A 57671-nucleotide genomic window follows, 5' to 3' on the forward strand; every position below is an offset into this window, starting at 1 on the left:
GTACTGCACTGGTTACGGTGTGGGAGAGTAGGTCGCCGCCGAACTTAATTTGCCCTGCGGGTTGAGCGCCACAAGCGCTCCCCGCAGGGCTTTTTTTGCGTTCGCCGACCCCGGCACGATCCTCAGCGCCGGCGCCCTGGCCAGCCCTTCGGCGACCACCATCCAGGATGACCCTGCTGACTGGCGTGCTCGACGCACCCAATAGGTCGCGTCGGCGAACTCCCTGACACGCATCCCAGCAGAACTCGCTAACGCGCATCCAGCGGCGCCTACGGCCCCGCCAGCCCCTTGGCGGGCAGTCAACGAAACCCGCAGTCGAGCTCCTCGGGGCCATCCGAGCAACATGCTCACCAGCTATCTGAGACCAGCTGCCCAATGGCATCCACCGAGGGCTCTCACTCAATCGGGTGATCGATGGCCTGATTCGGCTCCTGCTCCCTCTAGTAGTCAAATATCCGAGGGGGTGTCACAAAACCATGGTCATCTTCGCCGCGCAATGAGGAGGACGCGTGGGGCGCCGAGGCTCCTGGCTGCCCAGTACCTCTAGAGGCCGCCCGGTACCTTCTGCACCATGCACAACGAGCAACGCACCGCCCGCCGATCAGCTGGAGTGGGCAGGACCGCAGACCTCGCCACGAACCCGTTCCGGGTCGACCGCGACCGTGTGGCGAGCTCCCCGTTCTTCGCGAGGCTCGGTGGTGTCACCCAGGTCGTCAGCTCCACCGGCTCGGGCCTGCTCGTGCACAACCGCCTCACCCACAGCCTCAAGGTCGCCCAGGCCGCGCGCGCCATCGCCGAACGCCTGACCACCCGCCCCGAGCTGACCGCGGTGCTCGAGAAGCTGGGAGGGTGCGACCCCGACGTCGTCGAGGCCGCCGCCCTCGCGCACGACCTGGGGCACCCGCCCTTCGGGCACCTGGGGGAGCAGGTGCTCGACCGGCTGGCCCGGCACAGGTTCGGGTTGCCGGACGGGTTCGAGGGCAACGCGCAGTCGTTCCGGATCGTCACGACCACGGACGTGCGGGGGCCCAAGGCGCTCGGCCTCGACCTGACCGTGGCGGTGCGGGCGGCGATGCTGAAGTACCCGTGGACGCGTCACCAGCCGCTCGGCCTGCCGGTCGCGCCGCGTGGTGCGGCCGAGCCGGACGACATGCCGGGCACCGGCAGTTCGAAGTTTTCCGCGTACGTGACGGAGATCGACGACCTGCGGCAGGCGCGCGAGCCGTTCGAGGGGCGCGTCGAGTCGTGGCAGCAGACCGTCGAGGCGAGCGTCATGGACACTGCGGACGACATCGCGTACGCGATCCACGACCTGGAGGACTTCCATCGGGTCGGGGTGTTGCAGCACGCGACGGTCGCCGCCGAGCTCGGCACGTGGCAGGCGCAGGCGCTCGACCTCGCCGGGTTGAGCGACGCTGAGCTGAATGCCGAGATCCGGATGCCGGGGCGGTCGCTGGAGACGCTCCGCAGGCGCATGCACCTCAAGGACTCCTGGGTGATGAGCGACGAGGCGTTCGCGATGGCGGTGCGGAAGGTGAGCAAGGAACTCGTCGACGGGCTGCTGTCGGTGCCGTTCGACGGGTCTGTCGAGGCCGAGCAGGCGGTTGCCGGGTTCAGTGCTCGGTGGACGCGCCGGCTCGTGGACGCGGTCGGGGTGATCGAGGAGCCCACGCCGCGGTCCGGGCACGTGGTGCTGGCGGTCCCGCAGTGGCACGAGGTGCAGGTGTTGAAGTTCGTGCACCGCCGGTTCGTGCTGCTGCGGCCGGATCTGGCTTTGCACCAACGTGGACAGGCGCGTCTGCTCGGGTCGCTCGTGGACGCGCTGGAGCAGTGGGTGACCGACCGGGCCGAGGCGGATCGGTTGCCGCGCAGGCTGCACGACCTTGTGGAGCTGGCCGAAACGGAGTACGCGGCGCTCGCCCGGACGGAGCCGTCCACATTGGTCGGTGCCGCCGGTGAGCTGCCCGTTGGTCCTGATGCCGTAAGGGGGTTGGCGCGTGGGCGTGCGGTCGTCGACTTCGTCGCGTCGCTCACCGACAACCAGGCAGCCGCACTGCTGGAAGCACTTTCCGGGCGAACCGGTCAGTTGTGGACTGACGCGTTTGTTCTGTGAAGTGTGATTGCGTCTGCTAAGTGGGAAGTAGCCCAATCGGATGCTGACTGTGATCAGGCAAGCACCATACGTTGGCGCCTCGACCGGGAATCGCCGGTCGCACGCCGCGTGCTCGGGGGCACGCCAACGTTCGGGGGAGAGACTCCTGTGCGCCGATCTCGAAGAGGCACGACCTTAGTCACCGCAGGTACCGCAGTTCTTCTGGCCGCTCTCACCGCAGTCACGCCGGCGTCCGCCGATCCGGGCAAGGCGTCCAAGTCCATCAGCGACCGCACGGCGGCGCAGATCTCCGCGCTGCAGAGCATCAAGAAGTCGCTCACCCCAGCTGAGTCCAAAGTGGACAGCGCACTCGTGGTTGAGGCGCGCAAGCGCGTCTCAACTGGTACCACGAGCGCCCTTCCGCAGGTGCAGACCGGCGTTGCCGTGACGCCGAAGGCCACCACGCTCGTGGACATCCGTGTCAAGCAGTACTCGGAGGACCTGGTCAACGCTGTCCGCGCGGCGGGTGGACAGATCCGGGCAGTGTCGCCCGAGCACCGCACCGTGCGCGCGGAGGTCCCGGTCGCGAAGATCGCCGAGATCGCCGGGCGCTCCGACGTCGCCCGCGTCGAGCCGGGCAGTGACGCGATGACGCAGGACGTCAAGAACAAGCGGGACGACAAGGCCCGCAGGCAGGCTCCGTCCAAAGAGGACAAGTCCAGGGAGATCGAGCGCCGGCTCTCGGAGAAGCAGCTCTCCGTCCAGGCCGCCAAGGTCGCGGAGAGCGACAAGGCGCACAACGCCGAGGCGGCACGTGCTTCCTTCCGCGTGACCGGTGTCGGCGTGAAGCTCTGCGCGCTGTCGGACGGCGTGGGTTCGCTGGCCGTGTCGCAGGCCTCCGGCGAACTGCCGGCCGTCGACATCGTGCCGGGCCAGGCGGGTTCCGGTGACGAGGGCACCGCGATGCTCGAGATCCTCCACGACCTCGCGCCCAACGCCGAACTCGGCTTCGCCACGGCGTTCAACGGTGACGCGAGCTTCGCGGACAACATCAAGAAGCTGCGCTTCGACCTCGGCTGCGACGTCATCGTCGACGACGTCATCTACTTCAACGAGTCGCCGTTCCAGGACGGCATCATCGCGCGCGCCGTGGACGCGGTCGTCGCCGACGGCGCTATGTTCTTCTCCAGCGCGGGCAACCAGGGCAACGTCGTGGACGGCACCTCCGGCCACTACGAGGGCGAGTTCGTCGACTCGGGTGTGGGCGTCGGCAAGTTCGCCGGTTCCGCGCACGACTTCAACCCGGACACCAACGCCAAGCAGCTGTTCAACCCGCTGTCGAACTTCTCCGGCGACACCCCGGTGGTGCTGCACTGGGCCGACCCGCTCGGCCAGTCGGCCAACGACTACGACCTCTACCTGGTCAACGCCCAAGGCAACGTTGTCACGTTCAGCCAGAACAACCAGGACGGGGCGCAGGACCCGTACGAGCGCATCAACACCCCGTCGAGCTCGACCGGGACGCGCCTCGCGGTCGTGAAGTACCGCGGTGACGACAAGTACTTCGCGCTGTCGCTGTTCGGTGGCCGGTTCGCCGACACCAACGACGGCCTCAAGAAGTACGTCACGCCGGGCACCACTCGCGGCCACTCGTCGGCCAAGGGCGCGATCTCGGTCGCGGCCGCACCCGCCGCGGCGGCACTGCCGTTCGACCTCGAACCGGGCGACCCCGCCAACCCGAAGGGCCCGTACCCCAACGCCTTCGACGGCACGCAGAAGCCGGAGCGCTTCACCTCCGACGGACCGCGCAGGACGTTCTTCGCACCGGACGGCTCGCCGCTCGCCGAGACCCGGCAGAAGCCGGACATCACCGCGGCCGACGGCGTCACCACGTCGGTGCCGGGCTTCGCGCCGTTCTACGGCACGTCAGCCTCTGCTCCGAACGCCGCCGCGATCGCCGGTCTGATCCTGTCGGGCAACCCGACGCTGACGCCCGCCGAGGTCAGGGAAGCCCTTGTGACGACGGCGATCGACATCGTCGAGTCCGGTGTGGACAACCGCACCGGCGCCGGCATCGTGATGGCCGACCGCGCCCTGCAGTACACGGGTGCGTCGCCGCAGGCACTGGCCCGCGCGCAGAAGCCGACGATCGTCAACGACGCCGACGGAAGCGCTTTCCTCAAGCCGGGCACGACTGCCACGGTGACGGTGCCGGTGGCCAACAACGGTGACGGCTCGGCCGCGTCGACCTCGGTCGTGCTGTCGACGACGTCGCCCGGCGTGACCATCGCGCCGCGCTCCAAGTACTACGGCAACATCGACCCGGGCCAGACCGTCAGCAACACCTACAAGGTGACCGTGCCGGCCTCGGCCGCGCTCGGTTCGGCGGTCAAGCTCGACGCACGCGTGACGTACGCGGGCTCGACGTCCCCGACGACCAGTTCGTTCACGCTCCGCGTGGGTGAGCCGGCGCGCGACTTCAAGTCGTTCGCGTACACCGGCGCGCCGGTCGCCATCCCGGACAACGACCAGACCGGCGTCTCCATCCCGCTGCCGGTGACGGGCGTCGGCGCGGCGTCGAACCTGAAGTTCTCCGTGGACGGCGCGACGTGCTCGACCACCGAGGGCTCGACGACGGTCGGCGTCGACCACACCTTCGTCGGCGACCTGGTGGGCACGCTCACCTCGCCGTCCGGCAAGTCCGTGACGCTGTTCTCGCGGGCGGGCGGCACCGGCAACAACATCTGCCAGGCCGTGTTCGACGACGCCGCCACGACGCCGTTCTCGAGCGTGACGAGCGCCAACGCGCCGTTCACCGGCTCGTGGAAGGCGGGTGCGCCGCTGTCCTCGCTGACCGCGGACCCCGTCGACGGCACGTGGGTGTTCAAGGTCGCCGACGTCGTGGGCTCCGACCGCGGTTCGATCCGCTCGGTGACCCTCAGCGTCGCCGGCTGGGTCTGATGACCTGAGCTCGACCGAACGGAAGGCCCCCGGCTCGCGAGCCGGGGGCCTTCTTCATGCCGAACTGGAACCTGAACGACGAAAGGGGCGCCTCCCGGATCGGGAAGCGCCCCTCAAGCCTGTCCGAGCACTGCTAGCGGTTCGGCCACTCCCACCGGATGCCGAACACACCAGGACCGAACCCGAGCGCCACGGCGTGCACGCCGCCACCCGAGTCCAGGGTGAGGTTGCGACGCCGCGAGGGCGTCTCGTCACCCGCGGGCACGCTGTACTGCTGCACACGCGAAGGCAGGTTCGTCTCGTCGAACCTGACCTCGATCACGTACTCGCGCACCGGCAGCCGGAACTTGCGCGCGAACGTGTTGTTGCCCTTGGGGGCGTGGCCCTCGGGGAACACCAGCTGGTATTCCATGATGAGGGTCTCGCCGCGGGTGAGCGGCCGTTCGAACATCATCTCCGCGACCATGATGTTGGCCTCGTGGTCACGGGCGATGCGGCCGAGGTGGCAGTTGCGCACGTTCAGGATTTCGGGGAGCACGTCGGACTCCTCGGTCTCGAACACGAGCGCCCAGCGGTCGGGCCCGTCCTGCTCAGCGCGGAGGATCTGCCGCACCCACACGGATTTCTGCCCGCCGTCGGCAGAGATCTCGATGCGGTCGTGCTGGCTGATCCGGCCGAGCTTGAGGTCAGAGGACGTGTCGACCTTCGAGAGCAGGTTCGCGACCCGCTCCCTTCGCGCCCACAGGGCGTCGATCGGCATCATGGTCGTCGGGCGGCAACGGCGACCTCGCGGACGAGGTGGACCGAGCAACGCCGACAGACCCGACTGAGGCACTCCCAGAACCGACTCGAGGTGCCGCAGCGCCTCCAGTGATTCAGGGCGTTCAGGCCTTCGTCGTCCTGACTGCCAGTAGCTGAGCGTCGCGACGCTGATCGTCACTCCGCGCAGTGCCAACCGGTGCTGGATGCGGTCGAGACTGAGTCGGCTAGCCTTGATCGCCGCCCTCAACGCTTCCGGGAACGGTCCCGTCGTCAAGAGTTGCGTAAGGCTGCCGTGGCCCGTTGAGTCAGTGTCGTCAACGGTCAGTGTTGGTCGACCGGCAGCAGTCGTCATGGTGACTCCCCGCTGTCATAAGATCACGCCCCAGTGACCCTACCCGTCCGTGAACATCGCTGGTCGGAGCCGGATGGAGTCAATGGTTAATCCATACGGTTGATGAGTTCACGCTTTCGAGACTCATCTGTCAAGTGAATCGAACCCATCAGTAACATCTGTGTGCCGTTCACGGCCTGTGTCGGACCGGTTCTACTGCGTGCACGATGATCGGCCTCGGTCACGGGGGCCAGGGGGTGGCGGCCAGGTGAGCAGGGTGCGTCCGGTGCCCGGTGGACGGGCCGTCGAGGTCGAGCCGGAACGGGTCCTCGGCTGGATCGACCGGTTCACGGACCGGCACGGCGCGATCACCGTCCGAGTGGCCGAAGCCGAGGTCGTCATCACCGCCGAGGACGGCGCGACGGCCACGTTCACGACGCGCGGTGGCACCTCTCTGCGTGAAGTGGTCGAGAAGTTGACGGAGCCCCGGAGGATCGGGCTGGTTCTCGTGCGGCTCGGCGGCCACAGCGTCGGGGTGGCGTCCGGCGGCAAGGTCGAGGTGTCGGCCACGGACCGCAAGCAGGTCCACGGCCGCATCCGGGCCGGCGGGTGGTCGCAGCAGCGGTTCGCCCGGCGCCGCGAGGGACAGGCCAGGGTCGCGCTGCAGGCCGCCGCGGACGACGTGGCCAGGGTGCTCGTGCCGCGGCTCGCCGAACTCGACAGCGTCGTGCTGGGCGGCGACTGGCAGGCACTGGACGTGCTGCGCGACGACCGCAGGCTCGCGGGCGTCTTCAGCAAGGCCGAGGACCGCGTGCTGGACGTGCCGGAGCCCCGGCGGACGGTCCTCGACGAGGCCGCCGAACGCGCCCGCTGCGTCGAGATCGTGATCCAGGACACACGGACAACCGGACGGGAGCCCGGCCGCATGGATACGGGTGAGGGTGCCTGATCCTGGCGCCACCGACCTGCTGGAGCTGCAAGTGCGCAAACGAATGGTGATCGTGGCCGGAGCGGTCGCGCTGGGTGCCATCGGCATCGCGGTGCCCGCCCTCGCGCTGAGTGGCGGCGACCGTGCGCCTCAGCCCACGACGTCGGCTCCGCAGCCGCCCACCTCGACCATGACCGAGGCGCCGTCGACCACGGTGCTGCCGCCGACGTCGTCCAGGCCCGAGGTCACGCCGACCGCCGTGCCGCCGTCGTCCACCGCGCCGCAGTACCCGCCCACGACCGTGCTGCCGACGTCGTCGTCGAAGCCGGTGCACGCGCCGACGACGGCGCCCCCGTCGGTCCTGCCGACGCCGACGGTCAGCCACGGCCCGACGACCTGGACCCCGCCCGCCACGACGCCGGTCCCGTCGACCACGGCCCGGTAGGGAGTCTCCTCTGAACTGGGAGGCCGAGTTCACCGACTGCTTCGACCGGTACGCCGACTCGACGCGGTTCACCGCGTTCTTGTTGTGCGGGAACTGGCACGAGGCGGAAGACCTCATGCAGTCGGGGTTCTTGAAGCTGTACCTGGCCGGTCCGAAGCTCTCGGACCGGTCGGGGCTGGAGCCGTACCTGCGTCAGATCGTCGTGCGGACGTTCCTCGCGGAACGCCGCAAGGTGCGGTGGCGCAGGGAGAAGCTGACCGACGCACCCCCAGAGGGCCTGTCCTCCGTCGCCGGGACGGAGGACAGGCTCGTGGTGTGGCAGGCGCTCACCGCCGTGCCCGCACGGCAACGCGCTGTCCTCGTGCTGCGCTTTTGGCACGATCTGAGCGTCGAGGACACGGCGGCGGCGCTGAACTGCTCGACGGGCACGGTGAAGTCGCAGACCAGCAAGGGCCTGGAGACGTTGCGGCGCAAGCTCGGGCCGGAGTTCGACCACTTGAGGCTGGAGGTGTGATGGTTCGCGAGGACGACCTGCGGGCGACTTTCTCCGCTCTGCACCAGGAAGAGGCGCCGCCGCGGGCCACCACGGCAGCCGAGGTGATCCAGCGCGGCCAGGCCGTGCGGTCCCGGCGCCGCACCATCGCGGTGGTCGGCAGCGGGCTCGCGACCGTGGGGGTCGTGGCGGTGGCGCTCGCCGTGCTGCCGGCCGCCGCACCCACGGAGCCGGCGACACCGGGACCGTCGTCGACGACGTCGAGGGTTCCGCCGACCACGTCGCAGCCTTCCGTGGAACCGACGCCGACGGTGAGCCCGTCCAGTTCGCATGCGCCGCAGACACCGCCGGTCCGGTCGACGACGCCGCTCGGCTCCACGACGCCGCCGGCAGGCCCGGCGTCGAAGCCGGGAACGCCGCCGACGTCCGTGCCTCCGACCTCGTCGTCCTCCAGCATTCATTCGGTGCCGCAGACCTCTCGCTGAGCGGCATGATCCGGCCATGAGCGCTCAGATCCGCCTGGTCGAGATCACCGATGCCAATCGCGACGCCGTGGTGGCCGTGCGCGTGCATCCCGCGCAGGAGCGGTTCGTCGCATCCGTCGAGAAGTCCTTCGTGCACGCGCGGGAGAGCCCCGAGGCCAAGCCGTGGTTCCGCGCGGTCTACGACGGCGACGTGCCGGTCGGGTTCGTGATGCTGAGCTGGAACACCGTTCCCGGGCCCGGACTGCTCGGGCCGTACTTCCTGTGGCGGCTGCTCGTGGGCGCCGGGCACCAGGGGCGCGGTTACGGCCGCGCGATCCTGAACGAGGTCGTGGCGTTGCTGAAGGCCGCCGGGGCCACCGAGCTGCTCACCAGCTGCGTGCCGGGGCAGGGGTCGCCCGAGCCGTTCTACCGCGGGTTCGGGTTCGTGCCCACCGGGGAGGTCGACGACGACGGCGAGGTCATCCTGCGGCTGGACCTCGGCTCGCGACCGTGAAGTGCCGGTCCGTGCCGGGAGTCTCCAGCTCGTCGAGCACCGCCACGGCGAGGTCCTCCGCCGAGATCGCGGACGGACCGGTCAGCAGCTCGTCCGTGCCGCGCCGGTAGGAGCCGGTGCGCTCGCCGGGTTCGAGCAGCGCGGGCGGGCTCAGGTACACCCAGTCGGCCCGGTGGGCGCGGCACTCCTCCAGCTGGCGCATGCTCGCCTCGGCGACGGGACGGATGTGCGCCGGCACGTACCGGGTGTCGTCGAGCACGAGGCCCGCGCCATCTGGTGTGCGCAGCGGTGCGGCGCCTCCGACGACGATGACCCGTGTACGTGTTGCAAGTGCCGCGTCGAGCAGCACGGTCGAGGTGACGCCCGCGGTGGCCACCACCGCACCGTCCACTCCGGACAGAACGCTGTCCATCAGTTCCCGGTCGGTGGCGTCACCGCGCACGTCGCCGGTACCGCGGGACACCGTTGTCACGTCGTGCCCGCGCCGCACCGCCTCGGCGACGACCCGCGAACCGACCATGCCGGACGCGCCGACGACTGCGATCTTCACTGGAGAACTCCTTTGGCGAGAACGGGTGCCGGTCGCTGACTGGCGACGATCGCGGCGAGGGCGAGTGCGAAACCGGTGAGCTGCACCAGGTCCAGGGTCTGGCCGAGGACGACGACGCCGAGCAGCGCGGCGACCATCGGGGACAGCAGGCCGAGCATCGAGACGGACGTGACCGGCAACGTGGTGACCGCGCGGAACCACAGGACGTAGGCGAGCAGGCCGCCGACGCCGCCGAGCCACAGGTAGCCGAGCAGCGCGGTGAGGCCGATCGCGGGTGGCGGGCCCTCGAACAGCAACGTCACCGGCACCAGGAACAGCCCGCCCGCGGTGAGCTGCCAGCCCGCGAACGCCGTCGGGCTGGTCCCGGCCGGCCTGCCCCACTTCTTCGTCAGCGTCACGCCGAGCGCCATCGTCGCGGCGCCGCCCAGCCCGGCCAGCACACCGACCAGGTCGAACCCGGCCGCCGGGCCGAGCACCACGAGCCCGACGCCCAGCATGCCGATCACGCCCCAGGCGAGCCGCCACGCGGACGGGTTCTCCCTGAGCACCCCGACCGCCAGCAGTGCCACCACGAGCGGCTGAGCGGCGCCCAGGGTGGCCGCGACGCCACCGGGCAGGCGTTCGGCCGCGATGAACAGGAACGGGAAGAACAGGCCGATGTTGAGCACGCCCAGCACAGCGGCCTTCGCCCACCACGATCCGCGCGGCAGCGTCCTGGTCAGCGCCAGCGCGATCAGTCCCGCGGGAAGCGCGCGCAGCAACCCCGCGAAGAGCGGGTGGCCCACCGGCAGCAGTTCGGTCGTGACCACGTAGGTCGAGCCCCAGACCACCGGTGCGAACGCCGCGAGCGCGGTGCGGGAGAGGTCGCTGTTTCTCACGTCGTCCAGTGTTGGCGCGCTCGATCAATGAGTCCAACACATGCTTTTCATCCGATCCATCGTGATTCAAGATGGATGCTGTGGAGCTCCAGCAGATGCGGTACGTGGTGGCGGTCGCCGAGACGGGCAGCTTCACCAAGGCCGCCCGGCAGTGCCTGGTCGTGCAGTCGGCGTTGAGCCACCAGATCGCCCGTCTCGAACGGTCGCTGGGCGCGCGGCTGTTCGAACGCACCAGCCGCAGCGTGCGGCTGACCCCGGCGGGCGCGGCGTTCCTGCCGTCCGCGCGGCAGTGCCTCGACCTGGCCGAACGGGCTGCGGCCGAGGTCGCCGCGGCGGTGGGGGAGGTGCGCGGACGGGTCGTGGTCGGCGTGATCCCGACCGTTGCCGCCGTGGACCTGCCGGCCGCGTTGAAGGTGTTCCGCGAGCGCTATCCGCAGGTGCGGGTCGCGCTGCGGATGCTGTCGAGCTACGAGCTCGTCGAGCAGGTGCGGCAGGGAGGGCTCGACCTCGCGTTCCTCGGGTTGCCGCTGGGCGTGCGGCCCGAAGGCGTGCGCGGCCGGGAACTGGCGCGCGACGAGCACGTGGCCGTGATGGCGCCGGGGCATCCGCTCGCGCGGCAGGAGTCGACGAACCTGCGGACGCTGGCCGAGGAGCTGTTCGCCGACTTCCCGGCGGGATCGCCGGGGCGGACGCAGTCGGATCAGGCCTTCTCGATCGCGGGCCTGCACCGCGAGGTCGCGTTCGAGGTGACGACCGCGGAGTTGATGGCCGGGCTGATCCGGGAGGGGCTCGCCGTGGCCGTGCTGCCGTCGCGGTACACGCCCCGGCTGAGCGGGGTGGTGACCGTGCCGATCGTGGACGGGCCTTCGCGGGTGGAGCACCTGGTGTGGAGCGCGGGCGGGCTGACGCCGGCGGCCGCGGCGTTCCTGGACGTGCTCGGAGTGCCCGAAACTGTCGGTGGTGCCTGAGAGAATGAAAGCAGGGGACCCCCTGCGGGGGACCCCTGCGTGAGCGTGGCTCAGCCCGCGGTGCCCGTGGAGAGCAGGCCGCCGTCGACCCGGACGGTCTCGCCCGTGATCCACGAGGCGCCGTCCGAGCACAGGAAAGCCACGAGGGAGGCGACGTCCTCCGGCGTGCCGAGGCGCTTCATCGGGTACTGCTGCGCGGCTTCCTCCTCGCGGCCGACGTAGAGCGCCTCCGCGAACTTCGTCTTCACCACGGCGGGCGCGACGGCGTTCACGCGCACCTTCGGGCCGAGCTGCCACGCGAGTTCCTCGGTCAGGCGGATCAACGCCGCCTTGGACGCGCCGTACGCGCCGATCACGCCCGTCGACCGGATGCCGCCGATCGACGCGATGTTCACGACCGCGCCGCCGTTCTCGCCCATCCAGGCCTTCCACGCGAGCTGCACGAAACCGAGCGCGGCCACCACGTTGACGTCGAAGATCTTCTTGACGGCGTTCAGGTCTGCCTCCATCAGGAAGCCGAACTGCGGGTTGATGCCGGTGTTGTTCACGAGCACGTCGAGGCGGCCGAACTCCTCCATCGTGCGCGCCACGGCCTCTTCACGCGACGCGTCGTCGCCGGCGTTGCCCGGAACGGTGAGGACGCGGCCGCCGGTGTCGGCTTCCAGCTGCTTGGCCGCCTCGGCCAGCTGATCGGCCTTGCGGCCCGTGATCGTGACGGACGCGCCGCGGGAGAGGAGCTCGCGTGCGATGCCGTGGCCGATGCCGCGGGACGCGCCGGTGACCAGCGCGGCCTTGCCCGAGAAGTCTTCGCTCATGGCCGCAATCTATGCGTCCCGCCACACGTGGGAAATTCGATGGTGGTGATCCCGTAGGATGGGTGCGTGATCCTCCTGGAGTAGGCCGAACCGGACGTGCCATCCCTTGCCATGCCCGGCGTTGTAGTAGCTACTCGGAGTTTCTTTTGATCACCGCAACTGACATGGAGTTGCGCGCGGGTTCACGCATTCTCGTGAGCGGCGCCAACCTGCGCGTTCAGCCCGGCGACCGCATCGGCCTCGTGGGCCGCAACGGCGCCGGCAAGACCACCTCCCTGCGCGTTCTCGCCGGTGAGGGCCAGCCCTACGCCGGCACCATCATGCGCAAGGGCGCGCTCGGCTACCTGCCGCAGGACCCCCGCGAGGGCGACCTGTCGGTCATCGCCAAGGACCGGGTGCTGTCCGCGCGCGGGCTCGACCAGCTGCTCCGCGACATGGAGAAGGCCCAGTCGAAGATGGCCGAGCTGGTCGACCCGGACCAGCTCGACGTCGCCGTCGCCAAGTACGGCAAGCTCGAAGAGCGCTTCTCCTCGCTCGGCGGGTACGCCGCCGAGTCCGAGGCCGCCCGCATCTGCTCGAACCTCGGCCTGCCCGACCGGGTGCTGGCGCAGCCGCTGAGCACGCTGTCCGGTGGCCAGCGTCGCCGCGTCGAGCTGGCCCGCATCCTGTTCGCCGCGTCCGAGGCGGGCATCGGTGCCAAGTCGAGCACGATCCTGCTGATCGACGAGCCCACGAACCACCTCGACGCCGACTCGATCACGTGGCTGCGCGGCTTCCTCAAGTCGCACGACGGCGGTCTCGTCGTGATCTCGCACGACGTCGAACTGCTCGACGACGTCGTGAACAAGGTGTGGTTCCTCGACGCGATGCGCGGCGAGGTCGACATCTACAACCTCGGCTGGAAGAAGTACCTCGAAGCCCGTGCGACGGACGAGAAGCGCCGTCGCCGTGAGCGCGCCAACGCCGAGAAGAAGGCCGGCGCGCTGATGACGCAGGCCGCCAAGATGGGCGCGAAGGCCACGAAGGCCGTTGCGGCGCAGAACATGGCGAAGCGCGCCCAGAAGCTGCTCGACGGTCTCGACGACGTGCGCCAGAGCGACAAGGTCGCGAAGATCAGCTTTCCATCGCCCGCCCCGTGCGGCAAGACCCCTTTGATGGCAGAGGGTCTGAGCAAGTCCTACGGTTCGCTGGAGATCTTCACGGGCGTGGACCTCGCGGTCGACAAGGGTTCCCGCGTCGTCGTGCTCGGCTTCAACGGCGCCGGCAAGACGACGCTGCTGCGGTTGCTGGGCGGCAGCGAGAAGGCCGACGCCGGTGGTGTCGTCCCCGGTCACGGCCTGAAGATCGGCTACTTCGCGCAGGAGCACGAGACGCTCGACCACAACGCGTCGGTGTGGGAGAACATCCGCCACATGGCGCCGGACGAGCAGGAGCAGCGGCTGCGGTCGTTGCTCGGCACGTTCCTGTTCAGCGGCGAGCAGCTCGACCAGCCCGCGGGCACGTTGTCCGGTGGCGAGAAGACGCGGCTCGCGCTGGCCGGTCTGGTGTCGTCGGCGGCGAACGTGCTGCTGCTCGACGAGCCGACCAACAACCTCGACCCGGCCTCGCGCGAGCAGGTGCTCGACGCGCTGCGGCGCTACGAGGGTGCCGTCGTCCTGGTGACGCACGACCCCGGCGCGGTCGAGGCGCTGGAGCCCGAAAGGGTCATCCTGCTGCCCGACGGCACCGAGGATCACTGGTCCGAGGACTACCTCGACCTCGTTCAGCTGGCGTGATCTCCACCCGTCAAAGGACTACCGAGCGCGTTCTGTGATCAACTCAGTGTGATCGAATCGACCGTTCACCGATCTCTTTGCTTGATCACCTGGCGTTCTGCCGGATCCTGTTCGATCATTGCGACGACAGGGGCCGTCAAACGGCCCACCTGCTCGTACGGAAGGCGGGACAAGGTGGCTGACCTGAAGAAGGGTGCCCGGATCACCGGCGCCACACGGGACAAGCTGGCCGCTGACCTGAAGAAGAAGTACGAAAAGGGCGCGAGCATCCGGGCTTTGGCCGAGAGCACCGGGCGTTCCTACGGCTTCGTGCACCGGGTTCTGTCGGAATCCGGGGTCACGCTGCGCGGTCGCGGTGGCGCCACCCGGACGAAGAAGAAGTAGCCACAACTCAGACTGCTACTCTCCGGTAACTAGCTACTAGTTCGCCGGAGGTAACGACCATGCCAGTGCCTTCCATCGACGCTGGCCTGCTCGAGCGCGGTGGCGTTCGGCTCGCGATCTCGGGGCCGCGCGCGACCATCACGCTCGATCGTCCCGACGTGCTGAACGCGCAGACGCCGGCCACGTGGCAGGCGTTGCGGCACATCGGCGAACAGCTGGACCCGGACGTCCGCGTCGTGGTCGTCCGGGGCTCCGGCCGTGCCTTCTCGGCAGGGCTGGACCGGCGGATGTTCACCGGTGAGCCCGTCGACGGCGAACCCGGTGGTCTCGGCGCGATCCTGTCGCTTCCCGCTGCGGAGGCCGACGCCCGCATCGCGTCGTACCAGGCCGGGTTCACCTGGCTGCGCGATCCGGCACGCGTGACGATCGCCGCGGTGCAAGGGCATGCCATCGGCGCGGGTTTCCAGTTGGCGCTGGCGTGCGACTTCCGCGTGCTCGCCGAGGACGCGCAGTTCTGCATGGCCGAGACCGGGCTGGGTCTGGTGCCCGACCTCGGCGGCACGCTGCCGCTGGTGCGACTCGTGGGGTACTCGCGCGCGGCTGAGATGTGCGTGACCTCCCGCCGGGTGTCGGCGGAGGAATCGCTGCGGATCGGCCTCGCGAACTCCGTCGTGCCCGCGGACGGGCTCGACGGCGCCGTCGACGAGCTGGTGGCCGCCGTCCTCAAGCCGATGGCCGGTGCCGTGTCGGAGACGCTGTCGCTGATCCTTGCGGCCGCGGAGACGCCGACGGCCGAAGCACAGCTCGCGCTGGAGCGCGCCGCCCAGCTGCGCCGGCTGCAGTCCTTCGCGGCCTTGTCCGCTCAGAGCTGAACCTTTCCGCCGCTGTAGCCGTCCGCGAAGGAATTGTCGGACCGCTGTGCTGTTCTAGACAGCGTGGACGGATACAGCTCTTGGCGGTTCATGATGGGAGCGACCTCGGACGCGCCTTCGAAGGTGCGCCGGGGCACGTTCCGCCGCGTTCTGGCCTTCGCCCGGCCGCACCGGGCGAAGCTGCTGGTGTTCCTGCTGCTGACGGTCGTCTCGTCGGTTCTCGCGGTGTCGACGCCACTGCTGGCCGGTCGCGTGGTCGACGCGATCGTGCGCGGCTCCGTGCCGTCCGTGGTCGTGTGGCTCGCCGTGGCGATCGCGCTGATCGCGATCGTCGACGCCGGCCTGGGCGTGGTCGAGCGCTGGCAGTCGACGCGCATCGGTGAGGGCCTGATCTACGACCTGCGCCGTGCCGTGTTCGGTCACGTGCAGAAGATGCCCGTCGCGTTCTTCACGCGCACCCGCACCGGCGCGCTGGTCTCACGCCTGAACAACGACGTGATCGGCGCCCAGCGCGCCTTCACCTCGACGCTGTCCGGCTTCGTCACGAACATCATCCAGCTGGTCCTGTCGCTGGCCGTCATGTTCACCCTGTCGTGGCAGGTGACGGCGCTGGCCCTGGTGCTGCTCCCGGTGTTCGTGCTGCCCGCCAAGCGGATGGGCCGCCGGATGGCGGACATGCAGCGCGAGGCCTCCGCCCTCAACGCCTCGATGGTCACCCAGTCGACCGAGCGCTTCTCGGCGCCCGGCGCGACGCTGGTGAAGCTCTTCGGCCGTCCGGCCCGCGAGGAGGAGGAGTTCTCCGAGAAGGCCGCGCAGGTCCGCGACATCGGCATCCGGACCGCGATGGCCACCCGCTGGTTCATGACGGGCCTGACGCTGGTCTCGGCGCTGGCGCAGGCGCTGGTCTACGGCCTGGGCGGCTACCTCGCGCTGACCGGTCACCTGGCGGCCGGTGCCGTGGTGTCGCTCGCGCTGCTGCTGACCCGCCTGTACGCCCCGCTGACGGCCCTCGCGAACGCGCGGGTCGACCTGATGACGGCGCTGGTGTCGTTCGAGCGCGTCTTCGAGGTGCTGGACCTCGACCCGATGATCAAGGAGAAGCCGGACGCCCGCCCGGTGCCCGACGGCCCGGTGTCGGTCGAGTTCTCCGACGTGCGCTTCGCGTATCCGTCGGCGGACAAGGTGTCGCTGGCCTCGCTGGAGTCCGTGGCCACTTTGGACACTCGTGGCGGCGAGGAAGTGCTGCACGGCATCAGCTTCAAGGCGGAGGCCGGTCAGCTGGTCGCCCTGGTCGGCTCGTCCGGCGCGGGCAAGTCCACCCTCGCCTCGCTCGTGCCGCGGCTCTACGACGTCGACTCTGGCTCCGTACGACTGTCCGGAGTGGACGTTCGAGACCTGACCTTCGAGGCGTTGCGCGCGTCCGTCGGCGTGGTCACCCAGGACGGGCACCTCTTCCACGACACCATCCGGGCCAACCTGGAGTACGCCTCGCCCGGCGCCACCGACGACGACCTGTGGGACTCGCTGCGCCGGGCCCGTCTGCTGGACCTGGTGGCGTCGTTGCCAGACCAGCTCGACACCGTGGTCGGCGAGCGCGGCTACCGGCTGTCCGGCGGCGAACGGCAACGGCTCACCATCGCCCGCCTGCTGCTCGCCAAGCCGCGCGTGGTGATCCTGGACGAGGCCACCGCACACCTGGACTCGGAGTCCGAGGCCGCCGTGCAGGAGGCGCTGACCGAGGCGCTGCACGGACGCACGTCGCTGGTGATCGCCCACCGCCTCTCGACGATCCGGGCGGCCGACCAGATCCTGGTGCTGGAGCACGGCGACATCGTCGAACGAGGCACGCACACCGAGCTGATGGCCGCCGGGGGCCGCTACGCCGACCTCTACAACACGCAGTTCGCCGAGCCGCCGGTCGTCGGTGTGGTGCCGACGCCGAAGTTCAGCGAGCGGCTCGGGGTGCCGCAGACGAACTGATCCCGGCGGACCGTCCGCGACGCGGGGGAGCCCGCGGGCGGCTCCCGGAGCTTGCCTGGGAGGAGGGACGCCTGAGTTGACGGCGTCCGGGCTGGGCGTTCGAGGCATCGGCAGCCGCGCAGGCGGTGGCCTGCTCAGCCGAGGGGCTGGGCGCGACTCAGCCTTCTGACTGGGTGATCGGTCTGATGGCCAGGGCCGGGTGTGCAGAGGGCAGTCCGGTGGGGCAGGGCCAGCTGTTGGGGCGGGTGTCGCCGCGCTGGCCAGTGCCGCGCTGGCCAGCGCCGTGCGGACCGCGCCGCGTGGGCCAGGGCCGCCAGGGCCGGTGCCGTGCGGACCTGTGCCGCTCGTACCGCGCCGCGCGACGCGCGGTATGAGAACCCTGCGACAACGACGTGATGGCGGCGATCGAGGCAGGCGCCACGGCCTACCTGTTCAAGGCAGCCTGCGCGACCAACTCGCCGTGTGCGATCGACTTGCCGTATGCCACGAACTCGCCGTGTGCGACCGACTTTCCCTGCGCGACCAACTGGCCCTGGCCGCGGCCGGGTTGCTGATGAACGAGTGCGCAGTGCCGCCGCGGAGGTGCTCAGCCCGCGGGAGCCGGAGGTGCCGCGGTTCGTCGCAGACGAGGCGACGAACCGCGACGTACCCAAAGGCCTCCTCATCACCGAGGCCACCGTCAAGTCACACCTGCTCAACTCCACGCCAAGCTGGAGATGAGCGACCGGGCGGCCGCCGTCACCGAGGCGTTCCGCCGCCCGCTGCTCGTCCCGCGCGGGCAGAGGTTCAGCCCTTGAGGAACGCCGCCGTCGCGTTCAGCGCGCTCTGCGACGAGCCCGCCTTCTCCACGACCACCGCGAACGCCACGTTGTTCTGGTAGCCGACGAACCAGCCGTGCGCCTCACCGCCGCTCGCCTCCGCCGTGCCGGTCTTCCCAGCCAGGCCGGGGATGCCGGCGAGCTGCTTTGCGGTGCCGTTGGTGACCACCTCGCGCATCATCGCGCGCAGCGGCGGCAGGACGGCGGCGGGCGGGCCGGCCGCCACGTCGTTCGGCTCGGACGGCTTGCCGCGCAGCAGGGTCGGCTTCGGGGTCTTGCCCGAGACGACGGTGGCGGCGACCAGGGCCATGCCGAACGGGCTGGCCACCACGTTGCCCTGGCCGAAGCTGTTCTCCACCCGCTGGTCGCCGGTGGCCGGTGGGACCTTGCCGGTGTTCGTCTCGGCGCCGGGGATGGCCCAGTCGGCGCCCAGGCCGAAGCGCTTCGCCATGTCCGGCAGGGCGTTCGGGTCGAGCTTGGAGCCGAGGTCGCCGAACGTCGTGTTGCACGACAGCGCGAACGCCGTGTGGAACGGCAGGCTGGCGTGGCCGAAGTCCGCGTTGCTGATCCTGCGGGTGCCGATGGTGGCGGTGGCCGGGCAGGGAACGGCGGTGCCGCTCTGCACCAGGCCCGCGTTCATGACCGCCGCCGCGGTGACGATCTTCATCGTCGAGCCGGGGGCGTAGCGGCCGACGAACGGGTTGGTGCCGTTCATCGCCTTGTTCTGCGCCACGGCCAGGATCTCGCTGGTGGAGGCCTCGATCGCGACGATCGCCGCGCCCTGCGGGAGGGCGTCCACGGCTGCCTGGGCCGCGGCCTGGCGGGCCGGGTCGATGGTGACGGTGATCTTCTCCCCGCCCTCCGCCTTCTTGGTGTCCAGCACGGTGAACGCGCCGCCCGCGGTGATGCCCACCTCCCAGCCGTCGATGCCCTTCACGTCGCCGACGGTGGCGGTGATCGTCTTGTACAGGCCGTCCGGGACCGTGCCCTGGGACAGCGGCTTGCCGTCGCGGCCCAGCAGGGCGCCCTCCGCGAGCGCCTTGCGATAGGTGAGTGACGCGCCCTCGGTCAGCTGCGGGTGGATGACCGTGGGCGTCCAGTGGACCTTCCAGGCGCCGCCGGCGCGGGTCATCGGGACCTTGACGTCGTACTTCAGCACACCGGCGCTCGGCATCGTCCAGGTGACGGCCGCGGTGAGCTCGGTGGTAGTGGCGTCAGCCGCCGGTGGTTCGGCCGCCGCCACGGTGGCCTGGTAGGCGGACGTGCTCATGCCCGCCTTGCTGGCTTCCAGGGCCGTGGTCGCCGCGGCCGGTGCGTCGGTGAAGACGGCGGCGCTGGCGGGGCCCGAGAACGCCCTGGTCAGGAATGAGGTGGCCACCTGCGCCGGAGTCTCCGCCGGCTTGACCGGTGCGTCGGCGACCACCACCGACCTGCTGCCCGACCAGAGCAGTGTGCCCGCCACGCCGACCACAGCCGTCGTGGCGAGCGCGCCGCCGATCAGGATCCATCTACGTGTCTTCTGCTCCACTTGTTCGAATCCCCCCAGGTAAGTGCTTTCCCCGGTGGGAGACTAACGGCAGTTGTTTGAGAATCTGTGGGGGTTTCTACCTATCCGAGCTGCGGGATGCGGGTCTGGTAGTGGCGCAGCAGGTCGGCGTTGGCCGCGTCGCCGCCCTCCACGTTCGCGCTGCGCCACAGGGGGAGCCGCACGCCGGACTCGGCCGCCTTGTCGATCAGGCGGACCATCAGCAGGTTCCACAGGAACGTGGTGGCCAGCGTGGAGATCGCCGCGGTGACCGGGGCGTCCACCGGGTAGGTCGAGTCGCCGGGCGGGACCAGGTTGTCGAGGACGACGGTCGAGACCTCGGCCAGGGTCGCGCCGGCGCGGCGGGGGGCCTGGGCGCTGGACGCCACCGAGGTGACACCCACCACCGGGCAGCCCCTGCTCGCGGCCTCCTGGGCAAGTTCGACCGGGTAGTAGTTGACGCCCGAGGTCGAGAACACGAACAGCACGTCGTGCGGGGCCAGACCCGATTCGCGCAGGACCTCACCCGCGAGGCCGGAGCGGCGCTCGGCCGACGTGCTGCTGATCGCGCCGTGCATCGGGAGCAGTTCGGGGTGGTAGACCGGGCGGACGCAGGCCAGGCCACCAGCCCGGTAGAAGGTCTCGGCGACCGCCGCCAGCGAGTGTCCCGCGCCTGCGGTGAGGAGGATCCCGTCGGCCTGGACGGCGGCCAGCACGAGCTCGGCCACGTCGTCGAGCGCGGCCGCGTTGTGCTGCTCGACGCGCGTGAGGTGCGTGCGCACGAGATTGCCGTAGTCGGACCCGGTCACGGTGTCGGTCGTCATGCGGCTCAGTAGTACCCGATTGCAGATCACCTCACCAGTAACCCGGGCACCACAAACCTCGATACGCGCGATGAGGGGTGCGGTGGCGCTCTCGGACAGGGGGTGGGTTTGATCAGGCGGTACTTCTACTTCTGGGTCGTGCTGGTCGCGGTGTTCGCGGCAGCGGCGGCCACGAACATCGCGCTGGCGATCACCTACTCCGAGCTGTGGCCGGTGTGGGTGGGACTGGCGCTGCTCGTCGTCGCGGCCGGGTGCGCGAGGGCGGCGGTCCGGGCAAGGCCCTGAGGCCGTTCACGTGGTGGTGACATCAAGCTCCGCCGGTAAGTCGCCCGAGGTCCTCGGGCCGATCGACGTCCGCACCGTCCGCCACGTCGGCGCACTCGACGTGGCGGACGGTGTTCGCCTGGAGGTAGTCCCGCGCGCCGTGGTCGCCCGCCGCCGACGCCATGACGCCCGCGAAGTGGCTCGACCCGATCAGCACCGGGTGCCCGATCTCGCCGTCGTAGGTGGCGCGGGCCAGCACTTCCGGTTCGGCGAGAGCCATCAGGCGGTGCAACGCCTCGACGGTGACCCCAGGGGTGTCCACGGGGAGCACGACGACGGCGTCCGCGGTGCCGACCGCGTGCAGACCGGTGCGCAGCGACGAGCCCATGCCGGTGGCCCAGTGGGGGTTGTCGACGACGGTCACGCCCTGGAGCGTGGCCTGCCGCCGCACCTCCGCCGCCTGCGCGCCGAGCACCACGACGACCGGGTCGCAGCCGGCGGCTCTGAGCAGTTCGGCCGCCGAGTCCACGAAGAGCTCGCCGTGCAACGGGACGAGAGCCTTGGGGGAACCGAACCGGCGGCCGGCCCCCGCGGCGAGCAGAAGACCGGCCACGCGCATGGCCTTGAATCTAGTGCGTTCCCCGGACTTGGGAGTCGATTCCCGGTGTCGTCGCGATGATCGGCGGTTCACCGAGCTTGCGGCGCAACCGGCCCACCGTGACGGCGACGGTGTAGGTGAACGGATCGGCGTGCACGTCCCAGACGCGCTCCAGCACGGCCTCGGCGCTCAAGAAACCCGGGCCGGCCTCCAGCAGCGCTTCCAGCACGGCGAACTCCTTCGCCGAGAGCGCGAGTTGCCGCCCGTCGCGCACGACGGTCCGGCGCACCGGGTCCAGTTCGATCCCGGCCGTGCGCAGCACCGGGGGCCTGTCGTCCGGTCTGCGGCGGGCCCCGGCGAGTGCTCGCCGCCCGGACGGTCCTCATCGGATCGGCCACCTTCGTCACGGGTCTGCCCGCCGCCGGGATCGTCGTCGAGACGACACCGCCGGCGACCTGCGTCCCGGTGGTCGTCGGTGTCGCCGCGGCGCTCGCGCTCTGTGCGGTCTTCGCGTACGGGCTCGGTGTGCGGCTGCGCCGCGGCTGGGCGGCGGTCCTCATCGGACTGACGCTGGTCGCTGTGCCCTACGCCGTGACCGCGGTGCCACTGCTGCCCGACGAGATCGCCGACTGGCTGCTGCGGCTCACCCCGGCGGCGGGCTTCGCCGTCAAGCAGACGGTGGTGGAGCACCCGCAGGTCACAGCCCACTACGCGCCGTCTGCGGGGTACTTCCCGCTGCCGGGCTGGGCCGGGTTCGCCGTGCTCTGCGCGTACACGGCACTCGTGCTGTGGCCGGCTAGCTCAGGTTCTCGAGGATCAGCGAGGACGCCGCTTCGGAAACCTCTTCCGGGATCCAGTGGCTGACGTCCTCGACCATCTCGAACCGGTACGGCCCGGTGCACCACTTCTCGGTCTCGAAGGCCGCGAACGACCCGAACGCCACGTCTTCCGTGCTCCACACGTACATGGTCTTGACGCCGACCTTGTCCGCGGCACCGTGCGGCTTGCCGGCGCGGTACCAGTTCAAAGCGGCCGTCAGCGCGCCCGGTTCGCTCAGCCGCTGGACGTACTCCTCGACGTGCGAGGGCCGGATCCGCCACTCGAACATCTGCTTGATGGCCTGCGCGTTGTTGTCGAGCATGCGCTTCTCGGTGCTGCGCTCACGCCAGTCGCGCATGTACTGCGACCGCATCGCCTGGTCCTCATCGGACTGCAGCGCGACCTTCAACGCGGCGGGGTGCGGCGTGGAGAAGACGGTGAGCGTGCGCAGGCGTTCGGGGTGCTCGATCGCGGTCCACCACGCGACGGCGCCGCCCCAGTCGTGCCCGACGAGGTCGAACGTGTCCCAGCCCAGCGAGTCCGCCATCGCGATCACGTCGCCGACCAGGTGCGTGACCGTGTACTCGGACGCCTGCTCCGGGCGCACGCCGGGGGAGTAGCCGCGCTGGTCGGGTGCGACGGCGCGGAAACCGTTCACGCCGAGCACCGCGACCTGGTGCTCCCACTCGATCGCGGCCTCGGGGAAACCGTGCAGCAGCAACACCGGGCGGCCGTCCTCGGGGCCGGACGCGATGGCGTCGAAGGAACCTGCCTCGGTGGAGACGCTGATGTGGTCGATCACGGGCTCGACACTACCGGTGTGACCTGGCTCTCAACGGCCGAGCCGAAGGGGGTGGCCTCACGAACAGCAAATGTGCATCCGCATGTAGACGTGCTGAAACCGCCGGGCGACACGAGTGCTGTCGTTCTCGTCCTGCACGGCGGCCGTGAACACGGCACCGGACCCGTCCGGCGCCACAACCTCGCGTACCTGCGCATGGTCCCGCTGGCCCGGGCGCTGCGCGCGCCCGGCGTCGAGGTCTGGAACCTGCGCTACCGCGTCCGCGGCTGGAACGCGCCGAGCCTCGATCCGGTGAAGGACGCGCGGTGGGCGCTCGAGAGGATCGACGAGCTGCACCCCGGCAGGCCGGTCGTGCTGGTCGGGCACTCGATGGGAGGCCGGACCGCGCTGCGCGTCGCCGGGCACCCGAGCGTGGTCGCCGTGTGCGCGCTGGCGCCGTGGATCGTGCCCGGCGAGCCGTACGAGCAGCTCAGGGGCAAGGCGCTGCTCATCGCGCACGGCGATCAGGAGCGGATGACGGACCCGGCCAGGTCGCTGTCGTTCGCCCGGCAGGCCAAGACCGTGACGGACCGGGTGGCGCGGTTCAGCGTCGTCGGCGACGGGCACGCGATGCTCAGGAGGGCGCGGGACTGGACCCGGCTGGTCGTCTCCTTCGTCCACGGTGAACTCGGGCTCGAACCGGTGGCACCCGACATCGCGAATGCCATGCGGGAGGCCTCGCCGCGAGGCCTCGACGTGCCTTTGGGAGGCTCGCGTGGCTGAGGTCGCCGTCATCGGAGCCGGGGTCGCCGGGCTCACGGCCGCATATGTGTTGCAACGCAGGCACGACGTCACGCTGTTCGAGGCCGACGACCGGCTCGGTGGCCACGCGCACACGCACGACCTGGGCGGCGTGGCCGTCGACTCCGGGTTCATCGTCCACAACGAACGGACCTACCCGAACCTGATCAGGCTCTTCCGCGAGCTCGGCGTGTCCACTCAGGACTCCGAGATGTCGCTGAGCGTCCGGTGCGACGGCTGCGGCCTGGAGTACGCGGGCGCGAGGAAGCTGCCGGGGCTGTTCGCCCGCCGGGAGAACGCGATCAACCTCGACTACCTGCGCATGCTCAGCGAGGTCAGCCGCTTCTACAAGCACGCCCAGCGCGTTCTCGGCCACGAGGAGGCGCACGACGTCACGCTCGGCGCGTTCCTCGCGATCGGCGGGTACAGCCGCTACTTCGTCGACCACTTCATCGTTCCGCTGGTCAGCGCCGTGTGGTCGTCCGGCGCGGCGCTGAGCATGAAGTACCCGGCCTGGTACCTGTTCGAGTTCCTCGCGAACCACGGGATGCTCGCGATCGGTGGCACCCCGCAGTGGAAGACCGTCGTCGGCGGTTCGCGCACGTACGTCGACCGCGCGGTGAAGGGCCTCAAGGCCGTGCACGTCGGCACGCCCGTCAGAGCCGTCACGCGCGGCGCCGCAGGCGTGGAGATCCGCGACGAGAACAACGTGCTGCACACCGCGGACCACGTCGTCATCGCCACGCACCCGGACCAGGCGCTGGGACTGCTGGCCGACTCGACGCGCGAGGAGAAGGAGGTGCTCGGCGCGTTCCGGTACTCGCGCAACGAGACCTGGCTGCACACCGACGCCTCGATCCTGCCGCGCACGAGCGGCGCGCGGGCGTCGTGGAACCTCTACAAGCGCGCCTGCCACGAAGCGAACGACCAGGTGCTCGTCAGCTACCACATGAACCGGCTGATGCGCCTGGACGAACCGCGCGACTTCGTCGTCACGCTCAACCCGCACGACGTGAACCCGGACAGCGTGCTCGCGAAGATGGTCTACGAGCACCCGATCTACACACCGGAGTCCGTTGCGGCACAACGACGTCTGCCCGAGATCAACACCGGCTCGACCGCCTACGCCGGCGCGTACCACGGCTGGGGCTTCCACGAGGACGGCTGCGCGTCGGGAGTGCGCGCGGCCCAGCACCTCGGGGTCGACTGGTGATCTACGACGTCCTCATCACGCACGCCCGCCGCGAGCTCATCGACCGGGCGTTCAGCCACCGCGCCTACATGTGGCTCGTCGACCTGGCCGAACTGCCGCGGCTGCCCTGGTGGGCGCGCCCGTTCGCGAAATTCGAGGCCCGTGACCACCTCGGATCGCCGTCGAAGACGATCCGGGAGAACTTGGACGAGTGGCTGGCCGGGCGCGGGGTCGACCTCGGCGGCGGTCAGGTCCTGATGCTCGCGAACGCGCGCGTGCTCGGTCACGTCTTCAACCCGCTGTCCGTGTACTGGTGCCACGACGCTTCCGGAGAGCTCGTGTGCGTCGTCGCGGAGGTGCACAACACCTACGGCGGACGGCACTGCTATCTGCTGCGCACCGACGACAAGGGCCGTGCGTCGGTGGACAAGGAGTTCTACGTCTCCCCGTTCCTGGAAGTCGACGGCCACTACGTGATGAAGCTGCCGAAGCCGGGAGACCAGCTGTCCGTGACCATCGCGTTGCGGCAGAACGACAAGACGACCTTCAGCGCGACGATGAAGGGCGAGCGCAGTTCGGGACTGCGCATGCTGCTGCGCCGTCCGCTGATGCCCCAGCGCGTGTCCGCGTTGATCCGCCGCCACGGAATCGCGCTCTACCTGAGGCGAGTCCCGATCATCCCCAGGAGTAATGGATGAGCACGTTGTCCCTGCCCCGGCCCGCCCAGGGCATCTGGCCTGGGCTGTTCACGGCACCGCGTTCGCCGATGCGCGCCCGCGTCGCCGAGGCGTTGTTCCGCAAGGCCGTGCGCCCGTTGGCGGTGACCGTCCGGTTCCCCGACGGCAGGACGTGGGGAGCGGGCGGTCCGGAGATGCGGATCGTCCGGCCCGATGAGTTCTTCCACCGGCTCGGCGCCGACGCCAAGATCGGCTTCGGCGAGGCCTACATGGTGGGCGACTGGGAGGCCGACGAGCTCGCCGACGTGCTCTCGGTGTTCGCGGCGAAGCTCTCGACGCTGATCCCGCCCGGCCTGCAGCTGATGCGGCGGTGGGCGGAGCGGCGCCAGACCGAGACCAACGACGTCGCGGGCTCGCGGCAGAACATCCACCGGCACTACGACCTGTCGAACGAGCTGTTCGCGGTGTTCCTCGACGAGACGATGACCTACTCGTCGGCGTTGTTCGAGGGCGGGGACGCCGACCTGCACACGGCCCAGCTGCGCAAGATCGACGGCGTGCTCGACTACGCGCGTGTACGCGCGGGCTCACGCGTGCTGGAGATCGGCACGGGCTGGGGTGCGCTGGCCATCCGCGCCGCCCAGCGGGGTGCCACGGTCACGTCGCTGACCATCTCCGCCGAACAGCGGAAGCTGGCGCTGGACCGGGTGAGGGCCGCGGGCCTCCACGATCGAGTGACGGTCGAGCTGCGTGACTACCGAGAGGAGCACGGCCGGTACGACGCCGTCGTCAGCGTCGAGATGATCGAGGCAGTCGGTGCCCAGTACTGGCCCGAGTACTTCTCGATGCTCGACCGCGTGCTCGCGCCGGGCGGCCGGGTGGGGTTGCAGTCGATCACCATGCCGCACGACCGCATGATCGCGAGCAAGGCCAGTTACACCTGGATCCACAAGTACATCTTCCCCGGTGGGCTCATCCCGTCCGTGCGGTCGATCGAGGACTCGGTGCGCGAGAACACCCGGCTGGAGATCGTCGAGTCGAGGTCGTTCGGGCTCGACTACGCCGAGACGCTCCGCCGGTGGCGCGAAACGTTCCTCACCCGTTGGGACGAGGTGCGTGAGCTGGGCTTCGACGACACGTTCCGCCGGATGTGGGAGTTCTACCTGGCCTACTCGGAGGCCGGATTCCGCGTCGGATACCTCGGGGTGCAGCAGTTCGGCATGGCCGAACGACTGGGCCATTAGGACCACGTTCTACCCCATAAGGGTGCTGGTTCCCCCGTCCGTGCGGACTTCGTGGTCCTCTTTGAAGCAGGCGGTATCAATCGGCTCGCTGCGGTCTCTTCTTCAGTGAAGCCCCTAGTGTCGCTGTAGTGGAGGAGGTCGCCGGGATGGTTCTACCCACAGCCGTGCGGGCCGGTGGCGGTGTCGCGGTCCTCGTGCCCGGTGAAGGCGCAGGGGCTTGGGACCGGCCAACGGTGCCCACACGCCGTCGGGTGCACCAGGCACCGGTCTCCAGTCAGTGGCTCGCCGAAGCCGATTTCGCCGACCTCGTCGATGCCGCTCTTGCCGGAGACAGACGGGCGGTCGAGCACCTGCTCGGCCGCATCCAGCCGCTGATCGTGCGCTACTGCCGTGCCAGGGTCGGCGGCCGCGAGCGCACGCTGGTCTCAGCCGAGGACATCGCGCAGGAGGTGTGCGTGGCGGTGCTCGGCGCGTTGTCGAAGTACCGCTACGAACCCGGTTCGTTCCTCGCGTTCGTGTACGGCATCGCCGCGCACAAGGTCGCCGACGCCCGCCGGCGCGCGGTCCGCAACCGCGCCGAGGTGGTGCCGGAGCTGCCGGACTGCCCGTCGCTGGACACGGGCCCGGAACAGCACGCCGTCAACGGCGAGATGATGGCCCAGGTGACGCGCCTGCTGCACAAGCTGCCGCCCCGCCAGCGCGAGATCCTCGTGCTGCGGGTGGCCGTGGGCCTGTCCGCCGAGGAGGTCGCGCTGGCGGTCTCGTCGACTCCGGGCGCGGTGCGGGTGGCACAGCACCGGGCGCTCACGCGGATGCGGGAGATGATCGCCGAGGAAGGCTGACGCGCTCGACGATCGCGGCGAGGTCTCGCCGGCAGGACGGAACGGGGAGTGTCCTGCACCGAGGCGTTCGACCGCGGTCGCTCGTGCCGCCTTGGCCTGCAGGGCCTGCGAAGGGCCCGCGGCTCAAGACTGCTGCGCAACCGTCGTCCTCAGATCCGCGAACGCCGCGACCATCGCCGTGACCAGGACCAGCGCGCCGATCACGAGCAACGCGACCGCGCCGCCGGCCAGATCCGCCAGCACCGCGCCGAGCACCGGAGCGATCGGCGTGAGCCCGCGGCTGACGAAGTTCAGGACGGCGTCCATCCGGCCCATCAGGTCGTCGGGCACCATCGCGGTGAACAGAGCGCCCACGGAGACGTTGAGCAACGGGATGCCGATCGCGGTGAGCACGAGCGGCACGAACGGCCACCACGCGCCGAACGGGAGTGCCATCGCCATCGTGCACGTGCCGAAGACGGTGAGCATCGCGACGATGAGCCGGGCAGGCGTCATGGTGACCCTGGGCGACAGCAGAGCGCCGAGGACGCCGCCCACGCCGAGACCGGTGAGCACCAGGCCGACCAGCCAGTCGGCGCCGCCTCGCTCCTTGACCAGCGCCATAACCGGGAGCATCGAGGCCACGCCGAGCAGGTTCAGGGTCAGGAAGATCGCGACGATGTTGCGCAGCCCGCGCTGGTGCCACAGCCAGGCCCACGCCTCGCGCAGGTCCTGGCTCATACGCTGACGTGGCCGCTGCCCGGTCCGCGGCGGGATCTTGGCGAACCACGCGCACACGGCGGCGACGAGGAACGACAGGGCGTCGCCGACGAACGGGACCGAGCGGCCGAAGCCGAACAGGAGCGCGCCGAGCGACGGGCCGATCAGGTACGCCACGTGGGTGCGCGCCTCCTCCTGCGCGTACGCGGCCTTGAGCTGCTCTGGCGGCACGACCTCCTTGATGGCGGTGGTGCGGGCCGGGCCGGCGAACGCGGTGCAGACGCCGTCCACCGCGGCCAGGACGAGGAACACGGGGATCGAGTCGAGGCCGGTGACGACGTTGGCCGCCATCATCGCGACGGCGGCGGCCTGCGTGGCCTGGCTGCGGACCAGGACCTTGCCGCGGTCCCAGCGGTCCACCCACACGCCCGCCGGCATCTGCGTCAGGATCAGCGCCGCCGCCCGCACCCCGGCGATCACGCCCGCCCAGAAGACCGACCCGGTGACCGCGAAGATCAGCAGCGGGACCGCCACGGTCGTGAGTTGCGTGCCCAGCTGAGACACCGCGGCGCCGAGCCACAGCAGCTGGAAACGGAGGTTTTTCCGGAGCGGAACCGCCATGAGGGCTGTTTCTAGCGCATGATCACCGGCCTCGGGTGGCAAGGTTTACGCATGGCCGACCCGGAACCCGCCTACGACGTGCTGCTCACCGGCACCGTTTTCCTCGACATCATCTTCACCGGTCTGCCCCGGCCGCCGGAGCCGGGGACCGAGGTGTGGGCCGAGGGACTCGGGTCGTGTCCCGGCGGCATCGCGAACCTCGCCGTGGCGTTGCGCCGGCTCGAACTGAGGACCGCGCTGGCGGCGGCGTTCGGGGAGGACGCGTACGGCGACTTCTGCTGGGACGTGCTGGCGGACCAGGAAGGCGTCGACCTCTCTTACTGTCGTCGCTTCTACGGGTGGCACTCGCCCGTGACCGTGTCCATGGCGATGGAGCGCGACCGCAGCATGGTGACGCACGGGCACAAGGCGCCCGTCGTCGCCGATGACCTCTTCTCTCCGCCGCCGTCGACACGGGCGTGCTTCGTGCACATCCAGGCGGAGGACGAGCAGTGGGTGCGCACGGCGAAGGAGAACGGCGCGAAGCTCTTCGCCGACATCGGCTGGGACCGCACCGGGGCGTGGTCGCCGGAGTTGTTGCGCAGACTCGACGGTTATGACGTGTTCCTCCCGAATCACGTGGAGGCGCAGGGGTACACCCGCACCGACACCCCGGAGGCCGCCGCGCGTCAACTCGCCGAGCACGTGCCGGTGGTGGTCGTCACACGCGGCGGCGGGGGAGCGGTCGCGGTCGACAGCGCCACCGGCGAGTGCGTGGACGTGCCGGGGCTCAACGTCGCGCAACTCGACGCGACCGGTGCCGGAGACGTGTTTGGCGCCGGGTTCGTGATGGGCACTCTGGCCGGGTGGCCGCTCGAACACCGGGTGCGGTTCGCGAACCTGTGCGCCGCGCTGTCCGTGCAGCACTTCGGTGGCTCGCTGTCGGCACCGGGCTGGGGAGACATCGCGGTCTGGTGGCGGACGGTGAGCAGGCGGCCGGACGAAGAACTGTCGCGCTACGGGTTCCTGGACGACCTGCTTCCCGACCACACGGGCGTCGAGGTGCGCAGGGCCAGCCCGACGATCGGGCTGCGGTTGCTCCGGTAGGTTGAAAACAGTCGATCAGCGGACGCAACCTCACGGGCCTCCCGCGCGACTTAATACGTAGAGAGTCTCTGGGGTTTGTTCGGAAGGAGTTGCGGTTTGTTCGCCGCACGCGCGTCAGGCTTGGTCAAGTTGCTGGGGTTGTGCCTGACGGCGGGCGTCCTCCTCGCTGCGATGGTGTTCCCGTTCGTCGGAGGTCTCGGGCTCGCGTCCAACCGCGCGGCCGACCAGGTCGACCAGACGTCGGGCGATCTCGCGAAGGGTGAGCTGCCGCTCGTCACCACCATTCAGGACATGAACGGCGACCCGATCGCCTATCTGTACGACCAGTACCGCATCCCGTTGGAGACCAAGGACATCGCGGACACCATGAAGGGCGCGATCCTGGCCATCGAGGACAAGCGGTTCTACGAGCACCAGGGCGTCGACTGGCAGGGCATCGCCCGTGCCGCCGCCAAGGCCGGTGTGGACGGTGGGGCGACGCAGGGCGCGTCGACGCTCACCCAGCAGTACGTGAAGAACTACATGGCGTTCGTGCTCGGCGCCGACAACGAGCAGGAGGCCTGGGAGAAGGCCACCGAGGCGACCGTCGGCCGCAAGATGCGCGAGGCGCGCGTCGCGTTGCAGCTCGAGCAGCAGATGACGAAGGACGAGATCCTCACCGGCTACCTCAACATCGTGCCGCTGGGCAACCAGACCTACGGCGTCGGTGCCGCCGCGAAGGCGTACTTCAACACCACGGCCGACAAGCTGACGGTGCCGCAGGCCGCACTGCTCGCCGCGATCGCGAACCGCCCGTCGTCGCTGAACCCCGGTGCCTCGCCGGACAAGGCGCTGGAGCGCCGCAACATCGTCATCGACAAGATGCGCGAGAACGGCGCGTTCGGCCCCGACGAGACCGAGGCGAAGAAGAAGGCCGAGGAGTTCAAGGCCCAGCCGCTGGGCATCGTCGAGGACCTGCAGATCCTGCCCAAGGGCTGCGTCGGCGCCGGTGACGGCCCGATCTACGGCTTCTTCTGCTCCTACCTGCTCGACTACCTGCGCGCCTCCGGCATCACGAACAAGCAGCTGCAGCGCGGCGGCCTCACCATCAAGACCACGATGGACCCGAAGGCCACCAAGGCCGCGAAGCTGTCGGCCGAGCAGCAGGTGCCGAAGACCCAGAACGGCATCGCGAACGTCATGTCCGTCGTCCAGCCGGGCACCGACAAGCACCGCGTGCGCGCCCTCGTCGCCTCCCGCGACTACGGCAACAAGGCCGAACTCGGCCAGGTCGCCCGCCCCGTGCCCGCCGAGGTCCTGCCGTTCGGTCCCGGCTCGGTGAACAAGATCTTCACCGCCGCCGCGGCGATGAAGAGCGGCCACACCGGGATCGACCGCAAGATCAAGGTCCCGAAGGTCTACAACTCCAGGATCTACCCGAACGGCGGCTCGGCCTGGCGCGTCCAGAACGCGGCCGACTACCCCGAGGAGATGACGCTGACCCAGGCGCTCGCGACGTCCCCGAACACGGGCTTCGTGATCCTGCAGGAGCAGGCGGGCCTGAACAACGTCGTCGACATGGCCTACAAGCTCGGCATGCGCGAGACCCTCACCGGCGTCAACCGCGGCGCGGAGCCCCTGAAGTCCGACGGCTCCAACGGCCCGTCGCAGGGCGACTGGACCAAGCAGAACAACGCCGGCTCGTACACCCTCGGCCCCGGCGCCACCAGCGTCCTCGAACTGGCCAACGTGGCCGCGACCATCGTCTCCAGCGGCACCTGGTGCCCGCCGAGCCCGGTGGAGAAGGTCATCGACCGCTACGGCAAGGACGTCCCGCTGAAGGAAGCGCCCTGCGAGCAGGCCGTGGAACCGGACCTGGCGAACAGCCTCGCCCAGGGCATGTCCCACGACACGACCGGCAACGGCACGGCAGCGACCGCGGCGAGCGCCTCCGGCTGGAACCGCCCGGCCATCGGCAAGACCGGCACCACCGAAGAGCACAAGTCGGTCGCCTTCCTGGCCGCGACCCCGCAGTACGCGGGCGCCGTCATGACCTACGCCGACGGCAACAACCCGCAGGTCATCTGCGCCAACCCGATCCGCCTCTGCCCCGGTAGCTCGCAGGGCGTCTTCGGTGGCCAGGTAGCCGCACCCACCTGGTTCAACGCCATGAAGGTCATTCACGAGGGCCTCCCGGTGGCACCGCTGCCGCCGGCCGCACCCAGGTACAAGTAAGCCCCGCTCGGCCAGAGGGCCGCCGGACGCCACGTGCGTCCGGCGGCCCTTTGCGTTGGGCGGGGAGGGCCGGCGCCCGGTTCGGCGGGTGGAGGTCGGGGTGGGGCGGGCGCGGCGCGGCCGGTGGAGTGGCTGAACGGAGCGGCTGTCAGGTGGAGCGGCTGCCAGGTGGCGGTGCCGGGTGTGGTGGGCCTGCCCAGGGGCCGGGTGGAGCTGCGGCCAGGTGGTGGGCCGGGGACTCGCCCAGGGTGAGGCCCGACGGGCGGGTGGGCGGTGAGGCCGGGGGGAGGAGCCGAGCGGTGACGGCGAGCGGCGCGGCGCCGGGTGGTGGTGCCAGGTGTGGTGGGGCGGCCCGGCCCAGGTGAGGCCGGGCGGAGTGCGGAGTGGTGACGCCGGGGTGGAGCGCTCCGGCAGCGACACCAGGCGTGGGGAGGCCGGGCGGAGTGGCCGAGTGGTGACTTCGGGCGTGGGAAGGCCGGGCGGGGTGGCCGAGTGGTGACGTCGGGCGTGGGAAGGCCGGGCGGAGTGGCCGAGTGGTGACTTCGGGCGTGGGGAGGCCGGGCGGAGTGGCCGAGTGGTGACTTCGGGCGTGGGGAGGCCGGGCGGAGTGGCCGAGCGGTGACGTCGGGCGGGGGAAAGCCGGGTGGAGCGGGTCGGGTGTGGTTGGCCGGGAGCAAGGGGCAACCGAGCGGATCGGCCCAGAGCAAAGCAGGGCAGAGGGCGCGGGACTGAAGGGCAACGCCGAAGGCGAGCCATCCCTTCCGCCCAACGCGACGGCGAGCCGAGGCGTGTGAACCTCTTCCGGCTGGTCAAGCCCCGATCGCCATCGACGCGAAGCGGCGATGACCGGCACCGGCCCGGCCTGAGCGACCACCCGCGCAAGGCGACCTGAGCGCATTGGCGACCCACCCCGCTGGAACGCGACAACCACCCGCAAGGCGAGCCTTCTGGCGCTCGAATGCGCCTGCTTGCCTACCGGCAGCCTGCCTGCCAGTACCCACCGCCCGCGCCCGCAACTCGCCCGCGCCTACCGGGGCCCGCCCAGCCGCCCGTCGCCCCAAAGCCACCAAACCTCGAGCCAACGCCTGCCCAAACGACCCAGCCACCCCAAGTGACCACTCCAGCAGGGCACATCCCCGCCCCACCAGCAAGCAAACCTTTCACGATAAAGCGACTGACCAGTACAAACACAAACCCGAGGATTGGTCCAAAGCCCGTTGACCAAGGCCTAAACCGAGTGACTACTCAAAGTGACAAGCAGTGGGCCTAATCACCTGAACACCCACTTCGCTTGCCTGTGTCGGTCACACGAGGTTACGTTCTGCGCCGCATGTCACGGTTCGATAACCGCAAGGACACGGATCTCCCCCGAAGCGGTCCAGTCCACCACCGGGCCCCCTAAGCCCGCAGTCAGGCCCCCCGACGCCAGGCGAAGCGCGGTCATCGAACTCCCCCGAGTGCATGGAGACAGGTTTGGCACGGCATCGTTCGAAGGGTCCCCTGGTGGACGTCATCACCAAGGTGGACCTGGACCGCAAGAAGGCTGTTGCGGTGGTGGTCGCCGCGGGCGCCATCGCCGGCGCCGGTTTCGCTCAGGCGGCTACCTCCGTCACCCCGGTCGACCGCATCATCGCCCCCGTTGCGGCCACCAAGAACCTCGCTGCGGCGATGACCGCCGAGCAGCGGGCGCCGCAGGGGCCGCAGACGATCCACGACGTCAGCACCGGCTCCGAGGCGCGCAAGCTGCTTCAGGCCGAGCAGATCCAGGCGCAGTTCCACGTCGCCGAGGCGCTCAAGTCCGCCGAGGGCGCCTTCGCGAAGCGGCAGGAGGCCGCCAAGGCCGAGACCGCGCGGCTCGCGGCCGAGGCCGCGCGCATCGCGGCCGAGGAGGAGGCGAAGCGGCCCAAGTGCGTGCGGCCCGCCCAGGGCTCGTTCACGTCCGGGTTCGGTGCCCGCTGGGGTACCAGCCACAACGGCGTCGACATCGCGAACGCCATCGGCACGCCGATCGTCGCCGTCATGGACGGCACCGTCGTCGAGGCCGGGCCCGCGTCCGGGTTCGGGCTGTGGGTCCGCGTTCAGCACGACGACGGCACCATCACCGTCTACGGGCACATGAACACCATCGACGTTCCGCAGGGTGCGAAGGTCAAGTCCGGGCAGCAGATCGCGACGATCGGCAACCGCGGTCAGTCGACCGGGCCGCACCTGCACTTCGAGGTGTGGGTCGCGGGCGGGCAGAAGGTCAACCCCGTCGGCTGGCTCGCCGAGCGCGGTGTGAGTCTCTGACCGAACACGGTCACACGATCACGAGAAGTCTCGATAGTCTCCGGCCACGCCGCCGTGCATGAGGTGCGGCGGCGCGGAGACCGGAGCCGAGCCAGTGATCTACCGCAGCCCCCTGCCCGCGGTGGCCGTTCCCGACCGCACCGTTCCGGAGCACGTGCTGGAACGGGCGCGGCACAACGACAAGCTCGCTCTCGTGGACGCCGTCACGGGCGAGTCGCTCACGTACGCCGAGTTGGCACGCCAGGTCGAGACGACGGCCAAAGGCTTGGTGCGCAACGGGATCAGACCCGGTGACGTCGTCGCGATCGCCAGCACCAACCGGCCGCGGTACGCCGTGGGCCTGCACGCGGTCCTGGCCGCGGGAGCGACGGCCGCGCTCATCAACCCGATGCTCACGCCGCCGGAGATCGCGCGGCTGAGGGAACTCGCGAACGTCACGACGACGCTCGACCTCGACGACCTCCCCGCGAGCGACACCGGTCCGCTCCCACCGGGAAACCCCGCCGGCACCGCCGTCGTCCTGTTCTCCAGCGGCACAACGGGTCTCACGAAGGCCGTCGGCCTGAGCCACCGCGCGCTCGTCGCGAACCTGGAGCAGCACCGGCCGGGCTGGCGCATCGACGAGACCGACGTGCTCGCCGCGAACCTGCCGTTCTTCCACGTCTACGGCTTCACCATCATCCTCAACTCCGGCCTGCTCGGCGGCGCCACGCTCGTCACCATGCCCCGCAGCGACGCCGGCACCTACCTGCGGCGCCTCGCGGAACACCGCGTCACGCGGGCGTTCCTGGTGCCGCCACTCGCCGCGGCCATCGCCGGCCACGAAGAACCGGTCCCGGAGCTCAGCCTCAAGCTCGTCCTCTGCGGCGCCGCGCCACTCGACGACGCCGTCCGCAGGGAAGCCGAGCGCAGGCTCCAGGCGCCCGTCCGCCAGGGCTACGGCCTCACGGAAGCCGGTGGCACGCACCAGACATTCGACGGTGACGTGGAATCAGACCCCTCGAGCGTCGGTGTGCTCTGTCCCGGCACGGAAGCGCGGATCGTCGAGCCGGGCACCACGACGGACGCGGCGGAGGGCGAGATGCTCATCCGCGGCCCGCAGCTCATGGACGGCTACTTCGGCGACGAACGGGCCACGCGCGAAGCCTTCGTGGACGGCTGGTTGCGCACCGGTGATCTGGTGCGCGTCCACAACGGCCGGTTCCACGTCGTGGACCGCATCAAGGAAATGATCAAGTACAAGGGTTACCAGGTCGCGCCCGCCGAGTTGGAGGCGGTGCTGGGGCGCCATCCCGCGGTCCGGGACGCCGCGGTGATCGGTGCGCCCGATCGGGTTAACGGTGAGATCCCGAAAGCCTTCGTGGTCACGCAAGGCGACGTCACCGCGGACGAACTCATGGCCTTCGTGGCGGCGGAGGTGGCGCCGTACAAGAAGATCCGCCAGGTTGAGTTCGTGCGAGAGATACCGAGGTCCGTGTCAGGCAAGGTCCTTCGCCGCCTGCTGAAGGACGCCTCGCGGTGAAGGTGCTGATCACCGGTGGCGCCAAGGAGCTCGGCAGGGCGTTCAGCGGGGTCCTTGCCGCGCAAGGGCATCAGCTCGTCCTCACCGGTCGCGACGAGGAGGCGCTCGACATCGCCGGGGCCGAGCTGAAGGGCCAGGGCGCGGACGTCGAGACGCACGTCGCGGACCTCGGTGATCCGCACGCGACGGCCAAGCTGATCGAGAGCCTCGGCGGGATCGACGTGCTGGTCAACAACGGTGCGCTCGGCGGGCCGGTCGGTCCGACGTGGCAGGTCGACGAGAACGACTGGTGGCACACGTTCGAGGTGAACCTGCGCGGCACCGCGTTCGCCGCGAACGCCGCCATCCGCACGATGACGAGCGGGCGGATCATCAACGTGGTGAGCAACGCCGGTGTGCACCGATGGCCTTACGTCACCGCGTACTCGGTGTCCAAAGCGGCCGTGATCAAGCTGACCGAGAACCTCGCGGCCGAACTGAAGCACCGGCCGATCGCCGTGCTGAGCTACGACCCCGGCATGGTCGACATCGGCTTGATGCGCCGCGGTGCCGAGATGGACTCCGGTGATCCGCACCAGCGGAGGATCTCGGAGTGGGCGAGGTCTCAGCGCGCTGCGGGCAGGTTCACCCCGGTGGAGCAGTCGGCCGATCTTTTGGCCCGAATCGTGCGCGGAGAGTTCGATCACCTCTCCGGTGGCTTGATCACGCCGAAGGACAGCTGAGAAATTTTCCTCGTTTGATGCGTACATAAGGCCCTTCCTCGCCGACGGGTCAACGGGGATCGTCGCGAGTGGCTCCCCAAGTCCCCAGGAGGCGTCGTGCCTGTCGGAACATCCCCTGCTGCCCTGAATCTGGCCGCGCACCTCGAACCGGCTCACCTCGAACTCGCCCGCGACCCGTTGCACGTCGAACTGCCGGCGGACGTGCGCGACCGGGTCGCGCGCTGCCGCGCGTTCGTGCTCGAAGTCAGCGCGTCCGGACGCGCGATCTACGGCGTCACAACGGGTTTCGGCCCGCTCGTCGAGTTCGCGGGCCGTCCGGACAGCGCCGCTCAATGTGACAACACCCTCTTCCACCTCATCGTCGGCCACGGTGAACTGCTGCCGCCCGCCGTCGCCCGCGCGGCCGTGCTGGCGCGGCTGTTCTCGTTGACGCAAGGGCGATCCGGAGTGTCCGAGCAGGTCGTGGACTCGCTGACTGCCATGCTGGACACCGAATTCGCCCCAGCCGTACCACGTTTGGGCTCAGTCGGTGCGAGTGGTGATCTCCAGCCGCTCGCCTACGTGGCACATGCTTTGCGCGGTAACGGGAACGCCTTCTTCCAAGGGCGACTGATGCCCGCCGTGGAAGCGCTTGCACTGGCCGGGCTCGAGAAACTCGTGCTGGACGGCCGTGACGCGCTCGCTCTGGTGAACGGCATTTCGGTGACCGCCGCAGCACTCGGACTCGCTGTCGCGCAGGCGGTTCGCGCGCGCCGGACGGCAGAGTTGTTGTCCGCCTTGATGACCGACGTCCTAGGATGTGGCACCGAGTTCACGTCGGTTGGACTACTGGCCGCGTTCGGGCATCCGGACGTCGCTGAAACGGGTGCGTCCATCAGGAACTGGCTCGAAGGCAGTACGCCGTCCGGTGCGCGCCCGTTGCAGGAGCCGTACAGCATCCGTTGCACACCACAGCTGATCGGCGCGGCCGGCACGAGCGTGCGGCACGCCGACGAGGTGGTGCGCCGCGACCTCAACGGCGTGAGCGACAACCCGTTGTTCTTCCCGGAGACCGGGGAGGTCGTGCACGGCGGCAACTTCTTCGGTCAGCCCAGCGCTTTCGCGGCCGACCAGCTCAACGTCGCCCTCGTGCAGCTGGGCAACCTGGCCGAACGCCAGCTCGACCTGCTGGTCGATCCCCATCGCAGCAACGGGTTGCCGCCGATGCTCAGCCCGCTGCCCGGTCACCACCACGCGCTGCAGGGAGTCCAGCTCTGCGCGACCGCCACCGTGGTCGCGATGCGCAGGGCCGCCACACCGGCCTCGACGCAGAGCCTGCCGACGAACCTGCACAACCAGGACGTCGTCCCGTTCGGCACCCAGGCCGCGCTGACGGCGCTCGACCAGGCGCGCCTGCTGCGGTACCTGCACGCCGGTCTCGCGATCGCGCTGCGCCAGGCCGTGCACGTCGGCGCACGCCGTCCGCAGGGGACGCGGCTCGCGGCGGTGTTCGACCGGCTCGCGGACGAGGTGCCACCGATCGCCGAGGACCGGCCTCTCGACACCGCGCTGGGCCGGGTGGCGGACGTCCTCGACAGTCTCGTGTCCGAAGTGGAGTGTGTTTGATGAGTGCTCCTGTCTGCCTCCCCCGGTGGGGGCACACCTGGGTGGATCTGCCCGTCCTGCGGCTGCCGATGCCGGACGCGGACCTGATCCCGTGCGCGACCGGCTGCTTCCAGACGCCGATCGCCATCCACACCCCGGAAGATCCGGTCGAGCGCGCCGTGCACCGGTGGTTTCTCGGCCATCACGGCGCATTTCTGGTCTGGAGGTTTCTTTCGGCTTCACTCGATCGGCTGATACGCGAGCCTGATTCGCGGCTAGTCCGCCTCGCTGCGCTTGGATACGACGCGTACTCGGTGATGCTCGCCTATTCGGGCAGTTGTTCCCGTGAGGTGTACGAGGACGTCATCCGGCCGATGATGGTGACGTTCGACCCGGCGTTCAGCGGGCGATGGGCACGTGACTACGAGCCACTGCCCGGCCTGCTGCGCCGGGTGCGTGCCGCTCTGGGGTCCGTGGCGGCCGAACCGCTCACCTCTGCGAGCAAGGCGAACCTGGTGGCGCACATGGAGGTCATGCGCAGGCTCGTGCCCGGCGGTCCCTCGCTGCTGCGCGAGTCCGGCCGTGCGCGCGAGTCCACCACCGACGCCGAACGGGCCCGGTTCGACGAGTTCTTCCTCGTCAGCCGGGAGAACGTGTGCGCCAGCCGCTACGCCGCGCACCGCGCCGCCGTTTTGTCCGCGATCGGTCACGACCTCGCGAAACACCCGCTGAGCCCCGAGTACGGAGAGACACTCAGGACGTTCGCCACCCGACTATGAGAGAAGGCCGCGCGTGAACGACTTCAAGGCCGTGGTCATGACCCCGCAGATCTACCGCTACGTGCGCGAGCAGGCAGGCCGGCCCAGCGCGGTGCAGGAGAAGTTGATCGCCCGCACGCTGGAGCTCGGCGACTCGGCGGAGATGCAGATCCCGCACGAGCAGGCGGTGCTGCTGTCGCTGCTGGTCAAGATCACGGGCGCGCAGACCGTGGTCGAGGTCGGCACCTACACCGGCTACTCCACGCTGGCGTTCGCGCAGGCACTTCCCCCGTCCGGCAAGGTCATCACCTGCGACGTCTCCGCCGAGTGGACCACGATCGCGGAGGAGGCGTGGCAGGCGGCGGGCGTGCGCGACCGGATCGAACTGCGGCTCGGCGCGGCGGCCCAGACGCTGGCCGAGCTGCCGGAGGAGCCGGTCATCGACCTGGTGTTCATCGACGCGGACAAGGTCGGGTACGTCCACTACTGGGACCTGCTGGTGCCGCGCGTGCGGCAGGGCGGTCTGCTGCTCGCGGACAACACCCTCTACTACGGCGAGGCGGCCGACGAGCAGCCCGAGGGCAACGCGGCCGCGATCGACGCCTTCAACAGGTTCGTGCTCGCCGACACGCGGGTCGAGTCGGTGCTGGTGCCGATCGCGGACGGCCTGACCATGGCTCGCAAGAGGTGAGGTTGTGGGCATACCGACCGGTCGGTAGGGTGGCCTCCAAGTCCTGACATGGAGGCGTTCATGGCTCGTTGGGGAATCACGCTGCCGCTGCTCGGTACGCCGGTGCTGGAGCACCGCGCGCTGGTGTCCGAGCTCGCCGGGCTCGGCTACACGGACGTGTGGTCGGCCGAGACGACCGGCACCGACGCGTTCACGCCGCTCGCCCTGGCCGCGCAGTGGTCCTCCGAGCTGCGCTTCGGCACGGCGATCGCGCCCGTCTACACCCGCGGCCCGGCCACGCTGGCGATGACCGCGGCGACCCTCGCGGAGGTGAGCGGCGGCCGGTTCGTGCTGGGCATCGGCTCGTCGTCGCCCGCCATCGTGCAGCGCTGGAACGCGATCCCGTTCGAGGAGCCGTTCAAGCGCACCCGCGACACGCTGCGCTTCCTGAAGGCCGCGCTGGCGGGCGAGAAGGTCTCCGCCGACTACGACACGTTCTCGGTGAAGGGCTTCAAGCTGGAGCGCCCGCCCGCGGAGAAGGTGCCGATCATGCTCGCGGCGCTGCGCCCGAACATGCTGCGCCTGGCCGGTCGCGAGGCCGACGGCGCGATCACGAACTGGCTCGCCGCCACCGACGTGGCCCAGGTGCGTTCCGAACTGGGCGACGCCGAGCTCGCGGCACGGATCTTCGTCTGCCCGACGGAGGACGCCGACGCTGCGCGGGCACTGGGCCGCATGCTCATCAGCACGTACCTGACCGTGCCCGCCTACGCGGCGTTCCACGACTGGCTCGGCCGCGGCGAGGCGTTGCGCCCGATGCACGAGGCGTGGGCGGCGGGCGACCGCAAGGCCGCGTCGAAGGCGATCCCGGACGAGGTCGTGGACGCCCTGGTCGTGCACGGGTCGCTCGGCCAGTGCCGTGACCGCGTGGCCGAGTACCAGGCCAACGGGGTCGACACCCCGATCATCGCGCTGCTCCCGACCGGGGGCGACCAGGCCGAGCAGGTACGCGCGCTCGCACCCCAGAGGTAACCGTGCCCAGCGCGACCGAGCAGAAGATCATCGACGCGGCCGTGCGCCTGTTCGCGTCGCAGGGCTACGACGCGACCTCGGTGCAGGAGATCGTCAGGGCCGCCGAGGTCACCAAGGGAGCGCTGTACCACTACTTCCGCTCGAAGGACGACCTGCTCTTCGAGATCTACCGGCTGCTGATCACCGCTCAGTCCGCCGACATGGACCGGATCATCGGCCTCGGCCTGTCCGCCGCCGAGACGGTGCGCGAGATCCTGGCGTCGCTCGTCATCTCGACGGCCGAACGGGTCGACGAGACGGCGGTGTTCGTCCGGGAGCTGCACCGGCTCGGCGAGGACCGGATGACGGACTTCCGCGCCGAACGCCGCCGCTACCACGAGACGTTCCTCGCGGTCGTGGAGAAGGGGCAGGCGAACGGCGAGTTCAGCTCCGTCGTGCCCGCGGACACCGTCGTGCGGATCGCGCTGGGCGTCGTGAACCAGCTGCCCATGTGGTTCCGTCCGGACGGCCAGAAGACGCCCGCCCAGCTGGCCGGGGAGATCGCCGACTTCGTGCTGGCCGGATTGAGATGACGACTTAGTGCCCGTTAAGTGCGGTCTGGTCGACTGGCACCGTGCTGAACCTGCTGTTCGCGACCATGCCCATACCCGGCCACGTCGCGCCGTTGCTGCCCATCGCCCGTGCGCTGACCGAGCGCGGACACCACGTGCGTTGGTGCACCGGCCGTGTGTTCGCGGACAAGGTCGCCGCCACCGGTGCGGAGTTCGTCGCGATGGACCCGTCGATCGACCACCAGGGCCGCGACGTCGACGAGTTGTTCCCCGAGCGCGCCCGGCTCAAGGGCATCGCGCAGCTGCGCTACGACATGACCGCGGTGTTCCTCGACCCGATCCCCGCGCAGGTCGGCGACCTGCGCCGGGCACTGGCCGAACGGCAGGCCGACCTCGTGCTGCACGACGCCGCGTACCTCGGGGCGGGCCTGCTCGAACAGCTCGGCGGCCCGCGAGCCGTCAGCATCGGCGTCACGCCGATGATGCTGCCCGCACCGGACGTGCCGCCGTTCGGGCCAGGCCTGAAGCACCGGACCGGCCCGCTCGCCCGGTTGCGGTACGCGGTCGTGCGCGCGCTGCTGGACAACGTGGTTTTCAAGCCCGTGTACGAGCACCGCGACCGGATCCTCACCGGCCTGGGCCTGCCGAAGGGTGAGCGCGGCCTCGCGACCGTGTCACCGCACCTGCACCTGCAGAACGGCATCGCCGGCCTGGAACACCCGCGCTCGTTCATGCCGCCGCAGGTGCGGTTCGTCGGCGCGCTGGTCGACCCGGCACCGGCGGCCGCGCTGCCGGACTGGTGGGAGCGCATGATCACCGCCGGCCGTCCGATCGTGCACGTCACCCAGGGGACGGTCGCGGACACGGACCTGGGCCAGCTGGTGCTGCCCGTCATCCGCGCGCTCGCGGACGAGGACGTCACCGTCGTCGCCAGCACCGGCGCGCACGACGTGGGACCCCTGCCCGTTAACGCCTTCACCGCACCGTTCCTGCCCTACGACAGGTTGCTGCCGGAACTCTCCGCCATGGTCACCAACGGCGGCCTCGGAGGGGTGCAACTCGCGCTCGCCCAGGGCGTCCCGCTGGTCGTGGCGGGCGCGACGGAGGACAAGCCCGAGGTCGCCGCCCGCGTCGAACGCTCCGGCGCCGGCCTGAACCTGCGCACGTCGACGCCGTCGGAGAAGGCGATCAGGGCCGCGGTGCGCGAGGTGCTGCACGGCGGGACGTTGCGGCTGCGGGCGCGCGAGCTCGCGGCGGAGTACCGGCTGCACGACGCCGGCCCGCTCAGCGCCGACCACGTCGAGCGGCTCGCCCGGACCAGCCCGGTGCGGACCGCCTGATCCCGCTCGGCACGGATCCTTTTCGTGCCGTGGCGCGTCCCAGCTCCCGGGTAACGGCGGGAGTCGCGAGATCGACTCCCACAGCAGGGGGTCCACATGTCGCATCTGCCGCAGCAGCCACCGGAGTACGGCGTCGCGCCGCCGTTGCACGACGAGGTGCGCAAGACCCGCAAGGGCCCGTGGATCTTCCTCCTGGTCGTCGCGCTGCTGGCCGTGGGCGGCGTGATGTACGGGCCGCGCGCGGTCGATGCGGTGCGCGACGCCGTTCAGCGGGCCGAACCGGAACCAGGGCCGCCACCGCCGGTGGTGCTGCCGGAACCGCCTGCCGCACCGGCGAAGCGGGTCGTCGTGTTCGAGGTGACCGGCACCGGCAAGGCGTTCAACGTCACCGCGACCGTCGGCGCGTCCATCCACAACGAGGCGGGCGTGACGCTGCCGTGGACGCGCACCGTCGAGGTGCCCGCCGACCCCGCGTCCGAGTCCGTGATGCTCGTGGTGGTGGCGGGCCCGGACGGGGCCGAGGTGCACGGCAAGTACACGATCGACGGTGCGACTGTCCGCGAGGGCAAGGCTTCCGGGCCCTACGGCGTCCTGACGATCACCGACTCCTGAGCGCCGCCAGCGCCTTGTCCGCGTGCGCGTTCATGGAGAACTCGCTCTTGATCACCTCGATGATCTCGCGGCCGGCACCGATGACGAACGTGTGCCGCTTGACCGGGATGGGCCCGAACCGGCGCCGCACGTCGTACTGCTCCGCGACGTCGCCGCCGGTGTCGGAGAGCAGCGGGTAGTCGAAGTCGTTCAGCTCGGCGAACTGCTTCTGCTTCGCCACGTCGTCCATCGAGATCCCGACGCGCTGGGCGCCCGCCTCCTCGAACTCCTTCGCGAGGTCGCGGAAGTGGCAGCTCTGCGCGGTGCACCCGGACGTCATGGCGCCGGGGTAGAAGAACAGCACGACCGGGCCGGCCTCGAGCAGTGCCGACAGCTTGCGGTCGGTGCCGTCCTGGTCGGGCAGTGTGAAGTCGGGGGCGAGGTCGCCGGGCTTCATGGATCTCCAATACGCTCGGGCCGTGACCAGCATGTCCGACGTGGCCAAGGCCGCAGGGGTGTCCGCTGCGACCGTATCGCGTGCGCTGCGGGGCGAACCGGGCGTGTCCGAGGCGACCAGGCAGCACGTGAGCGAGATCGCGCGGCGCATGAAGTACGCGATCGCGCGCGACGCCTCCTCTTTGGCCGGTGGCCGCCGGTACGCGATCGCGGTGCTGACGTCCGAGGTCAGCCCGGTGCTGGCGGGCGCGGAGGGCGCGTTGCGGCAGGCCGGTTACGACGTGCTGCTCTACGTGCTGGGTGACGCGGACGCGCGTGCGAAGTTCTTCGGCGAACTGCCGCTGGGGCGTCGTGTGGACGGTGTGCTGCTGCTGTCGATGTCGCTGTCCCCGGTGGAGCAGGTCGCGCTGGAGTCGTTGGAGGTCCCGCACGTCACGGTCGACGACACCGACCTCCGCCACGCCTTGAGGACCGCCGTGTCGCACCTGCAGGGGTTGGGGCACCGCGACGTGGCCCTGGTGCTGGCCGACGGCGTCGACGAGTCGTACGACGAGATCCTGGTCGCCGCCGGGCTCACCGTGCGTCCCGAGTGGACGGTCTGGTGCTCGCCGACGGTCGACGGCGGCGAGCAGGTGGTCGACGTGCTGCTCGACGGCGAACGGCTGCCGACCGCGGTGATCAGCTCGAACGGCGCCGCGGCGGTGGGGATCTTCCTGCGCATGCAGCGGGACGGGCGCGCGGTGCCGGACGAGGTGTCGATCGTGTCGCTGGACGGGCAGGAGCTCACCCGCGTCGTCGGGCTGACCGCCGTCGAGGGGGCGGCGAAGGCGCAGGGGGAGCGGGCGGTCGCCGACCTGTTCACGCTGATCAGGGGCGGGGAGATCGAACCGGCGGAGCACCAGGTGCGGCTGGTCGTGCGCAACTCCAGCGGGCCCGCCGCCTGAGTAGGGTGGCGGCCATGCCCGCCGAAGAACGCCTGACCGAGCTCGCCGCGCTGCCGACCACCCCCGGCTACGCCCACGCCGTGACGGTCACCGGGAAGCTCGCGTTCGTCTCCGGTCAGGTGGCGGTCGACGCGGCCGGGTGCGTGGTCGGGGTCGACGACCTGGCGGCGCAGACGCGGCAGGCGCTGAGCAATCTTCATCACGTCATCCTGAGGTTTGGCGCCGACTGGTCGGATGTCGTGAAGTTCACCTGGTTCGTGCTGGACGCCTCAGAGGTGCAGACGATTCGCGACGTGCGTGACGAAATCCTGCGTCCCGCGCTGGGCGATGTGCACAACCCGGCGAGCACGTTGGTTCAGGTGGCGGCGTTGTTCGGGCCCGATTTCCTCGTCGAGGTCGAGGCCGTCGTCGCCATTCCGGATCAAGCATCGGATGTCTGAGCGAAAGCACCTCTGCGCGGGCGTCCCGACCGGCCTGCACCCATCGGGTGACCAGGGACCATTTGCTCTGGTAATGCGGACCGAGCTGTGACATAGCTTGTAGGTGTGGAGCAGTTGCTGACGCGGCTGGCGGACGCTTGGGGCGTAGCCACTCGGTACGAAAACGCGGACCAGCAAGAGGTCTCGGTCGATCGCGACGTCGTGGTGAAGATCCTCGCCCAGTTCGGAGTCGACGCGTCCACTGAGGACTCGGTCGTCCGCGAGCTCGCCGAGGTCGAGCGGCGCAGGGCCGGGCAGAAGCTCCCTCCCACGATCGTCATCCGCGAGTACGAGACGTACGACCTCCGGGGTCCCGCGACCATCGAGCTCGAGGACGGCACCTCGTTCGCCGTCGAACGGCACGTCCCGGACTCGGTGCCGCTCGGCTGGCACCGCGTGGTGACCGGGGACCAGACCGTCACGCTCGCCGTCGCGCCCAGGACCCTGCCGGAGGTGCCCCGCACCTGGGGCTGGATGCTGCAGCTCTACGCCGCGCGCTCGAAGGAGTCGTGGGGGATGGGCGACTTCGCCGACCTCGCCACGATCGCCCGCAGGTCGTCCCTCGAACTCGACGCCGGCGTCGTGCTGGTCAACCCGGTGCAGGCCCCGAGCCCGACGCACCCCGTCGAGCGCTCGCCGTACTCGCCGACGACCCGCCGGTTCGTGAACCCGCTGTACCTGCGCGTCACCGACACGGCCGAGTTCCTGCAGGCCTGCCCCCGCACCCGGCAGCTCATCCGCAACCTCAAGCCCGCGAACGAGGACCTGATCGACTACGACGCCGTGTGGGCGGCGAAGAAGCAGGCGCTGGAACTGCTCTTCCCCGGCGGCGAGGTCGAGATGGACGCCGAGCTGGAGAAGTTCGCGACCTACTGCGCGCTCGCCGAGATCCACGGCAAGGACTGGCGCGAGTGGCCGGAGGACCGCGCCGACCCACCGGCCGAACGGGTCGCGTTCTACGCCTGGCTCCAGCACCTCTGCACCCGCCAGCTCCAGGACGTCCGGCTCGCCGCGCACGAGGCCGGCATGGCCGTCGGCGTCATCCACGACCTGCCGGTGGGCGTCGACCCCGGTGGCGCGGACACGTTCGCCGATCCCGACGTGTTCGCCATCGACGTCACGGTGGGCGCGCCGCCCGACGCGTTCAGCGCGGACGGCCAGGGCTGGGGCCTGCCGCCGTGGCGCCCGGACAAGCTCGCCGAGACCGGCTACCGGCCGTTCCGGCAGGTGCTGCGCAGCGTCCTGCAGCACGCGGACGGCATCCGCATCGACCACGTCGCCGGGCTGTGGCGGCTCTGGTGGATCCCGCCGGGCGAGCCGCCGTCGCGCGGCACGTACGTCTACTACGACGCGGACGCCATGCTCGGCGTGCTCGCGCTGGAGGCGTACCGGGCGGGCGCGGTCGTGGTCGGCGAGGACCTCGGCACGGTCGAGCCGGTCGTCACGAAGACGTTGCAGGAGAACGGCATGCTGACCAGCGCCGTCCTCTACTTCCAGCGCGACTACTACGCCGAGGGTCACCCGCTGATCCCGCCGTCGCAGTGGAACCCGAACCAGATGGCCAGCATCTCGACGCACGACCTCCCGACCGCGGCGACGTTCTTCGCCGGACCGGACGGCCCCGACTTCGACGAGCTGATGCGCCAGGAGGGCGTCAAGCCCGCGGACAGGGTCGAGGGCGCCCACGAACTGCTCGCGCAGGCACCCTGCGCGTTGGTCCTGACTTCACCTCAGGACGCTCTGCGGGAAACCCGGCAGCCGAACGTGCCGGGCACGATCGACGAGCACCCGAACTGGAGAATCCCCCTGCCGGTGGAGCTGGACGAGTTCTTCCCGCGCGTCCGCGAGATCACCCGGCCGCTCCGCGGCCGCAAAAGATGAAACTTTTGCGTAACGGCAGGTCATGGACCTGAGGAGTACTGTAAGTGCCGTCACCGGACGGCGGAAGACGAACGTTCTTGGAGGTGGCGTACCAAATGAGCTCAGCCGTGGGCACCCGGACATCGACCGGCGTGCTTGAACTGGCCGTCGAGCAGGTCCTCGCTTCGGTGAGGCCCACCGCGCTCGGCGACCCGGTCGTCGGGGCACGGCGCGCGGAGGAATCCCTGCGTGACGCGCTGCGGGACGCAGGTCCCGTGGACGACAACACCGCCCTGCAGTACGCGCTGGCGTGCGCGGAGGCCGCGTGTGAACACCTGAAGTACGTGGAGATCCAGGAAGCGCGCACGTTGCTGACCGCCGCCCGCGGCCAGCTGGTGCTGGCGCACGAAGGAGTGTGACTGCGTCCGGTAGTCGCCGACGGGTGACGATCACACGATCGAATAAAGCCGCTCCCACTCTCGTGAGAACCTTGCTGTAGCGGGCCCGGAATCGTCAGTGCCCGCTCGTAGGGTTCAGGTGTGATCGTCCACCAGGCCTACCGGATCGCGACAGACCCGGCACCGGCGCGGGCACTGCCCGCGCCCGTGGTGCCGCGAGGTCCGCGCGCGCTTCGACGCACGCGCCGCGTCGCAGATCCCGCGCGGTCCCGATCGCGGAGTTCCGCCGACAGGAGTACAAAACGTCCCGGCGGGGTAGTTGTCTGGTCGTGGCAGACCGCTCGTTCCCGTCGTCCCAGACCTGCTCGGATCGTGGTGCGGTGAAAGCCGAGCTGACGCACCTCGAACCCCGGCGGGCGGACCGGACGTGGCGCCGGCCGGAAGACCCGCTGCACGTGGGCTGGTGGCCTTGAGACGTCCTTCCACACCGGGTGACCGGTTCCGACGAAAACCCGACCTGCCGTGCGGCAACGACGTGATGCCACGACGTTGCCGCACGGATATGGTCTGTCAGCAGCTAGTTTCTTGTGACGAGGAGCATTGTGCGACCCTGGCCCGGTAGGCCCTACCCGCTCGGCGCCGGCTACGACGGCGTGGGCACCAATTTCGCCCTGTTCTCCGAAGTCGCGGAGTACGTCGAGCTCTGCCTCTTCGACGAGGACGGCTCGGAGACACGCGTGAGGCTGCCGGAGGTGGACGGTTTCGTCCACCACGGCTACCTGCTCGGCGTAGGCCCGGGACAACGCTACGGATACCGCGTGCACGGCCCGTACGACCCGGCCCGGGGTCTGCGGTGCAATCCCAACAAGCTGCTGATCGACCCGTACGCCAAGGCCATCTCCAACGGCCTGTCGTGGGACGAGGCGCTGTACGGCTACAAGTTCGGCTCGCCGGACGAGCGCAACGACGACGATTCCGCGCCCTACGTCTCGAAGTCCGTGGTGGTGAACCCGTTCTTCGACTGGACGAACGACAGGCTGCCGAAGACGCCGTACAACGAGAGCGTCATCTACGAGGCGCACGTCCGCGGTCTCACCATCGACCACCCGGAGATCCCGCCGCGCCTGCGGGGCACGTACGCGGGTCTCGCGCATCCGGTGATGGTCGACCACCTCGTCAAGATGGGCATCACCGCGGTCGAGCTGATGCCGGTGCACCAGTTCATCAGCGATCACACGCTGGCGGAGCGCAGGCTCAGCAACTACTGGGGCTACAACACGATCGGGTTCTTCGCGCCGCACGACGGCTACGCGGCGTTGCCGCTCAACCAGGTGCAGGAGTTCAAGGGCATGGTCAGGGCCCTGCACCAGGCGGGCATCGAGGTCATTCTCGACGTGGTCTACAACCACACGGCGGAGGGCAACCACCTCGGGCCGACGCTGTCGATGCGCGGTATCGACAACGTGTCGTACTACCGGCTGGAAGACGACGACCCGCAGTACTACACGGACTACACGGGTACCGGCAACTCGCTGAACGTGCGCTCGCCGCACACGTTGCAGCTGATCATGGACTCGCTGCGGTACTGGGTCACCGAGATGCACGTCGACGGTTTCCGGTTCGACCTCGCGGCGACGCTGGCGCGCGAGTTCTACGACGTGGACAGGCTGGCGACGTTCTTCGAGGTCGTGCAGCAGGACCCGGTGGTGTCGCAGGTCAAGCTGATCGCCGAGCCGTGGGACGTCGGGCCCGGTGGCTACCAGGTCGGCAACTTCCCTCCACTGTGGACGGAGTGGAACGGCAAGTACCGCGACACGGTCCGCGACTTCTGGCGCGGTGAGCCCGCGACGCTCGGCGAGTTCGCATCGCGCATCACCGGCAGCAGCGACCTCTACCAGGACGACGGACGCCGCCCGTACGCGTCGATCAACTTCGTGACGGCGCACGACGGCTTCACGCTGAACGACCTGGTGTCGTACAACGAGAAGCACAACGAGGCCAACGGCGAGGACAACCAGGACGGCGAGAGCCACAACCGGTCCTGGAACTGCGGTGTCGAGGGGCCGACGGACGACGAGGAGATCCTCGCGCTGCGGCGCCGGCAGCGGCGCAACCTGATGGCGACGATGCTGCTGTCGCAGGGTGTGCCGATGATCGTGAACGGCGACGAGTTCGGCCGCACGCAGAACGGCAACAACAACGCCTACTGCCAGGACAACGAAGTCTCGTGGGTCGACTGGTCGCTGCTGGAGGCCAACGCAGAGCTGGCCGAGTTCACCTCGGCGCTCGCCGCGTTCCGCAAGGCGCACCCGGTGTTCCGGCGCCGCAGGTTCTTCGCCGGCCGGCCGATCCGCAAGGGCGAGGAGCTGCGCGACATCGCGTGGTTCACGCCGGCGGGCGAGGAGATGACCGAGCAGAACTGGGAGGACGACTTCGGCAGGTGCATCGTCGTCTTCCTCAACGGCGAGGGCATTCCCGACCTCGACTCGCGCGGCATGCGGGTGGTCGACGACTCGTTCCTCATGGCGTTCAACGCGCATCACGAGGACATCCAGGTCACGTTGCCCGACACCGAGTACGGTCCTGAGTGGAAGGTCGTCGTGAACACCACGACCGGGGAGGTCGGCGGCAACGAGAAGCCGATCGCCGCGTCCGGGCAGCTGTCGCTGACCGCGCGCTCGCTCGTCGTGCTGCAGCGGGTGGGCTGATGGGCGCGCCTTCCTCGACCTACCGCGTCCAGTTCACCCCGTCGTTCACCTTCGCCGACGCCGCCGGCATCGCGGACTACCTGGCGCGCCTGGGAGTCGGCGCGCTGTACGGGTCGCCGATGCTCGACGCACGGGAGGGTTCGAACCACGGCTACGACGTCACCGATCCGACTCGCGCGCGCCCCGAACTGGGTGGCGACGCCGGGCGGGTCGCCCTGCAGGACCGGCTGAAGGCGCTGGACCTCGGCCTGGTGGTCGACATCGTGCCGAACCACATGGTCGTGCCGAACCCGTGGTGGGAGGACGTGCTCGCGCACGGCCAGGCCTCGAAGTACGCGCGGTACTTCGACATCGACTGGTCGTCGGGCAAGGTGCTGCTGCCCGTGCTGGCCGAGGACGCTCCCGACGAGGTCCACGAGCACTACCTGAAGGCCAACTGGCGGCGCGGGAACACCGAGCTGAACTACCGCAGGTTCTTCGACATCACCGAGCTCGCGGCGGTGCGGGTCGAGGATCCCGAGGTGTTCGAGGCGACGCACCGGGCGGTGTTGTCGTGGGGTGTCACGGGGTTGCGCATCGACCACCCGGACGGGCTCGCCGATCCCGGCGGCTACTTCCGGCGGCTGCGCGAGCACTTCGACGGCTGGCTGGTCGTGGAGAAGATCCTCGGGCCGGACGAGTCGCTGCCGCAAAGCTGGCCGGTCGACGGCACCACGGGCTACGACGCGCTGCGCGAGATCTGCGGCGTGTTCATCGCGCCCACGGACGCCTACGACGGTGACTTCCACGCGGTCGAGCACGCCTCACGGCAGCAGGTCGCGGACTCGATCCTGGTGGCGGAGGTGCGCCGGATCGCGCGCCTGGTCGAGGGGGTGGAGTTCGAGGAGGCGTGCCGGGCCGTGGCCGAGGTGATGGTCAACTTCCCGGTGTACCGGTCGTACCTCCCGGAAGGCCTGCGGTACTGGGAGACCGCGGTCAGGCTGAGCAGGTCGCCCGCCGTGCGCGCGCTGGACGAGCAGGTCCGCGCCGATCCCCACGGCGAGCTGGCGACCAGGATCCAGCAGACGTCCGGCATGGTCGTCGCGAAGGGCACCGAGGACACCGCGTTCTACCGGTACACGAACTTCGTGGCGCTCAACGAGGTCGGTGGCTCGCCGGACAGGTTCGGCCTGCCCGTCGGCGAGTTCCACCAGCGCGCGGCCCGGCGTGAGGCCGCCGAGCCGAACGCGATGACCGCGCTGTCGACGCACGACACGAAGCGGTCGGAGGACGTGCGGGCGAGGCTCGCGGTGCTGGCGGAGATCCCGGACGCCTACCTGGCGTTCGAGGCGGCGATGACGGAGAAGCACGGCATCTCCGAACCGGCGCTGAACCGCCTGGCGTGGCAGTCGGTCGTCGGCGCGTGGCCGCTCACCGAGGACCGGCTGGGTCAGTACCTGGAGAAGGCGTCGCGCGAGGCGAAGATCAAGACGTCGTGGGTCGACCGGAACGCCGAGTTCGACGCCGAGGTGGCCGCGTGGCCGGCGAAGGCGCTGAACTCCCCCGAGGTCGCCGCGTTCGCCGAACGGATCAAGGTGCCCGGCTGGTCGAACTCACTGGGGCAGAAGCTGGTCCAGCTCACCGCTCCGGGCGTGCCGGACGTGTACCAGGGCACCGAGCTGTGGGACTTCTCACTGGTCGACCCGGACAACCGCCGGCCCGTCGACTACGACGTGCGCAGGGACCTGTTGGCGCGCATCGAGTCCGGCTGGCTGCCGGAGGTCGACGACTCGGGCGCGGCCAAGCTCCTCGTGGTGCAGAAGGCTTTGCACGTGCGCAAGCGGGGTCTGCACGGCTACCGGCCGATGCACGCCGAAGGCCCGGCCGCCGAGCACGTGCTGGCGTTCGAACGGTCCGGGGTGATCACGGTCGCGACGCGGCTGCCCGTCGGGCTGGAGCAGAAGGGCTGGCAGGACACGGTTCTGCCGCTGCCGGGTGCGAAGTGGACGGACGTCCTCACCGGACGTCCGGCGACGGAGGACCTGGCGTCGTTGCTCGACACCTATCCGGTAGCACTGCTGGTGCAGGGGGATCAGTGAGCTTCTCCGTCTGGGCGCCGACGCCCGAGTCGGTGCACGTCCGCGTCGACGGTGTCGACCACGAGATGAAGCGCGACGGCGACTGGTGGCACTCCGACGTGGAATCCCCGGTGGGCGCGGACTACGCGTTCGTCATCGAGGGCCACGCGTACCCGGATCCGCGGTCGCTGTGGCAGCCGGGCGGGGTGCACGAGCCCTCTCGGGTGTACTCGCACGAGTTCGAGTGGACCGACGGCGCGTGGACCGGCCGGGCGCTGCCGGGTGGCGTGATCTACGAGCTGCACATCGGCACGTTCACGCCGGAGGGCACGTTCGACGCCGCGATCGGCAAGCTCGACCACCTGGTGGACCTCGGCATCTCGTTCGTCGAGGTCATGCCGGTCAACAGCTTCGACGGCGTCGAGGGCTGGGGTTACGACGGCGTGCTGTGGGGTGCGGTCCACCAGCCCTACGGCGGGCCGGACGGGTTCAAGCGGTTCGTGGACGCGTGCCACGCGCGTGGCCTCGCCGTGCTGCTGGACGTCGTCTACAACCACCTCGGACCGTCCGGCGCGTACCTCGACAAGTTCGGGCCGTACTTCGCCGGGCGCAACGACTGGGGTCCGGGGCTGAACCTGGACGGGCCGGGCTCCGACGAGGTGCGCCGGTACGTCATCGACAACGCGCTGCAGTGGCTGCGGGACTTCCACGTCGACGGCCTGCGGCTCGACGCCGTGCACGCGCTGGCGGACCAGCGGGCGACCCACGTCCTCGAGGAGTTGGCCGTCGAGGTGGACGCGCTGTCCGCGTCCGTCGGCCGTCCGCTCACGTTGATCGCCGAGTCCGACCTGAACGACGCCAGGCTGGTGACGGCGCGCGAAGCCGGCGGCTACGGCCTGCACGCGCAGTGGTCGGACGACCTGCACCACTGCCTGCACGTCGCGCTGACCGGCGAGACCTTCGGCTACTACGAGGACTTCGCGGCGCCGGGAGCGGTGAAGAACACGCTGGAGAAGGTGTTCTTCCACGCCGGCACCTGGTCCTCGTTCCGTGAGAAGCACCACGGCAAGCCGGTCGACACCGCGCTGATCCCCGGCTACCGGTTCCTCGCGTACACGCAGAACCACGACCAGGTCGGCAACCGCGCCACCGGCGACCGGTTGCCCGCGACCGTGTCGACGGGGAAGTTGTTGTGCGCGGCGGCGATCGTGCTGACCTCGCCGTACACGCCCATGATCTTCATGGGGGAGGAGTGGGCGGCGTCCACCCCGTGGCAGTTCTTCGCGTCGTTCCCGGACCCGCAGCTCGCGGAGGCCGTCCGGACCGGCCGGCGGCGTGAGTTCTCGCGCCACGGCTGGGGTGAATCAGACGTTCCGGACCCGATGTCGCCCCAGACGGTCGAGAACTCGCGCCTGCGCTGGGACGAGGCACGGGAGGGTGACCACGCCAAGGTCCTGGAGACCTACAAAGCCCTGATCGCGTTGCGCCGCTCCCGCCCGGAGCTGGCCGACCCGCGACTGGACAGGTTCCTCGTGATGCAGGACGGGGAGTGCTTCGTGTTGCACCGCGGAGCGATCCGCGTGGTCGTGAACCTCGGCACGACCCCCGTCCCGCTGCCTCACGGAGAAGTGCTGCTCGCCTCCTCGGCGAACCCGTCATCGCTTCCGCCGGACTCGTTCGCGGTCGTCGCGTCGACGTGATCCCACAGCATCTGGTCGGCCAGGTCGACGGGCCGTCCCAGGTACGCGTGCACGAACGCCGTGACCAGCCGGTCCGCGGCGACGTGCAGCTTGATGTTGTGGTGCTGGGAGATGTGCACCAGCAGCTGGAAAGCCTGCTGGGGTGTGCAGGGTTTGCGTGCGGCGATCAGGCCTGTGGCCTGCCCGATGACAGTCCGGGACACCAGAGCTTTGCGCAGCCCTGCCACCTCGGCCTCGAGGGCGGTGATTCTCGCGGACGACACCGCCGGCTCCTTTCGCGTCGTCATGTCACAGCGGCATGCCGGTGCGACGACGGTGCTCTGGAGCTGCATTGCGAAGGGCGGGCACACCCAGGGCAAGCCGTCACATCGGCTTGCGGCTGGGTTCTCAACCGCGAGTGATCACCTTATCAACTGTTTCGGACGGTGCTCGCCGGGTAACCGAGTTGCATGGGTGCCGATGAGAAGTTCGACAACAAGGCCGAAGAACTCAAGGGTCGCGCGAAGGAAGCCGTCGGCGACGCCACCGACAACGAGCAGTGGCAGGCCGAGGGCCGCGCCGAGCGCGCCAAGGCCGACATCAAGCAGGCCGGCGAGAAGGTCAAGGATGCCTTCCGCTCGGACAAGTAAGAGTCCCGGCAAAGCCGCAGACGCCGCCCGGTACGTCCCTGAGGGGGCGGACTGGGCGGCTTTGCGTTCGGCGTCCGCGGGGTGTCGCGGCTGCGACCTCTACCAGGACGCGACGCAGACCGTCTTCGGCGAGGGACCGGTACCGGCCCGCCTGATGGTGGTCGGGGAGTGCCCGGGCGATCGGGAGGACACCGCGGGGCAGGTGTTCGTCGGGCCCGCGGGGCGGTTGCTGGACAAGGCGTTCGAGGCCGCGGGCATAGATCGTTCGAAGGCGTACCTGACGAACGCGGTGAAGCACTTCCCGTTCACCCAGCGCGGGAAGCGCCGGATCCACCAGCAGCCCCGGCGCAGCGAGGTCGTGGCGTGCTTCCCGTGGCTGCGCGAGGAGTTCCGGCTGGTGAAGCCCCGGCTCGTGATCGTGCTGGGGGCCGTGGCGGCCAAGGCGGTGCTGGGGCCGTCGTTCAAGCTGACCGAGCACCGCGGTCAGGTGCTGGACCACGACGGGCTGAAGGTCGGGGTGACCGTGCACCCATCATCGGTGGTGCGTGCGGAGAACTTCACCGAGGCGTTCGACGCCTTCGTCGCGGACCTGAAGGCCGTGCGGGAGTCCTGAAACGGGACAACCCCCGGACGACTCCTGCGCGAGCAGGCCGAGCGGGACCAGCGCTCGAAGTCCGGGGGTCGGGTGGCTGCCTGGGATTACGACTAGGCGTCACCAAAAGGCGGTCCTATCGGACAGCCACCTCACGAGTCCTGTTGCTGTACAACTTGGGACCACCTCCTCTCATGTGTACAACGAACCTACGTCGGGATCAGCGGACGTCGCAACGGACTTTTCTCACGCCACCTCGCGCGCCTGGTTCGCGTAGAATCCGCAGGCATGGTGCGCATCCCACTGACGTCGCTCGAACGGGAGCGCGGCAGGCGGCTCGGTCAGTTGCTGCGGGACGCCCGCGGCGAGGAGAGCATGGTCGAGATCGCGGCCCGCGCCGGCCTGTCCGCCGAGACCGTGCGCAAGATCGAGACGGGACGTGCCCCCACACCGTCGTTCTTCACCATCGCCGCCCTCGCCGGTGCACTCGGGATCTCGCTCGATTCCATCAACGAACTGCTGACGCCGCAGAGCCGATCGGCCTGATCGCGGCGAATTCGCTCGGTCGAGTTACCACTGAAGTTTGAATTCACCGGCAGTTCCGCAGGCCGCCTTGACGTCCCATCGCGTCCCGTGTTCGGGTGGAGCCACGAGATTCGCTCCTCTCGATGCAGGGGGAAATGGTGAAATTCGTTTCAACTGTGCTCGCCGCGTTCTTCGCGTTCGTTCTCGTCGGCGCGCCCGCGTCGCACGCTGCACCAGAAGCGCAGATCAGCAGGGTTGACATGCTCAAGCGGGCGGCGACGTGGCTGACCGCCAACAACGGCAAGCAGGTGCCGTACAGCATGTCCAAGTACTGGAAGGACGGCTATCGGCAGGATTGTTCGGGTTTTGTCTCGATGGCCGCGACACTGGGGAACACCGATCCCAAAGGTGGGCCGAACACCGTCGCTCTCGCCACCGGCAAGTACACGACACCGATCAAGATCGCCGATCTCAAACCCGGTGATCTCCTCATCGACCCGGTCGACGAACCCGGCGACGACTTCCGCCACGTCGTGATCTTCGAGAAGTGGACCAAGGCCGACAAGTCGCAGTACATGGCCTACGAGCAGCGCGGCGGCCACGGCACCGACCACCGCGCGCTCACGTACGGCCTGACGAACACCAAGTACAAGCCCTACCGGTTGAAGAACGTCACGGGCTGAGCGTCAGGCCCGGTCGTGGTGGCGCAGGCGCAAGGCCGACCTGCTGAGCGCCACCGCCGCGACGACGGCGACGAGCACGCCCGTGGACAGGATCTGCCCGCGGGCCTGCTCGTCGCTCAGCATCAGCACGATGATGCCCGCGATCGCGGCCAGCGCCAGCCAGGAGAGGTACGGGTAGCCCCACATGGGGACCGCCGGGTTCTCCATCGTGCGGCGCAGCCGGATCTGCGAGATCGCGATGAACGCCCAGACGACCAGCAGCGCCGAGCCGACCGCGTTGAGCAGCAGCAGGAACACCGTGTCCGGCCACAGGTAGTTGAGGAGCACGGAGAAGAACCCGAACGCCGTGGAGGCCAGCACCGCGTTGCGCGGCACGCCGTTCTTCTTGGCCAGCAGGGCTTTCGGGGCTTCGCCGCGTTCGGCCAGCGAACTCAGCATGCGCGCGGCGCCGTAGAGCGTGGCGTTGATGGCGCTCAGCAGGGCCACGAAGATGACGACGTTCATGATCTGCCCGGCCGCCGGGATCCCGATCCGGTTCAGCACCGCGACGTACGGGCTGGCGCCGACCTCGGAGTCGTTCCACGGCAGGAGCGTCACGACGACGGCCATCGAGCCGAGGTAGAACACGAGCAGCCGGGTCATGGACGTCCGGACGGCCTTCTTGACGGCGTGCTGGGGGTTCTCGGCGTCGGCGGCCGCGATCGTGACGACCTCCAGCCCGCCGAACGCGAACACCACCGCCATGAACCCGGCGATGACACCGCCCCAGCCGTGGGGGAGGAAGTCGCTCAGGTTCTGCGTGCCGGGTGAGTCGACGCCGGGAAGCAGGCCCGCGATGGCCGCCGTTCCCAGCGCGAGGAAGAGGACGATCGCCGCGACCTTGAGGCCTGCGAACCAGAACTCGAACTCGCCGAAGTTGCGGACGCCCACGAGGTTCACCGCCGTGAGCGCGCTCATGAAGATCAGCACCCACACCCACTGCGGCACCGCGGGAACCCAGCCCGACGCGATCTTGGCCGCCCCGGTCGCCTCGACCGCGAGCACGACGCCGACCGCCGCCCAGTAGGTCCAGCCGACCGTGAAACCGGCCCACGGCCCGATCGCCTTTTCGGCGTGCACGGAGAAAGCGCCGCCGCTCGGGTGCTCGGCCGCCATTTCCGCGAGCATGCGCAGGACGAGCAACGCCAGAATTCCGGCGAGTGCGAACGAGATGAGCACGGCCGGTCCGGCGAGCGCGATGCCGGCGCCCGTCCCGACGAAGAGGCCCGCTCCGATCACGCCTCCCAGCGCGATCATGGTGACATGCCGTTCCCGCAGGTGAGTCACGCTCTCCAGCCCCGTTCGAGTGTGCCGATGGCGGGCCG

55 protein-coding genes are annotated in these 57671 nt (G+C 69.8%); 41 read left to right on the plus strand and 14 right to left on the minus strand.

The window, feature by feature from the left end; genetic code table 11:
- The first annotated feature begins 571 nt into the window (after positions 1–571).
- Entirely contained in the window at positions 572–2113 is a 1542-nt protein-coding gene (dgt, locus tag AB0M48_RS37235) for a dGTP triphosphohydrolase (RefSeq protein ID WP_363851264.1), read from the plus strand.
- Between the two features lie 147 nt (positions 2114–2260).
- Positions 2261–5053: a S8 family serine peptidase gene (locus AB0M48_RS37240; RefSeq protein ID WP_363851267.1), complete on the plus strand. Its 2793-nt coding sequence runs from the start codon at positions 2261–2263 to the stop codon at positions 5051–5053.
- A 133-nt stretch (positions 5054–5186) separates the two neighbouring features.
- Here AB0M48_RS37240 and AB0M48_RS37245 read toward each other — a convergent pair whose 3' ends face one another.
- On the minus strand, positions 5187–5813 hold the full coding sequence (locus AB0M48_RS37245; RefSeq protein ID WP_319990270.1) for a hypothetical protein: 627 nt from the start codon (positions 5811–5813) through the stop codon (positions 5187–5189).
- A gap of 601 nt (positions 5814–6414) precedes the next feature.
- Here AB0M48_RS37245 and AB0M48_RS37250 point away from each other — a divergent pair.
- Positions 6415–7095 carry an acVLRF1 family peptidyl-tRNA hydrolase gene (locus tag AB0M48_RS37250; protein WP_363851269.1) on the plus strand — a complete coding sequence of 227 codons (681 nt, stop codon included), beginning with the start codon at positions 6415–6417 and terminating at the stop codon, positions 7093–7095.
- A 129-nt stretch (positions 7096–7224) separates the two neighbouring features.
- On the opposite strand, the gene AB0M48_RS37255 is transcribed toward AB0M48_RS37250, so the two are convergent.
- Positions 7225–7509, minus strand: coding sequence for a hypothetical protein (locus AB0M48_RS37255; RefSeq protein WP_363851272.1), 285 nt, complete (start codon positions 7507–7509; stop codon positions 7225–7227).
- A 20-nt stretch (positions 7510–7529) separates the two neighbouring features.
- Here AB0M48_RS37255 and AB0M48_RS37260 point away from each other — a divergent pair, with 20 nt between their 5' ends.
- Genes AB0M48_RS37260 through AB0M48_RS37270 form a run of 3 tightly spaced genes read left to right on the plus strand, consistent with a single transcriptional unit; the run spans position 7530 to position 8990 of the window.
- Positions 7530–8033, plus strand: a complete 504-nt coding sequence (locus tag AB0M48_RS37260) for a SigE family RNA polymerase sigma factor (protein ID WP_363851613.1) — start codon at positions 7530–7532, stop codon at positions 8031–8033.
- Positions 8033–8497, plus strand: coding sequence for a hypothetical protein (locus AB0M48_RS37265; protein ID WP_363851275.1), 465 nt, complete (start codon positions 8033–8035; stop codon positions 8495–8497). Before AB0M48_RS37260 ends, AB0M48_RS37265 begins: the two co-directional genes overlap by 1 nt.
- 16 nt (positions 8498–8513) lie before the next feature.
- The gene (locus AB0M48_RS37270) at positions 8514–8990 is read left to right on the plus strand and encodes a GNAT family N-acetyltransferase (protein ID WP_363851278.1); all 477 of its coding nucleotides are present in this window, start codon (positions 8514–8516) and stop codon (positions 8988–8990) included.
- Here AB0M48_RS37270 and AB0M48_RS37275 read toward each other — a convergent pair.
- A complete protein-coding gene (locus AB0M48_RS37275; protein ID WP_363851280.1) occupies positions 8956–9540 on the minus strand; it encodes an NAD(P)H-binding protein in 585 nt (194 codons plus the stop codon). The two genes, AB0M48_RS37270 and AB0M48_RS37275, sit on opposite strands and share 35 nt — an antisense overlap.
- A complete protein-coding gene (locus AB0M48_RS37280) occupies positions 9537–10418 on the minus strand; it encodes an EamA family transporter (RefSeq protein ID WP_363851283.1) in 882 nt (293 codons plus the stop codon). Before AB0M48_RS37280 ends, AB0M48_RS37275 begins: the two co-directional genes overlap by 4 nt.
- 80 nt (positions 10419–10498) lie before the next feature.
- Between AB0M48_RS37280 and AB0M48_RS37285 the strand changes: the two genes are divergently transcribed.
- Complete coding sequence (locus AB0M48_RS37285) at positions 10499–11386, plus strand: LysR family transcriptional regulator (protein ID WP_363851616.1); 888 nt, start codon at positions 10499–10501, stop codon at positions 11384–11386.
- 50 nt (positions 11387–11436) lie between these two features.
- Here the strand turns inward: AB0M48_RS37285 and AB0M48_RS37290 are convergent, their stop codons facing one another.
- Positions 11437–12201, minus strand: a complete 765-nt coding sequence (locus AB0M48_RS37290) for an SDR family oxidoreductase (protein WP_363851286.1) — start codon at positions 12199–12201, stop codon at positions 11437–11439.
- A 146-nt stretch (positions 12202–12347) separates the two neighbouring features.
- Here AB0M48_RS37290 and AB0M48_RS37295 point away from each other — a divergent pair, with 146 nt between their 5' ends.
- The 4 genes from AB0M48_RS37295 to AB0M48_RS37310 all read left to right on the plus strand — a co-directional run bounded on the left by AB0M48_RS37295 (position 12348) and on the right by AB0M48_RS37310 (position 17212).
- Complete coding sequence (locus tag AB0M48_RS37295) at positions 12348–13976, plus strand: ABC-F family ATP-binding cassette domain-containing protein (protein ID WP_363851289.1); 1629 nt, start codon at positions 12348–12350, stop codon at positions 13974–13976.
- 117 nt (positions 13977–14093) lie between these two features.
- Positions 14094–14360 carry a helix-turn-helix domain-containing protein gene (locus tag AB0M48_RS37300; protein WP_256238768.1) on the plus strand — a complete coding sequence of 89 codons (267 nt, stop codon included), beginning with the start codon at positions 14094–14096 and terminating at the stop codon, positions 14358–14360.
- A 59-nt stretch (positions 14361–14419) separates the two neighbouring features.
- Positions 14420–15232 (plus strand): enoyl-CoA hydratase/isomerase family protein, encoded by an 813-nt coding sequence (locus tag AB0M48_RS37305; protein ID WP_319990262.1) that lies wholly within the window; start codon positions 14420–14422, stop codon positions 15230–15232.
- Positions 15233–15322: 90 nt separating this feature from the next.
- Positions 15323–17212, plus strand: coding sequence for an ABC transporter ATP-binding protein (locus AB0M48_RS37310; protein WP_363851620.1), 1890 nt, complete (start codon positions 15323–15325; stop codon positions 17210–17212).
- 786 nt (positions 17213–17998) lie between these two features.
- On the opposite strand, the gene AB0M48_RS37315 is transcribed toward AB0M48_RS37310, so the two are convergent.
- Together AB0M48_RS37315 and AB0M48_RS37320 are read right to left on the minus strand one after the other, a co-directional pair.
- Entirely contained in the window at positions 17999–19558 is a 1560-nt protein-coding gene (locus tag AB0M48_RS37315; protein WP_363851293.1) for a penicillin-binding transpeptidase domain-containing protein, read from the minus strand.
- 80 nt (positions 19559–19638) lie between these two features.
- A complete protein-coding gene (locus tag AB0M48_RS37320) occupies positions 19639–20379 on the minus strand; it encodes an SIS domain-containing protein (protein ID WP_363851296.1) in 741 nt (246 codons plus the stop codon).
- 102 nt (positions 20380–20481) lie between these two features.
- Here AB0M48_RS37320 and AB0M48_RS37325 point away from each other — a divergent pair, with 102 nt between their 5' ends.
- Positions 20482–20664 carry a hypothetical protein gene (locus tag AB0M48_RS37325; protein ID WP_363851299.1) on the plus strand — a complete coding sequence of 61 codons (183 nt, stop codon included), beginning with the start codon at positions 20482–20484 and terminating at the stop codon, positions 20662–20664.
- Positions 20665–20686: 22 nt separating this feature from the next.
- On the opposite strand, the gene AB0M48_RS37330 is transcribed toward AB0M48_RS37325, so the two are convergent.
- Together AB0M48_RS37330 and AB0M48_RS37335 are read right to left on the minus strand one after the other, a co-directional pair.
- Entirely contained in the window at positions 20687–21262 is a 576-nt protein-coding gene (locus AB0M48_RS37330) for a nucleotidyltransferase family protein (protein ID WP_363851302.1), read from the minus strand.
- A gap of 10 nt (positions 21263–21272) precedes the next feature.
- Positions 21273–21563 carry a winged helix-turn-helix domain-containing protein gene (locus tag AB0M48_RS37335; protein ID WP_363851305.1) on the minus strand — a complete coding sequence of 97 codons (291 nt, stop codon included), beginning with the start codon at positions 21561–21563 and terminating at the stop codon, positions 21273–21275.
- 38 nt (positions 21564–21601) lie between these two features.
- Here AB0M48_RS37335 and AB0M48_RS37340 point away from each other — a divergent pair, with 38 nt between their 5' ends.
- A complete protein-coding gene (locus AB0M48_RS37340; protein ID WP_363851307.1) occupies positions 21602–22105 on the plus strand; it encodes a hypothetical protein in 504 nt (167 codons plus the stop codon).
- On the opposite strand, the gene AB0M48_RS37345 is transcribed toward AB0M48_RS37340, so the two are convergent.
- Entirely contained in the window at positions 22038–22862 is an 825-nt protein-coding gene (locus AB0M48_RS37345; RefSeq protein ID WP_363851310.1) for an alpha/beta hydrolase, read from the minus strand. The genes AB0M48_RS37340 and AB0M48_RS37345 overlap by 68 nt on opposite strands.
- A gap of 90 nt (positions 22863–22952) precedes the next feature.
- Between AB0M48_RS37345 and AB0M48_RS37350 the strand changes: the two genes are divergently transcribed.
- From AB0M48_RS37350 to shbA, 5 genes are all read left to right on the plus strand, one after another.
- Entirely contained in the window at positions 22953–23624 is a 672-nt protein-coding gene (locus AB0M48_RS37350; protein WP_363851313.1) for an alpha/beta fold hydrolase, read from the plus strand.
- Complete coding sequence (locus AB0M48_RS37355; protein ID WP_363851316.1) at positions 23617–24855, plus strand: FAD-dependent oxidoreductase; 1239 nt, start codon at positions 23617–23619, stop codon at positions 24853–24855. The genes AB0M48_RS37350 and AB0M48_RS37355 overlap by 8 nt, the downstream gene beginning before the upstream one ends.
- Positions 24852–25532, plus strand: coding sequence for a DUF1365 domain-containing protein (locus AB0M48_RS37360; protein ID WP_363851319.1), 681 nt, complete (start codon positions 24852–24854; stop codon positions 25530–25532). The genes AB0M48_RS37355 and AB0M48_RS37360 overlap by 4 nt, the downstream gene beginning before the upstream one ends.
- Positions 25529–26755, plus strand: coding sequence for a cyclopropane-fatty-acyl-phospholipid synthase family protein (locus AB0M48_RS37365; protein WP_363851322.1), 1227 nt, complete (start codon positions 25529–25531; stop codon positions 26753–26755). The genes AB0M48_RS37360 and AB0M48_RS37365 overlap by 4 nt, the downstream gene beginning before the upstream one ends.
- Positions 26756–26901: 146 nt before the next feature.
- Complete coding sequence (gene shbA, locus AB0M48_RS37370; RefSeq protein ID WP_363851325.1) at positions 26902–27597, plus strand: RNA polymerase sigma factor ShbA; 696 nt, start codon at positions 26902–26904, stop codon at positions 27595–27597.
- Between the two features lie 123 nt (positions 27598–27720).
- Here shbA and AB0M48_RS37375 read toward each other — a convergent pair whose 3' ends face one another.
- Positions 27721–28917, minus strand: a complete 1197-nt coding sequence (locus AB0M48_RS37375; protein ID WP_363851327.1) for an MFS transporter — start codon at positions 28915–28917, stop codon at positions 27721–27723.
- 51 nt (positions 28918–28968) lie between these two features.
- On the opposite strand from AB0M48_RS37375, the gene AB0M48_RS37380 reads away from it, so the two are divergent.
- The 12 genes from AB0M48_RS37380 to AB0M48_RS37435 all read left to right on the plus strand — a co-directional run bounded on the left by AB0M48_RS37380 (position 28969) and on the right by AB0M48_RS37435 (position 43297).
- Complete coding sequence (locus tag AB0M48_RS37380; protein WP_363851330.1) at positions 28969–30003, plus strand: PfkB family carbohydrate kinase; 1035 nt, start codon at positions 28969–28971, stop codon at positions 30001–30003.
- Between the two features lie 96 nt (positions 30004–30099).
- The gene (locus AB0M48_RS37385) at positions 30100–32217 is read left to right on the plus strand and encodes a transglycosylase domain-containing protein (protein ID WP_363851333.1); all 2118 of its coding nucleotides are present in this window, start codon (positions 30100–30102) and stop codon (positions 32215–32217) included.
- A 1503-nt stretch (positions 32218–33720) separates the two neighbouring features.
- Positions 33721–34506, plus strand: a complete 786-nt coding sequence (locus AB0M48_RS37390) for a M23 family metallopeptidase (protein WP_363851335.1) — start codon at positions 33721–33723, stop codon at positions 34504–34506.
- 94 nt (positions 34507–34600) lie between these two features.
- Positions 34601–36028 (plus strand): AMP-binding protein, encoded by a 1428-nt coding sequence (locus AB0M48_RS37395; protein WP_363851338.1) that lies wholly within the window; start codon positions 34601–34603, stop codon positions 36026–36028.
- On the plus strand, positions 36025–36750 hold the full coding sequence (locus tag AB0M48_RS37400; RefSeq protein WP_363851341.1) for an SDR family oxidoreductase: 726 nt from the start codon (positions 36025–36027) through the stop codon (positions 36748–36750). Before AB0M48_RS37395 ends, AB0M48_RS37400 begins: the two co-directional genes overlap by 4 nt.
- A gap of 96 nt (positions 36751–36846) precedes the next feature.
- Positions 36847–38355, plus strand: a complete 1509-nt coding sequence (locus AB0M48_RS37405) for an aromatic amino acid ammonia-lyase (protein WP_363851343.1) — start codon at positions 36847–36849, stop codon at positions 38353–38355.
- A complete protein-coding gene (locus AB0M48_RS37410) occupies positions 38355–39113 on the plus strand; it encodes an L-tyrosine 3-hydroxylase (protein ID WP_363851346.1) in 759 nt (252 codons plus the stop codon). Before AB0M48_RS37405 ends, AB0M48_RS37410 begins: the two co-directional genes overlap by 1 nt.
- A gap of 13 nt (positions 39114–39126) precedes the next feature.
- Entirely contained in the window at positions 39127–39783 is a 657-nt protein-coding gene (locus tag AB0M48_RS37415) for a class I SAM-dependent methyltransferase (protein WP_363851348.1), read from the plus strand.
- Positions 39784–39843: 60 nt separating this feature from the next.
- A complete protein-coding gene (locus AB0M48_RS37420; RefSeq protein ID WP_363851351.1) occupies positions 39844–40794 on the plus strand; it encodes an LLM class F420-dependent oxidoreductase in 951 nt (316 codons plus the stop codon).
- Between the two features lie 2 nt (positions 40795–40796).
- A complete protein-coding gene (locus AB0M48_RS37425; protein WP_363851353.1) occupies positions 40797–41366 on the plus strand; it encodes a TetR/AcrR family transcriptional regulator in 570 nt (189 codons plus the stop codon).
- A 41-nt stretch (positions 41367–41407) separates the two neighbouring features.
- A complete protein-coding gene (locus tag AB0M48_RS37430; protein WP_363851356.1) occupies positions 41408–42685 on the plus strand; it encodes a nucleotide disphospho-sugar-binding domain-containing protein in 1278 nt (425 codons plus the stop codon).
- Positions 42686–42781: 96 nt separating this feature from the next.
- Entirely contained in the window at positions 42782–43297 is a 516-nt protein-coding gene (locus AB0M48_RS37435) for a hypothetical protein (RefSeq protein WP_363851359.1), read from the plus strand.
- Here AB0M48_RS37435 and AB0M48_RS37440 read toward each other — a convergent pair.
- Entirely contained in the window at positions 43284–43733 is a 450-nt protein-coding gene (locus AB0M48_RS37440) for a peroxiredoxin (RefSeq protein ID WP_363851362.1), read from the minus strand. The genes AB0M48_RS37435 and AB0M48_RS37440 overlap by 14 nt on opposite strands.
- Before the next feature lie 31 nt (positions 43734–43764).
- Between AB0M48_RS37440 and AB0M48_RS37445 the strand changes: the two genes are divergently transcribed.
- From AB0M48_RS37445 to treZ, 7 genes are all read left to right on the plus strand, one after another.
- Positions 43765–44676 (plus strand): LacI family DNA-binding transcriptional regulator, encoded by a 912-nt coding sequence (locus tag AB0M48_RS37445; protein WP_363851623.1) that lies wholly within the window; start codon positions 43765–43767, stop codon positions 44674–44676.
- Between the two features lie 14 nt (positions 44677–44690).
- Positions 44691–45116 (plus strand): RidA family protein, encoded by a 426-nt coding sequence (locus AB0M48_RS37450; protein ID WP_363851365.1) that lies wholly within the window; start codon positions 44691–44693, stop codon positions 45114–45116.
- A 105-nt stretch (positions 45117–45221) separates the two neighbouring features.
- Positions 45222–47036: a 4-alpha-glucanotransferase gene (locus tag AB0M48_RS37455; protein ID WP_363851368.1), complete on the plus strand. Its 1815-nt coding sequence runs from the start codon at positions 45222–45224 to the stop codon at positions 47034–47036.
- Positions 47037–47131: 95 nt separating this feature from the next.
- Positions 47132–47434 (plus strand): hypothetical protein, encoded by a 303-nt coding sequence (locus AB0M48_RS37460; RefSeq protein ID WP_319987978.1) that lies wholly within the window; start codon positions 47132–47134, stop codon positions 47432–47434.
- 581 nt (positions 47435–48015) lie between these two features.
- Positions 48016–50121 (plus strand): glycogen debranching protein GlgX, encoded by a 2106-nt coding sequence (gene glgX, locus AB0M48_RS37465; protein WP_363851371.1) that lies wholly within the window; start codon positions 48016–48018, stop codon positions 50119–50121.
- Positions 50121–52199 carry a malto-oligosyltrehalose synthase gene (gene treY, locus AB0M48_RS37470; RefSeq protein ID WP_363851374.1) on the plus strand — a complete coding sequence of 693 codons (2079 nt, stop codon included), beginning with the start codon at positions 50121–50123 and terminating at the stop codon, positions 52197–52199. Before glgX ends, treY begins: the two co-directional genes overlap by 1 nt.
- Positions 52196–53878, plus strand: coding sequence for a malto-oligosyltrehalose trehalohydrolase (gene treZ / locus AB0M48_RS37475; protein WP_363851377.1), 1683 nt, complete (start codon positions 52196–52198; stop codon positions 53876–53878). The genes treY and treZ overlap by 4 nt, the downstream gene beginning before the upstream one ends.
- On the opposite strand, the gene AB0M48_RS37480 is transcribed toward treZ, so the two are convergent.
- Positions 53797–54141 carry an ANTAR domain-containing protein gene (locus AB0M48_RS37480; RefSeq protein WP_245983899.1) on the minus strand — a complete coding sequence of 115 codons (345 nt, stop codon included), beginning with the start codon at positions 54139–54141 and terminating at the stop codon, positions 53797–53799. The genes treZ and AB0M48_RS37480 overlap by 82 nt on opposite strands.
- A gap of 186 nt (positions 54142–54327) precedes the next feature.
- Between AB0M48_RS37480 and AB0M48_RS37485 the strand changes: the two genes are divergently transcribed.
- The 4 genes from AB0M48_RS37485 (at position 54328) to AB0M48_RS37500 (ending at position 56307) form a co-directional block, all read left to right on the plus strand.
- Positions 54328–54507 carry a CsbD family protein gene (locus tag AB0M48_RS37485; protein WP_090010912.1) on the plus strand — a complete coding sequence of 60 codons (180 nt, stop codon included), beginning with the start codon at positions 54328–54330 and terminating at the stop codon, positions 54505–54507.
- Positions 54485–55120 carry a UdgX family uracil-DNA binding protein gene (locus tag AB0M48_RS37490; RefSeq protein ID WP_363851382.1) on the plus strand — a complete coding sequence of 212 codons (636 nt, stop codon included), beginning with the start codon at positions 54485–54487 and terminating at the stop codon, positions 55118–55120. Before AB0M48_RS37485 ends, AB0M48_RS37490 begins: the two co-directional genes overlap by 23 nt.
- Before the next feature lie 267 nt (positions 55121–55387).
- A complete protein-coding gene (locus AB0M48_RS37495) occupies positions 55388–55645 on the plus strand; it encodes a helix-turn-helix transcriptional regulator (RefSeq protein ID WP_030479084.1) in 258 nt (85 codons plus the stop codon).
- 134 nt (positions 55646–55779) lie between these two features.
- The gene (locus AB0M48_RS37500) at positions 55780–56307 is read left to right on the plus strand and encodes a hypothetical protein (RefSeq protein WP_363851386.1); all 528 of its coding nucleotides are present in this window, start codon (positions 55780–55782) and stop codon (positions 56305–56307) included.
- Positions 56308–56310: 3 nt separating this feature from the next.
- Here the strand turns inward: AB0M48_RS37500 and AB0M48_RS37505 are convergent, their stop codons facing one another.
- Entirely contained in the window at positions 56311–57633 is a 1323-nt protein-coding gene (locus tag AB0M48_RS37505) for an amino acid permease (RefSeq protein ID WP_363851389.1), read from the minus strand.
- Between the last annotated feature and the right edge of the window lie 38 nt (positions 57634–57671).

Origin of the sequence: Lentzea sp. NPDC051208 (assembly GCF_040682435.1) — a bacterium.
Classification (GTDB): Bacteria; Actinomycetota; Actinomycetes; order Mycobacteriales; family Pseudonocardiaceae; genus Lentzea; species Lentzea kristufekii.

What these genes read in the sequence shown, in the direction of transcription:
- dgt (WP_363851264.1), top strand. Translation starts at nt 572, where the DNA reads ATGCACAACGAGCAACGCACCGCCCGCCGATCAGCTGGAGTGGGCAGG.
- AB0M48_RS37245 (WP_319990270.1), bottom strand. Translation starts at nt 5,813, where the DNA reads ATGCCGATCGACGCCCTGTGGGCGCGAAGGGAGCGGGTCGCGAACCTG.
- AB0M48_RS37265 (WP_363851275.1), top strand. Translation starts at nt 8,033, where the DNA reads ATGGTTCGCGAGGACGACCTGCGGGCGACTTTCTCCGCTCTGCACCAG.
- AB0M48_RS37270 (WP_363851278.1), top strand. Translation starts at nt 8,514, where the DNA reads ATGAGCGCTCAGATCCGCCTGGTCGAGATCACCGATGCCAATCGCGAC.
- AB0M48_RS37290 (WP_363851286.1), bottom strand. Translation starts at nt 12,201, where the DNA reads ATGAGCGAAGACTTCTCGGGCAAGGCCGCGCTGGTCACCGGCGCGTCC.
- AB0M48_RS37305 (WP_319990262.1), top strand. Translation starts at nt 14,420, where the DNA reads ATGCCAGTGCCTTCCATCGACGCTGGCCTGCTCGAGCGCGGTGGCGTT.
- AB0M48_RS37310 (WP_363851620.1), top strand. Translation starts at nt 15,323, where the DNA reads ATGATGGGAGCGACCTCGGACGCGCCTTCGAAGGTGCGCCGGGGCACG.
- AB0M48_RS37320 (WP_363851296.1), bottom strand. Translation starts at nt 20,379, where the DNA reads ATGACGACCGACACCGTGACCGGGTCCGACTACGGCAATCTCGTGCGC.
- AB0M48_RS37330 (WP_363851302.1), bottom strand. Translation starts at nt 21,262, where the DNA reads ATGCGCGTGGCCGGTCTTCTGCTCGCCGCGGGGGCCGGCCGCCGGTTC.
- AB0M48_RS37365 (WP_363851322.1), top strand. Translation starts at nt 25,529, where the DNA reads ATGAGCACGTTGTCCCTGCCCCGGCCCGCCCAGGGCATCTGGCCTGGG.
- shbA (WP_363851325.1), top strand. Translation starts at nt 26,902, where the DNA reads ATGGTTCTACCCACAGCCGTGCGGGCCGGTGGCGGTGTCGCGGTCCTC.
- AB0M48_RS37375 (WP_363851327.1), bottom strand. Translation starts at nt 28,917, where the DNA reads ATGGCGGTTCCGCTCCGGAAAAACCTCCGTTTCCAGCTGCTGTGGCTC.
- AB0M48_RS37380 (WP_363851330.1), top strand. Translation starts at nt 28,969, where the DNA reads ATGGCCGACCCGGAACCCGCCTACGACGTGCTGCTCACCGGCACCGTT.
- AB0M48_RS37410 (WP_363851346.1), top strand. Translation starts at nt 38,355, where the DNA reads ATGAGTGCTCCTGTCTGCCTCCCCCGGTGGGGGCACACCTGGGTGGAT.
- AB0M48_RS37420 (WP_363851351.1), top strand. Translation starts at nt 39,844, where the DNA reads ATGGCTCGTTGGGGAATCACGCTGCCGCTGCTCGGTACGCCGGTGCTG.
- AB0M48_RS37435 (WP_363851359.1), top strand. Translation starts at nt 42,782, where the DNA reads ATGTCGCATCTGCCGCAGCAGCCACCGGAGTACGGCGTCGCGCCGCCG.
- AB0M48_RS37440 (WP_363851362.1), bottom strand. Translation starts at nt 43,733, where the DNA reads ATGAAGCCCGGCGACCTCGCCCCCGACTTCACACTGCCCGACCAGGAC.
- AB0M48_RS37445 (WP_363851623.1), top strand. Translation starts at nt 43,765, where the DNA reads ATGTCCGACGTGGCCAAGGCCGCAGGGGTGTCCGCTGCGACCGTATCG.
- AB0M48_RS37450 (WP_363851365.1), top strand. Translation starts at nt 44,691, where the DNA reads ATGCCCGCCGAAGAACGCCTGACCGAGCTCGCCGCGCTGCCGACCACC.
- AB0M48_RS37460 (WP_319987978.1), top strand. Translation starts at nt 47,132, where the DNA reads ATGAGCTCAGCCGTGGGCACCCGGACATCGACCGGCGTGCTTGAACTG.
- treY (WP_363851374.1), top strand. Translation starts at nt 50,121, where the DNA reads ATGGGCGCGCCTTCCTCGACCTACCGCGTCCAGTTCACCCCGTCGTTC.
- AB0M48_RS37485 (WP_090010912.1), top strand. Translation starts at nt 54,328, where the DNA reads ATGGGTGCCGATGAGAAGTTCGACAACAAGGCCGAAGAACTCAAGGGT.
- AB0M48_RS37490 (WP_363851382.1), top strand. Translation starts at nt 54,485, where the DNA reads ATGCCTTCCGCTCGGACAAGTAAGAGTCCCGGCAAAGCCGCAGACGCC.
- AB0M48_RS37495 (WP_030479084.1), top strand. Translation starts at nt 55,388, where the DNA reads ATGGTGCGCATCCCACTGACGTCGCTCGAACGGGAGCGCGGCAGGCGG.
- AB0M48_RS37500 (WP_363851386.1), top strand. Translation starts at nt 55,780, where the DNA reads ATGGTGAAATTCGTTTCAACTGTGCTCGCCGCGTTCTTCGCGTTCGTT.